The organism is Pantoea sp., from assembly GCF_032114055.1.
In the GTDB taxonomy this organism is placed as follows: domain Bacteria; phylum Pseudomonadota; class Gammaproteobacteria; order Enterobacterales; family Enterobacteriaceae; genus Pantoea.
Genome location: NZ_DAMCTB010000010.1, coordinates 1 through 57,671, shown reverse-complemented (window position 1 = coordinate 57,671; position 57,671 = coordinate 1). Strand labels below are relative to the sequence as shown.

47 protein-coding genes, 1 tRNA gene and 1 other RNA gene (1 of these 49 running past the window's edge) are annotated in these 57,671 nt (G+C 56.3%); 17 read left to right on the top strand and 32 right to left on the bottom strand.

The features are described 5' to 3' along the window. The 3 genes from RT657_RS15870 to aspS form a co-directional block, all read right to left on the bottom strand. On the bottom strand, positions 1 to 456 hold the 5' portion of the coding sequence (locus RT657_RS15870; protein WP_313655603.1) for a YebC/PmpR family DNA-binding transcriptional regulator. Its footprint begins 288 nt before the window's first position; 456 of the gene's 744 nt are visible here — the first part of the coding sequence; its start codon is at positions 454 to 456; its stop codon lies beyond the left edge, outside the window. A 278-nt stretch (positions 457 to 734) separates the two neighbouring features. Further along, positions 735 to 1,166, bottom strand: coding sequence for a dihydroneopterin triphosphate diphosphatase (gene nudB / locus RT657_RS15865; protein ID WP_313655602.1), 432 nt, complete (start codon positions 1,164 to 1,166; stop codon positions 735 to 737). Beyond that, entirely contained in the window at positions 1,166 to 2,944 is a 1,779-nt protein-coding gene (gene aspS / locus RT657_RS15860) for an aspartate--tRNA ligase (RefSeq protein WP_313655600.1), read from the bottom strand. Before aspS ends, nudB begins: the two co-directional genes overlap by 1 nt. Before the next feature lie 211 nt (positions 2,945 to 3,155). Here aspS and RT657_RS15855 point away from each other — a divergent pair, with 211 nt between their 5' ends. The 4 genes from RT657_RS15855 (at position 3,156) to cmoB (ending at position 6,217) form a co-directional block, all read left to right on the top strand. After that, entirely contained in the window at positions 3,156 to 3,977 is an 822-nt protein-coding gene (locus RT657_RS15855) for a DUF72 domain-containing protein (protein ID WP_313655599.1), read from the top strand. Between the two features lie 69 nt (positions 3,978 to 4,046). After that, complete coding sequence (locus RT657_RS15850) at positions 4,047 to 4,442, top strand: MAPEG family protein (RefSeq protein ID WP_128083855.1); 396 nt, start codon at positions 4,047 to 4,049, stop codon at positions 4,440 to 4,442. A gap of 81 nt (positions 4,443 to 4,523) precedes the next feature. Next, entirely contained in the window at positions 4,524 to 5,252 is a 729-nt protein-coding gene (cmoA, locus tag RT657_RS15845) for a carboxy-S-adenosyl-L-methionine synthase CmoA (protein WP_313655597.1), read from the top strand. After that, complete coding sequence (gene cmoB, locus RT657_RS15840) at positions 5,249 to 6,217, top strand: tRNA 5-methoxyuridine(34)/uridine 5-oxyacetic acid(34) synthase CmoB (RefSeq protein ID WP_313655595.1); 969 nt, start codon at positions 5,249 to 5,251, stop codon at positions 6,215 to 6,217. Before cmoA ends, cmoB begins: the two co-directional genes overlap by 4 nt. A gap of 4 nt (positions 6,218 to 6,221) precedes the next feature. Here the strand turns inward: cmoB and RT657_RS15835 are convergent, their stop codons facing one another. Continuing rightward, complete coding sequence (locus tag RT657_RS15835) at positions 6,222 to 6,848, bottom strand: LysE family translocator (RefSeq protein ID WP_313655712.1); 627 nt, start codon at positions 6,846 to 6,848, stop codon at positions 6,222 to 6,224. A gap of 142 nt (positions 6,849 to 6,990) precedes the next feature. On the opposite strand from RT657_RS15835, the gene RT657_RS15830 reads away from it, so the two are divergent. Further along, positions 6,991 to 8,088: a glycerol dehydrogenase gene (locus RT657_RS15830; RefSeq protein WP_313655593.1), complete on the top strand. Its 1,098-nt coding sequence runs from the start codon at positions 6,991 to 6,993 to the stop codon at positions 8,086 to 8,088. A 29-nt stretch (positions 8,089 to 8,117) separates the two neighbouring features. Here the strand turns inward: RT657_RS15830 and RT657_RS15825 are convergent, their stop codons facing one another. Further along, on the bottom strand, positions 8,118 to 8,963 hold the full coding sequence (locus RT657_RS15825) for a hypothetical protein (RefSeq protein WP_313655592.1): 846 nt from the start codon (positions 8,961 to 8,963) through the stop codon (positions 8,118 to 8,120). Between the two features lie 309 nt (positions 8,964 to 9,272). Next, positions 9,273 to 10,025, bottom strand: coding sequence for a copper homeostasis protein CutC (cutC, locus tag RT657_RS15820; protein ID WP_313655591.1), 753 nt, complete (start codon positions 10,023 to 10,025; stop codon positions 9,273 to 9,275). Positions 10,026 to 10,110: 85 nt separating this feature from the next. Here cutC and RT657_RS15815 point away from each other — a divergent pair, with 85 nt between their 5' ends. Next, complete coding sequence (locus RT657_RS15815; RefSeq protein ID WP_313655590.1) at positions 10,111 to 11,256, top strand: PatB family C-S lyase; 1,146 nt, start codon at positions 10,111 to 10,113, stop codon at positions 11,254 to 11,256. Here RT657_RS15815 and RT657_RS15810 read toward each other — a convergent pair. Beyond that, on the bottom strand, positions 11,253 to 11,813 hold the full coding sequence (locus RT657_RS15810; protein ID WP_313655588.1) for a VOC family protein: 561 nt from the start codon (positions 11,811 to 11,813) through the stop codon (positions 11,253 to 11,255). The two genes, RT657_RS15815 and RT657_RS15810, sit on opposite strands and share 4 nt — an antisense overlap. Before the next feature lie 647 nt (positions 11,814 to 12,460). Between RT657_RS15810 and argS the strand changes: the two genes are divergently transcribed. From argS to RT657_RS15795, 3 genes are all read left to right on the top strand, one after another. Continuing rightward, positions 12,461 to 14,191, top strand: a complete 1,731-nt coding sequence (gene argS / locus RT657_RS15805) for an arginine--tRNA ligase (RefSeq protein WP_313655587.1) — start codon at positions 12,461 to 12,463, stop codon at positions 14,189 to 14,191. Positions 14,192 to 14,275: 84 nt separating this feature from the next. Continuing rightward, positions 14,276 to 15,184: a LysR family transcriptional regulator gene (locus RT657_RS15800; protein WP_313655586.1), complete on the top strand. Its 909-nt coding sequence runs from the start codon at positions 14,276 to 14,278 to the stop codon at positions 15,182 to 15,184. A gap of 152 nt (positions 15,185 to 15,336) precedes the next feature. Then, positions 15,337 to 16,335 carry an aldo/keto reductase gene (locus tag RT657_RS15795; RefSeq protein ID WP_313655585.1) on the top strand — a complete coding sequence of 333 codons (999 nt, stop codon included), beginning with the start codon at positions 15,337 to 15,339 and terminating at the stop codon, positions 16,333 to 16,335. Between the two features lie 269 nt (positions 16,336 to 16,604). On the opposite strand, the gene RT657_RS15790 is transcribed toward RT657_RS15795, so the two are convergent. From RT657_RS15790 to otsB, 18 genes are all read right to left on the bottom strand, one after another. Then, positions 16,605 to 16,997, bottom strand: coding sequence for a flagellar protein FlhE (locus RT657_RS15790; protein WP_313655584.1), 393 nt, complete (start codon positions 16,995 to 16,997; stop codon positions 16,605 to 16,607). Then, on the bottom strand, positions 16,997 to 19,090 hold the full coding sequence (gene flhA / locus RT657_RS15785) for a flagellar biosynthesis protein FlhA (RefSeq protein WP_313655583.1): 2,094 nt from the start codon (positions 19,088 to 19,090) through the stop codon (positions 16,997 to 16,999). The genes RT657_RS15790 and flhA overlap by 1 nt, the downstream gene beginning before the upstream one ends. After that, positions 19,083 to 20,234, bottom strand: coding sequence for a flagellar biosynthesis protein FlhB (gene flhB, locus RT657_RS15780; protein WP_313655582.1), 1,152 nt, complete (start codon positions 20,232 to 20,234; stop codon positions 19,083 to 19,085). Before flhB ends, flhA begins: the two co-directional genes overlap by 8 nt. Positions 20,235 to 20,427: 193 nt before the next feature. Continuing rightward, complete coding sequence (gene cheZ / locus RT657_RS15775; RefSeq protein WP_111139804.1) at positions 20,428 to 21,069, bottom strand: protein phosphatase CheZ; 642 nt, start codon at positions 21,067 to 21,069, stop codon at positions 20,428 to 20,430. Between the two features lie 9 nt (positions 21,070 to 21,078). Then, positions 21,079 to 21,468 (bottom strand): chemotaxis response regulator CheY, encoded by a 390-nt coding sequence (cheY, locus tag RT657_RS15770; RefSeq protein ID WP_010258559.1) that lies wholly within the window; start codon positions 21,466 to 21,468, stop codon positions 21,079 to 21,081. Between the two features lie 39 nt (positions 21,469 to 21,507). Next, on the bottom strand, positions 21,508 to 22,557 hold the full coding sequence (locus RT657_RS15765) for a chemotaxis response regulator protein-glutamate methylesterase (protein ID WP_128085068.1): 1,050 nt from the start codon (positions 22,555 to 22,557) through the stop codon (positions 21,508 to 21,510). Further along, positions 22,557 to 23,429, bottom strand: a complete 873-nt coding sequence (cheR, locus tag RT657_RS15760) for a protein-glutamate O-methyltransferase CheR (RefSeq protein WP_313655581.1) — start codon at positions 23,427 to 23,429, stop codon at positions 22,557 to 22,559. Before cheR ends, RT657_RS15765 begins: the two co-directional genes overlap by 1 nt. Positions 23,430 to 23,509: 80 nt before the next feature. After that, entirely contained in the window at positions 23,510 to 25,186 is a 1,677-nt protein-coding gene (locus tag RT657_RS15755) for a methyl-accepting chemotaxis protein (protein ID WP_313655579.1), read from the bottom strand. Between the two features lie 105 nt (positions 25,187 to 25,291). Next, positions 25,292 to 26,854 carry a methyl-accepting chemotaxis protein gene (locus RT657_RS15750; protein ID WP_313655577.1) on the bottom strand — a complete coding sequence of 521 codons (1,563 nt, stop codon included), beginning with the start codon at positions 26,852 to 26,854 and terminating at the stop codon, positions 25,292 to 25,294. 193 nt (positions 26,855 to 27,047) lie between these two features. Continuing rightward, positions 27,048 to 28,721, bottom strand: coding sequence for a methyl-accepting chemotaxis protein (locus RT657_RS15745; RefSeq protein ID WP_313655575.1), 1,674 nt, complete (start codon positions 28,719 to 28,721; stop codon positions 27,048 to 27,050). Positions 28,722 to 28,882: 161 nt separating this feature from the next. Then, positions 28,883 to 29,380 carry a chemotaxis protein CheW gene (cheW, locus tag RT657_RS15740; RefSeq protein WP_313655573.1) on the bottom strand — a complete coding sequence of 166 codons (498 nt, stop codon included), beginning with the start codon at positions 29,378 to 29,380 and terminating at the stop codon, positions 28,883 to 28,885. A 23-nt stretch (positions 29,381 to 29,403) separates the two neighbouring features. Then, a complete protein-coding gene (gene cheA, locus RT657_RS15735) occupies positions 29,404 to 31,395 on the bottom strand; it encodes a chemotaxis protein CheA (protein WP_313655711.1) in 1,992 nt (663 codons plus the stop codon). Between the two features lie 11 nt (positions 31,396 to 31,406). Next, a complete protein-coding gene (gene motB, locus RT657_RS15730; protein ID WP_313655572.1) occupies positions 31,407 to 32,351 on the bottom strand; it encodes a flagellar motor protein MotB in 945 nt (314 codons plus the stop codon). Further along, positions 32,348 to 33,235, bottom strand: coding sequence for a flagellar motor stator protein MotA (gene motA / locus RT657_RS15725; RefSeq protein ID WP_128085060.1), 888 nt, complete (start codon positions 33,233 to 33,235; stop codon positions 32,348 to 32,350). The genes motB and motA overlap by 4 nt, the downstream gene beginning before the upstream one ends. Positions 33,236 to 33,365: 130 nt before the next feature. Continuing rightward, the gene (gene flhC / locus RT657_RS15720; protein ID WP_111141564.1) at positions 33,366 to 33,944 is read right to left on the bottom strand and encodes a flagellar transcriptional regulator FlhC; all 579 of its coding nucleotides are present in this window, start codon (positions 33,942 to 33,944) and stop codon (positions 33,366 to 33,368) included. Then, on the bottom strand, positions 33,941 to 34,294 hold the full coding sequence (flhD, locus tag RT657_RS15715) for a flagellar transcriptional regulator FlhD (protein WP_111141566.1): 354 nt from the start codon (positions 34,292 to 34,294) through the stop codon (positions 33,941 to 33,943). Before flhD ends, flhC begins: the two co-directional genes overlap by 4 nt. Before the next feature lie 998 nt (positions 34,295 to 35,292). Continuing rightward, positions 35,293 to 36,729 carry an alpha,alpha-trehalose-phosphate synthase gene (gene otsA, locus RT657_RS15710; protein ID WP_313655570.1) on the bottom strand — a complete coding sequence of 479 codons (1,437 nt, stop codon included), beginning with the start codon at positions 36,727 to 36,729 and terminating at the stop codon, positions 35,293 to 35,295. Then, positions 36,726 to 37,514, bottom strand: coding sequence for a trehalose-phosphatase (gene otsB, locus RT657_RS15705; protein WP_313655569.1), 789 nt, complete (start codon positions 37,512 to 37,514; stop codon positions 36,726 to 36,728). Before otsB ends, otsA begins: the two co-directional genes overlap by 4 nt. Before the next feature lie 449 nt (positions 37,515 to 37,963). On the opposite strand from otsB, the gene eptA reads away from it, so the two are divergent. From eptA to RT657_RS15670, 7 genes are all read left to right on the top strand, one after another. Next, complete coding sequence (gene eptA / locus RT657_RS15700; protein ID WP_313655568.1) at positions 37,964 to 39,592, top strand: phosphoethanolamine transferase EptA; 1,629 nt, start codon at positions 37,964 to 37,966, stop codon at positions 39,590 to 39,592. After that, positions 39,592 to 40,272, top strand: a complete 681-nt coding sequence (gene pmrA / locus RT657_RS15695; protein ID WP_313655567.1) for a two-component system response regulator PmrA — start codon at positions 39,592 to 39,594, stop codon at positions 40,270 to 40,272. Before eptA ends, pmrA begins: the two co-directional genes overlap by 1 nt. Further along, the gene (gene pmrB, locus RT657_RS15690) at positions 40,269 to 41,327 is read left to right on the top strand and encodes a two-component system sensor histidine kinase PmrB (protein WP_313655566.1); all 1,059 of its coding nucleotides are present in this window, start codon (positions 40,269 to 40,271) and stop codon (positions 41,325 to 41,327) included. Before pmrA ends, pmrB begins: the two co-directional genes overlap by 4 nt. Positions 41,328 to 41,628: 301 nt before the next feature. Next, positions 41,629 to 42,195 (top strand): flavin reductase family protein, encoded by a 567-nt coding sequence (locus RT657_RS15685; protein ID WP_313655565.1) that lies wholly within the window; start codon positions 41,629 to 41,631, stop codon positions 42,193 to 42,195. A gap of 59 nt (positions 42,196 to 42,254) precedes the next feature. Beyond that, entirely contained in the window at positions 42,255 to 42,788 is a 534-nt protein-coding gene (gene msrA / locus RT657_RS15680; RefSeq protein WP_313655564.1) for a peptide-methionine (S)-S-oxide reductase MsrA, read from the top strand. A gap of 244 nt (positions 42,789 to 43,032) precedes the next feature. Further along, positions 43,033 to 43,120, top strand: a tRNA-Ser gene (locus tag RT657_RS15675). A 46-nt stretch (positions 43,121 to 43,166) separates the two neighbouring features. Further along, positions 43,167 to 43,294, top strand: a non-coding RNA gene (locus RT657_RS15670) — RtT sRNA. 6 nt (positions 43,295 to 43,300) lie between these two features. On the opposite strand, the gene RT657_RS15665 is transcribed toward RT657_RS15670, so the two are convergent. From RT657_RS15665 to putP, 7 genes are all read right to left on the bottom strand, one after another. Then, entirely contained in the window at positions 43,301 to 44,305 is a 1,005-nt protein-coding gene (locus tag RT657_RS15665) for a LacI family DNA-binding transcriptional regulator (RefSeq protein WP_313655562.1), read from the bottom strand. A gap of 121 nt (positions 44,306 to 44,426) precedes the next feature. Beyond that, entirely contained in the window at positions 44,427 to 46,310 is a 1,884-nt protein-coding gene (locus RT657_RS15660) for a beta-glucoside-specific PTS transporter subunit IIABC (protein ID WP_313655560.1), read from the bottom strand. Between the two features lie 504 nt (positions 46,311 to 46,814). Beyond that, entirely contained in the window at positions 46,815 to 47,603 is a 789-nt protein-coding gene (gene phoH / locus RT657_RS15655; RefSeq protein ID WP_169714124.1) for a phosphate starvation-inducible protein PhoH, read from the bottom strand. Positions 47,604 to 48,172: 569 nt separating this feature from the next. After that, positions 48,173 to 49,450 carry an iron uptake transporter deferrochelatase/peroxidase subunit gene (efeB, locus tag RT657_RS15650; RefSeq protein WP_313655557.1) on the bottom strand — a complete coding sequence of 426 codons (1,278 nt, stop codon included), beginning with the start codon at positions 49,448 to 49,450 and terminating at the stop codon, positions 48,173 to 48,175. Positions 49,451 to 49,452: 2 nt separating this feature from the next. Beyond that, the gene (gene efeO / locus RT657_RS15645) at positions 49,453 to 50,568 is read right to left on the bottom strand and encodes an iron uptake system protein EfeO (RefSeq protein WP_313655556.1); all 1,116 of its coding nucleotides are present in this window, start codon (positions 50,566 to 50,568) and stop codon (positions 49,453 to 49,455) included. A gap of 52 nt (positions 50,569 to 50,620) precedes the next feature. After that, positions 50,621 to 51,445, bottom strand: coding sequence for an iron uptake transporter permease EfeU (gene efeU, locus RT657_RS15640; RefSeq protein WP_313655554.1), 825 nt, complete (start codon positions 51,443 to 51,445; stop codon positions 50,621 to 50,623). Between the two features lie 190 nt (positions 51,446 to 51,635). Further along, entirely contained in the window at positions 51,636 to 53,120 is a 1,485-nt protein-coding gene (gene putP / locus RT657_RS15635) for a sodium/proline symporter PutP (RefSeq protein ID WP_313655552.1), read from the bottom strand. Positions 53,121 to 53,572: 452 nt separating this feature from the next. Here putP and putA point away from each other — a divergent pair, with 452 nt between their 5' ends. Continuing rightward, a complete protein-coding gene (gene putA / locus RT657_RS15630; RefSeq protein WP_313655550.1) occupies positions 53,573 to 57,520 on the top strand; it encodes a trifunctional transcriptional regulator/proline dehydrogenase/L-glutamate gamma-semialdehyde dehydrogenase in 3,948 nt (1,315 codons plus the stop codon). Positions 57,521 to 57,671: the final 151 nt, after the last annotated feature.

Here is a 57,671-nt window from a genome sequence, read left to right as displayed (position 1 = left end):
CATCACCGCATCTTCATCCTGACCCGGTGCATAGGAGATTACGCCCTTCTTGTTAAACAGATAGGCTACTGAGCCATCTGTGCCGAGGTTGCCACCGGTTTTGGTGAAGGCGTGGCGCACTTCGCCCACAGTACGGTTACGGTTGTCACTGAGGCATTCAATCATGATGGCGGAGCCGCCCGGACCATAACCTTCATAGATGATGGTTTCCATGTTGGCGTTGTCTTCGCCGCCCACACCGCGGGCGATAGCGCGATCCATGGTGTCACGCGTCATGTTGTTCGCCAGTGCCTTATCCATCGCGGCACGCAGACGCGGGTTAGAGCCCGGATCACCGCCGCCCAGCTTAGCGGCCGTCACCAGTTCACGAATAATTTTGGTGAAAATTTTGCCGCGCTTAGCGTCCTGTGCCGCCTTACGGTGTTTGGTGTTTGCCCACTTACTGTGTCCAGCCATTTCTCTTTTCTCCGATCTTTTACAGGGTGCAGACGCTCTGCGCTGCGGACTGCGCCTCCGGCCCGGCTCTTACAGGATCTGCCTGTATGCCCGATGAGGGCGTCCCTGGCGGGGCGAGCTTCGTGAATCGTGCGCTGACGACTTCACGCTGGCGGCGGACAACCTCGCGGCACCGATTACGCCTGACTGTTTAATTGTCTGGTGCAGTCCTGTTAAAACTCACCATATTGATAAAATCTACGCGACCGGCCGCCGTAAAAGCGGGCGGTGACACGCATTCAGGTAAATTCTTCAATTGCCTGGCGGTTACTCCATGATCGGGTTAATGCTGCTGCCTCCGCCGCCGCCAGCCAGCGAAACGCCAGGTGTTCGGTCAGGGAAATCTCCCGCTCCTGCGGCAGTTGCAGGCGAAACCAGTACTCGTGATTATGGGTAACATCCGGCGCGTAGCGATGGCGGAAGTGGGGGAAGATTTCAAAGTCAATCTGACGCTGACAATCCTCTATCTCCAGCCGCTCAGCCACGACGTCGATACCGACCTCTTCATTCACTTCACGACACGCGGTCGCCAGCGGCGTCTCTCCCGGTTCCAGGCTGCCGGTCACCGACTGCCAGAACGAGGGATCGTCACGCCGCTGCAGCATTAACATCCGGCCAGTATCCCGCGCCGAAATCACGACCAGCACTGAAACCGGGTGTTTGTAGCCCATTATTTATTCTCAGGCTTGTCTTTTTTCACGATCTGAATGCCCAGCTCCTGCAGAGAAGCGGGATTCGCTTCGCTTGGCGCTTCGGTCATCATGCAGGCCGCTGCCGTGGTTTTCGGGAAGGCGATAACGTCACGGATGTTGTCGGTGCCGGTCAGCAGCATGGTCAGGCGATCCAGGCCAAAAGCCAGGCCTGCATGCGGAGGCGTACCGAACTTCAGCGCATCCAGCAGGAAGCCAAACTTCTCACGCTGCTCGTTCGCTTCAATGCCCAGAATGCTGAAGACCGTCTGCTGCATTTCGCCGTTGTGGATACGCACGGAACCGCCACCCACTTCATAACCGTTGATGACCATGTCGTAGGCATTCGCCACGGCACGGGTCGGATCGGCGGCCAGCTCTGAGGCGCTCATCTCTTTCGGTGCGGTAAACGGATGGTGCATCGCCGCCAGACCGCCCTCTTCGTCCTCTTCGAACATCGGGAAATCAATAACCCACAGCGGTGTCCAGGCGTTTTCATCGGTGATGCTGAGATCGCGGCCCACTTTCAGGCGCAGCGCACCCAGGGCGTCAGCCACGACTTTGGCACGGTCGGCACCGAAGAAGATGATGTCGCCATCCTGCGCGCCGGTGCGGCTCAGAATGCCTTCGACAATCTCTGCATTCAGGAATTTGGCGACCGGGCTCTGTACGCCTTCGAGGCCGTCAGCACGGACATTGACCTTCATCCACGCGAGGCCTTTCGCGCCGTAGATCTCGACAAATTTGCCGTACTCATCAATCTGCTTGCGGCTCAGCTGCGCACCGGCAGGTACACGCAGCGCGGCTACGCGGCCTTTGGCGTCGTTCGCCGGACCGGAGAAGACCTGGAACTCCACGTTTTTCAGCAGGTCGCCTACGTCCACCAGCTCCATCGGGTTACGCAGATCCGGCTTATCGGAACCGTAGCGATGCATCGCTTCCGCAAAGGTCATCTGCGGGAACTCGCCGAGATCAACGCCCTGCACGTCCTGCCACAGGTTGCGGATTAAACGCTCCATGATTTCACGCACCTGAGGCGCGGTCATGAAGGAGGTTTCAACGTCGATCTGGGTGAATTCTGGCTGACGGTCAGCGCGCAGATCTTCATCGCGGAAACATTTAACAATCTGATAGTAGCGATCAAAACCCGACATCATCAGCAGCTGCTTAAAGAGCTGCGGTGACTGCGGGAGCGCGTAGAATTTGCCTTTGTGCACCCGGCTCGGCACCAGATAATCACGCGCGCCCTCAGGGGTCGCTTTAGTCAGCATCGGGGTTTCAATATCCAGGAAACCTTCGTCATCCATAAAACGACGGACAAAGCTGGTGATTTTTGCGCGGGTTTTCAGACGCGTCACCATTTCAGGACGACGCAGATCCAGATAGCGGTACTTCAGACGCGCTTCTTCACTGTTGGTCTGGTTTGAGTCCAGCGGCAGAGGCTCAGAGCGGTTAATAATGGTCAGCGCCTGGGCGAACACTTCCACTTCGCCAGTTGCCATGTCGCTGTTTTTATTCTTCTCGTCACGCGCACGAACAATACCGGTGATCTGGATACAGAATTCGTTACGCAGTTCAGAAGCCAGCTTAAACGCGTCCTCACGATCGGGATCAAAAAACACCTGCACGATACCTTCGCGGTCGCGCATATCGATAAAGATCAAACTGCCCAGATCGCGGCGGCGGTTTACCCAGCCGCAAAGGGTGACTTGCTGACCCACATGAGACAGATTGAGCTGTCCGCAATATTCTGTACGCATAACACTATCCTTTTAACTTCGCCGCTGCAGCTGACAGCATCCAGCCGCGTTGCCTTATGTGATGCTGTCGCAAAAATGGCGGCTATTATAATGGAAAAAGGCAGGCAGGATAAGCAGATCCACGCCAAAGCGCCGATTTCCTGTGTGCATTTGCCCCTCGGCACGACGCTGAAGGATAATGGGCTATCTTAACCTGTCGTCAGGAGCGCGCGTGACACTTCGTATTGGCCTGCCCCAGTGGCAGCATTCACACTGGAAACGCTGGGGTATCGGGAGCCTGGCGGATTATGCCCGTTATTTCCACTGTGTGGAGGGAAATACCACGCTTTATGCGCTGCCGAATGCTGAGACGGTGATGCGCTGGCGCGACATGACCCATGAGGCGTTTCGATTCTGCTTTAAATTTCCTAACACCATCAGCCATCAGGCGGCGCTGCAACACAGCGACGATCTGCTGACCGATTTCCTGCGGCTGATGGAGCCGCTGGCCGACCGCATCGGTCAGTACTGGCTGCAGCTGCCGGCCAGCTTCTCACCGGCGGAGCTGGATGCGCTCTGGCATTTCCTGGATAGCCTGCCGCGCCGCTTTCATTACGGCGTCGAGGTCCGCCATCCGGCGTTCTTTGCCAAGGGTGACGCGGAGCGGGCACTGAATCGGGGTCTGCTGGCGCGCGGCGTTAACCGCGTAATGCTCGACAGCCGTCCGGTGCACGCCTCCACCTCACAGAGTCCGGCCGCGCTGGTCGCCCGTTCCCAGAAGCCTCGCGTACCGCCGCATGCCCTGCGCACCGGAACGCAACCGATGGTGCGGTTTATCGGCAGCGACAGCGTGGAGGAGAGCGTGCCGCTGTTTCAGATCTGGCACGAGAAGCTGATGGCGTGGCAGCAGCAGGGCGACGTGATGCTGTTTCTGCATACGCCTGATATGGGGCAGGTCTTTCCGCTGGTTCAGGCTCTCTGGCCGCAGCTGCAGCAGATCGACCCCGGCATTGGCAGCGGGCCAGACTGGCCGCAACAGAGCTCACTGTTTTGATAACGTAACAGGACAGCGCCTGCTCCGCTGGCTAGACTAACCCCTTTACCAAAGGCGACAGGAGTCCCGATGATTAGCGCATTATATGTAGTACTGGGTGCAATACTGGTGATGAAATTCACGCTGGACGTGGTGCGTTATCGTCGTTTCTATCATGTGGCCTATGGCGACGGCGGCTATCACGACCTGAAGATGGCGATTCGGATTCACGGCAATGCCATCGAAACCGTTCCACTGGCGCTGCTGCTGCTGGTCATGATGGAGATGAATGGCGCCGATATCTGGATGGTGCATCTCACTGGTCTGCTCTTCTTCATCAGCCGGCTGCTGCATGCCTGGGGTCTGCGGAGCAGCGCGATGGCAGGCCGTAAATATGGCATGATGCTGACGCTGTTTTCGCTGTGCGGCATGGTGATTTTTAACCTGATCTACCTGCCGTGGGATCTGGTTCTGTCGCTGCATTAAGCCAGCCGGGGTTAAGGGGTGCAGCCTGCCCCACTTTCTGCCAGAATAGCGCCCTTTCCGTCGTCTCTTCGGATTTTCGATATGTCTGACCGCGATCAACTCTTTTCAGCGCCCATTGCAAAACTGGGCGACTGGACCTTTGACGAGCGTGTTGCTGAAGTTTTTCCTGACATGATTCAGCGCTCGGTGCCAGGCTACTCCAACATCATTTCGATGATTGGTATGCTGGCTGAACGTTTTGTCACCCCCGATAGCCAGGTTTATGACCTGGGCTGTTCACTGGGCGCGGCGACCCTGTCGGTACGCCGCAATATTCATGTGCCGGGTTGCCAGATTATTGCCGTGGATAACTCCCCGGCAATGGTCGAGCGCTGTCGTCGTCATCTGGATGCCTTTCGCGCTGACACGCCCGTCACCGTGCTGGAAGCAGATATCCGCGATGTTCCCATCGAAAATGCCTCGCTGGTGGTGCTGAACTTCACGCTCCAGTTTCTGGAACCGCCTGCCCGGCTGGCGCTACTGCAGAAGATCTGGCAGGGCCTGAAACCGGGTGGTGCGCTGGTGCTGTCAGAAAAATTCAGTTTTGAAGATGCCGACGTCGGCGAACTGCTGTTCAACATGCATCACGACTTCAAACGCGCCAACGGTTACAGCGAACTGGAGATCAGTCAGAAACGCAGCATGCTGGAAAACGTGATGCTGACGGACAGCGTTGAAACCCATAAAGCCCGCCTGAAACAGGCGGGTTTCCCGCACGCCGAACTCTGGTTCCAGTGCTTTAACTTTGGATCCCTGGTGGCATTGAAATGATCGACTTTGGCCGTTTTTATCAGCAAATCGCCGTGGGTCCGCTGGCGAAGTGGCTGGAAGTTTTACCGGCACAAATCAGCGAGTGGCAGCGTGAAAACCTGCATGGGCACTTCCGTGACTGGTACAAGTCGCTGGAATATCTGCCGCTGCTGGAGCCGCAAAAGCTCGACCTGTTGCACAGCGTGACCGCCGATCGCGATGACATCAGCGATCGTCATCGTCAGGGGATTGAAAAGTTACTGCGCAACCTGATGCCGTGGCGTAAAGGCCCCTATTTCCTCTATGGCACCCATATCAATACTGAATGGCGCTCGGACTGGAAGTGGGAACGCGTGATTCCGCATATCTCCCCGCTGGCGGGTCGGACGGTGCTGGATGTGGGCTGCGGCAGTGGCTATCACATGTGGCGGATGATTGGTGCCGGCGCGCATCTGGTGGTCGGCATCGATCCGATGCAGCTGTTTCTGGTGCAGTTCGAAGCGGTACGCAAGCTGCTGAATGACGATCGCCGGGCGCACATGCTGCCGCTGGGGATCGAGCAGTTACCCGCGCTGCAGGCCTTTGATACCGTCTTTTCGATGGGGGTGCTCTATCACCGCCGCTCCCCGCTGGATCACCTGCTGCAGCTGAAAAACCAGCTGGTGAGCGGCGGCGAACTGGTGCTGGAGACACTGGTCATTGAGGGGGATGTCAACCAGGTGCTGGTGCCGGGCGAGCGTTATGCGCAGATGCGCAACGTCTTCTTTATCCCCTCTGCCGACGCTCTGAAGAGCTGGCTGGAAAAGAGTGGGTTTGTTGATGTCCGCATCGTCGATTTCGCCCGCACCACCACAGAAGAGCAGCGCCGTACCGACTGGATGACCAGCGAGTCGCTGGCGGAATTCCTCGATCCCGACGATCCCGGCAAAACGGTTGAAGGCTACCCTGCGCCCCTGCGCGCCGTGCTGGTCGCCACCAAACCTTAAGCGCTTAGCGGCGAGACAACGCCAGTTTCGCCGCAAAGCCGATAAACACGCAGCCGGTCAGGCGATCCATCACCTTCAGGATCGACGGCTTTCTCAGATGCCGCGCAAAATAGTGGCTGCCCGCAATCAGCACCGCATTCCAGACCAGCCCCAGCACCATGTGCGCCAGCGCCATCAGGCTGCACCAGAGCGCGACAGACGCGCCTGCCGGAATAAACTGCGGCAGGAAGGTGACATAAAAGACGCCCACTTTCGGGTTCAGCAGATTTCCCGTTAATCCCCGCAAAAAGCAGGCCAGATAACCCTGCGGCCTGACCGGCACCTCATCTGCCGTCGCCACTGGCTGCTGGCGCGGGTGGAGCAGTAACCTGATCCCCAGATAGAGCAGCCAGCCTGCGCCAGTCCACTTCAGCAGGTTATAGGCAAGTTCTGAGGCCATCAGCAGTGCGCCCAGCCCGAATCCTACCGCAATCCCCCAGAGCAGACAGCCCAGCGTCACGCCAGCGGCCGTGACCCAGGCACGCTGCCAGCCCTGCGCCAGCGCGGTGCGCAGAACCAGCGCCGTATCAAAGCCCGGGGTCAGCGTCAGGATGGTTATCGCAAACAGAAAAGAAAACAGCGTGGCGGTCATCATCACATCTCCATTGCTTCTTACAGGGGTGTTCACACCGCGAAACCGTTCGGGTGGCCGGGTGCCGGGGCCTGCTCACCAGAATGACCAGAATGTGCCAGGCTGGATCAGGTTAATTCATTCCTGTCATGGAGTTGTGGTTATGAGTAAATTTATTTTTTCGTCACCCCGAAAATATGTGCAGGGCGCCGGTGTGCTGGATGAGCTGGGGACCTGGCTGGCCGAACTGGGCGATCAGGCGTTTCTGGTGGCGGACGACGTCGTCTGGAAACTGATTGGTGAACGCACGCAGCAGACGCTGCAGTCGGCTGGTATCGGCTTCAGCTGGCAGCAGTTTAACGGTGAAGCCTCCAGTAACGAAATTACCCGTCTCAGCAAACTGGCGCAGGATCAGGGCTGTAATGTGGTGGTCGGGCTGGGCGGCGGTAAAACGCTGGACACCGTGAAAGCGATAGCGGATGAGCTGAAACAGCCGGTGGCGATTGTGCCGACGATCGCCTCCACCGATGCGCCCTGTAGCGCCCTGTCGGTGATCTATTCCGACAGCGGGGTTTTCGAGAGTTATCGCTTTTACACTAAAAATCCTGACCTGGTGCTGGTGGACACGGCAGTCTGCGCCAGCGCCCCGGCTCGCCTCTTTGCGTCGGGCATTGCCGATGGTCTGGCCACCTGGGTTGAAGCGCAGGCGGTGGCGCGTTCACATGCCAAATCAATGGTCAATGGCGATCCGACCCTGGCCGGACTGGCGATTGCCCGCACCTGTGAAGAGACGCTGCTGAAGTGGGGCTACAGCGCCTATATCGCCGTGACCGAAAAGCGGGTCACGCCCGCCGTGGAAGCGGTGGTCGAGGCAAATACGCTGCTCTCCGGGCTGGGCTTTGAAAACGGCGGCCTTGCTGGGGCTCACGCGATTCACAATGGGTTTACCGCGATTGATGGCGAGATCCATCATCTGACCCACGGCGAGAAAGTGGCCTATGGCACGCTGACGCAGATGGTGCTGGAGCAGCGTCCGGATGAAGAGATTGCCCGCTATATTCGCTTCTATCGCGCGATCAACATGCCGACGACGCTCAAAGAGATGCATCTGGAGAATGAAAGCTGGGAGAATCTGGTGAAGATCGGATCCCTGGCAAACAGCGACGGCGATACGCTGAAAAACCTCAATCCTCATCTTGCGCCAGAGGATATCGCCAATGCGCTGCTGGCGCTGGATGCCTTCAGCCGCACGGTGAAATAACCCTTAGCAGGCGATCGGCGGGTCGCCTGTTACTCGTCCGCCGCAGGCTTCGAATCCCAGTACTCATATTTATAAGCGGAACTGAGATGGCGTTCCAGGGTACCGCGCGTGAAGACTTCTGTCTCATGCTGGTAGCTCAGGGTGCAGTTGCCAACCTCATCCCAGGACTGACACTCATCAACTGAGCGGATGGTGCTGAGCGGCGTGCTCTCCAGGGTATCGAGACGCTTTTCACGCCATTGCGCATCATAACTGTAGCGGTCGCTGCCGCGGGCAGAAGTGGTATGCGTCACCAGCCCTTGGGCATTCCAGTGATAGTAAAACTCACCGTTGCTTAGCGGATCGCTGCCGCGGGCCACGCTCTTTTCAAGCCGAAGCTGGCGATCATAGCGATAGGTGGTGTCGGTAAAGCCGCGCCTGCCCATGGTAGTAAAGCGATCAGAGGCGCTGGTGATATTGCCGTGCTCGCCCTTCTGCCAGTTGATCGTTCCCTGCCGGTTTTCGACTACCTCCTCTTTTCCCGCCTTCAGCACCTTAACCAGCCAGGCATACTCGGCGACCCAGCCGCCCTGAACGCGGGTGATGTGCTGCTCCATACTAAGAGTCACGTTGCGTTCACTTTTATCATAGCTGACGTCGGCTACTGTCAGTTCGCCGCAGGCATCAAACTGCCCCAGCACCCGCTTTTGTGAATTCACATCTTTGCCAAATTCCCCGGCCACCACCTGCTTCACCGCACCTCTGGCATTACCGCCCAGCAGAATCAGCTGATTGCTGTTCGCTACGGCAGCCACGCTGCATCCACCGGCCGCCGCATGGCTGCTGCAGGAGAGTGTCAGCGTCAGGATCAGAAGAGCCATCAGATTCCGTTTCATAGGGTAAGCTCCGGGCGATGATGCTTTGAGTGTAACCGCTGCGGCGTCGGGTCGCCGTTAAACCTGCAGACTTTTGTCCGCCGCGCCCGGTAACAGACAATCCGAAGCCTGATCGTTCCGGCTTTCAGGGCAGCCGGGGCGGAACGGAAATAAATGGGATGATCATCGCTCTGACACAGGCGCGCGGGCGCGTGAATAGCCATCACAGCAGACGCTGAACAAAAAGAACCCCAGCAAGCGTACTGGGGTTTGGTACTTGCAAACATCACGTCAATAATCGGCGTGCTGCGCGGCAAAATCTGTTGTGGTTCAGGCAACCCGAACGGAGCTCATCTGCATCACGCTTTTCATTGCCTCCACTACGTCGCCATCGACACAATAGCGGCTGAACTCATCAGTTTCGGCTTCTGAACACATGGAGACGCCCGCTTTGCGGTAGCGCATCGGCGACGCCATCAGGCGACTGGCCGAGCTGTGGACTTCGTTGATGCCCATATCAAGAAACTTTTGCAGGTTGCTGAGGCGCACGCCCGCACCGGCCATAATAATAGGACCCGTGCTGCTCTGATTTAGTTCCCTGAGCAGTGCAATTCCGTTTTCCGCACTCTGCTGCTGACCGGATGTGAGAATACGCGTCACCCCTAAATCCGTGAGTGTCTCCAGCGCGCGCCTCGGACTGTGACAGAGGTCAAACGCCCGGTGGAAGGTCACGGCCAGGCCATCACACAGCGCCATAATCTGCCGCATCTGCCCCAGATTAACGTGAGCATCCTCATCCAGCATCCCGATAACCAGACCGGGAAAGCCGAGTTCACGAACAAGCGCCACGTCCGATTTCATCGTCTCGAATTCGCGAGCGGTATAGCAGAAATCGCCGCCACGGGGCCGGATAATGGGATGAACCGGAATCGAAATATCCCGTCGGGCAGTCTGCAATGTCCCCATCGACGGGGTCAGTCCTCCTTCACGCGGCGCGGCGCAGAGTTCAACCCGATCGGCCCCCGCCTGTTGTGCGATCACGGCGCAATCCACGCCATAGCAGCAAATTTCCAGTGTGGTCATTCTCTTCTCCTTTACATGACTCTGGTTCAGGGCAGATTCATCAGTTAGTCTGGCTGCTGGAATGAGTTTACCGGGAAAGTTAACTATGGCATTCAATTTCGACCAACGGATAGACCGTCGTCACAGCGATAGCCTTAAATGGAACAAATATGCGGACCAGGACATTCTGCCGCTGTGGGTGGCCGATACCGATTTCCGATCGCCTGAGTGTGTGATTGAGGCAATTAAAACCCGCGCCGCACATGGGATTTTTGGCTATGGCGATACGCCGGTCGCCTTTATCGACAGCGCGGTGTCGTGGCTCGCCTCGCGCTATCAGTGGCACGTTAATCCTGAATGGATTGTGGTGCTGCCGGGTGTGGTCAGCGCGCTGAATCTGGCCGTGCGGGCGTTTACCGCCCCCGATGAGCTGACCGTGGCGCCCACGCCCATCTATCCGCCGTTTCGCGGTGCTGCCAGACTGGCCGAACGGGGTCAGATCAACCTGCCTCTGACGCTGCAACAGGGACGCTGGGTGCTTGATTTGGACAGCGCAGAAGCGGCGCTGACCAGAGAGGCGCGACTGTTGATGCTCTGCAACCCGCAGAATCCGGGCGGGACCGTTTATCGCCGCGAAGAGCTCGAAGCCCAGCTGAAATTTGCGCAGAAGCATGATTTGATTGTCTGCTCTGACGAGATCCACAGCGATCTGCTGCTGGAGCCGGGAGCTCAGCACATTCCTTTTGCTTCACTGAGTGAAGAGGCGGCACAGCGCAGCGTCACGCTGATGTCACCCTCAAAGACCTTTAATATCGCCGGTCTGGGTGCCTCTGTTGCCATCATCCCCAACGCAGAACTGCGTGCCCGCTTTAACCGACTGCGTCGCGGCATTGTGCCGGAGGTGGATATCCTTGCCCTGACCGCCGCTACTGCCGCCTGGCGTGAGGGGGAGCCCTGGCTGAAAGCCCAGAATGCCTATCTGCGCAGCAACCGTGACTGGCTGGTGTCGCAGGTCAATAAGATGAACGGCCTGAGCGTCGCCTCACCGGAGGCGACCTATCTCGGCTGGATTGACGCCAGCGCGCTGAACGTTGCCAGTCCTGCGCTCTATTTTGAAAAATATGGACTTGGCCTGACGGCCGGACGCGAGTTTGGTAACGATCAGTTTGTCCGTCTCAATTTTGGCTGCACCCGGGCACTGCTGGATGAGGCCGTTGCGCGCCTGAAGCGCGCACTGGCCGCCCGCACTTAGGGCTGTTCGCTGGCGACAATCTCTTCCAGTCGCCACGGATGAAACTTGATGGTCGTCTGCCCATCCGTCACCGCCAGGGTCGGATTGGGCAGGCGCTCATTCTCGCCCTGCGGTGAGCTGGTTTTAAAAGAGATACCCGGCTGCGTCAGCGCATCGTCTGACAGTAACGCCATGGCACGCACACCCAGCATCTGATGATCGCCGCGCAGCACCACCTCAATATGCTCCCAGCCCTCATGGCGATACCGTTTTTCACCGGGCCACGGCAGCTCAACCACATCGATCTCCCGTTCGGCCACCCGCAGTGGATCATGCAGCTTAAACAGGCAAATCTGCCGTCCGTTGATTGTGGCTGCCGAAAATTGATGGCCAATCCGCTGCAGGCCTTGCTGCCAGCGCATCGCGGTGGTTTCCTGGTGACAACGCACAGCAATATGGTCAATTTCAAGATCGTTAAGGCGCAGACCGAGTCGCTGCGCAAAATTCAGCAACGATTCTTCAAAACGTTCTAAATCTGTCTTTAAATCATCCAATTCTGGCGGAAAAGATCTTTTCACTACCCCGATTCCTCATAATTTGTTTAGCATTTATAATCTGTCTGGTTTATTGTGCGCCGCCTGCTGAGCAACGTAAAATGATAAGATTCATCTTATTTGCCCGGAAATTTAACGCAAAACCTTATAATAACAGCTTTCATTTCGGATTTATCTTCTGTTTAGGGCCATGAGTTGCTTGATGAAAGTGGTATAAGATAATGATTTATATAGCTTTCTTTGATACAATAAGATAACTCTTATTTGAAGCTGAAACAATTGCAGCCCTTAGCGCCTTCCTATAAATTTGACCTAACACAACCAAAAGGAATGGCTCTATGTCTATGCTCATCGTTGTCGCTGTCCTTATCGCACTGATGGGATTTGCAATTTCCCGCCATTGGAAGGTGCGAGAAGATAAAAGCGTAAAGAACCCTCGCCGTCACTTACGACGCCGTTAACGCCTCCGGGAAACATCTTATTTAGCTCTGTTTCCCCACTTCATCCAACTACTGACGCCCACTGACATTTCACGTATACTTTTCCCCTCATTTTTTTCCGTTTTGTCTGCCGTATCCGTTTCACTGTTCCAGTGACGCGCTCGGTTCAGGCAAGATGATGACAGCCCGGCTTCGCAGGCAGGGCGTTGTAAAGCACATGAAGGTAACGCGGTGAATATTCAGGCACTTCTTTCCGAAAAAGTCAGTCAGGCAATGGTTTTAGCCGGCGCACCCGCCGATTGTGAACCGCAGGTTCGTCAGTCCGCACGGGTTCAGTTTGGAGATTATCAGGCTAACGGCATTATGGCCGTAGCGAAAAAGCTGGGACAGGCTCCACGACAGTTAGCGGAAGCGGTGATTCAGCACCTCGATCTGACCGGTATCGCCAGTAAAGTTGAAATCGCCGGCCCGGGCTTCATCAATATCTTCCTTGACCACGCCTGGCTCGCAAAACAGGTCCGCGAAGCGCTGACCCTGCCACGTCTGGGCGTGCAGCTGGCTGAACCACAGACCATCGTGGTTGACTACTCTGCGCCTAACGTGGCGAAAGAGATGCACGTTGGCCACGTCCGCTCCACCATCATCGGTGATGCGGCGGTGCGCACGCTGGAGTTTCTGGGTCACAATGTGATCCGTGCCAACCACGTCGGTGACTGGGGCACGCAGTTCGGTATGCTGATTGCGTTCCTGGAAAAGCAGCAGAATGAGGATCACGCTGAGCTGGCGCTCGCCGATCTCGAAAGCTTCTACCGTGAAGCTAAACGCACCTATGACGAAGATCCTGAATTCGCCGAGCGCGCACGCGGTTACGTTGTGAAACTGCAGGGCGGCGATGAATATTGCCGTCAGATGTGGAAGAAGCTGGTCGACATCACCATGCGTCAGAACCAGAAAATCTACGATCGCATGAACGTCACCCTGACGCGCAACGATGTGATGGGTGAAAGCCTCTACAACGATATGCTGCCCGGCATCGTCGCCGATCTGAAGCAGAAAGGCCTGGCGGTGGAGAGTGAAGGCGCTACCGTAGTGTTCCTGGATGAATTCCAGAACAAAGAAGGTGAACCGATGGGCGTCATCATTCAGAAAAAGGATGGCGGCTACCTTTACACCACCACGGATATCGCCTGTGCGAAATACCGTTACGAAACCCTGAAAGCCGACCGTGTACTCTACTACATCGACTCCCGTCAGCATCAGCATCTGGTGCAGGCCTGGACGATCGTCCGTAAAGCGGGCTACGTGCCGGAATCGGTGCCGCTGGAGCACCACGCGTTTGGCATGATGCTGGGCAAAGATGGTCGTCCGTTTAAGACCCGTAGCGGCGGCACCATCAAGCTCGCCGATCTGCTGGATGAAGCCTGGCAGCGCGCTTACACGCTGGTGCGTGAGAAGAACCCGGAGATGAGCGAAGAGGAAGTCAAAGCCCTGGCAGAAGTGGTCGGGATCAGTGCGGTGAAATATGCCGATCTCTCCAAAAGCCGCACGACGGACTACATCTTCGACTGGGACAATATGCTGGCCTTTGAAGGCAACACGGCGCCTTACATGCAGTACGCCTACACCCGCGTCCTCTCCGTATTCCGCAAGGCAGGCATTGATGCCGATTCGCTGGATGCAGAGATCGTGATTGGTGAAGAGCGTGAAGCGCAGCTTGCTACGCGTCTGCTCCAGTTTGAAGAGATCATCATGCAGGTGGCGCGCGACGGAACGCCACACGTGATGTGTGCCTACCTCTACGATCTGGCCGGACTGTTCTCAGGCTTCTATGAGCACTGCCCGATCCTCAGCGCCGAATCGGACGCCATCCGTCTGAGCCGACTGCAGCTGGCCGCGCTGACCGCAAAAACGCTGAAGCAGGGTCTGGATACGCTGGGCATCGACACCGTCGAGCGTATGTAATCGCTGAAACGGAGAGGACTGCCCTCTCCGTTTTTGATCCTGTCTCCTTTCTGCACTTCCACTATTCAGCCGCAGGATGACCTGATGTCTGTCGCCATGCATCTTATCAGCAGTCACCTTCCTGCGATTAAGCAACTGCAGTGCTTTCTGGCGGTCGCGCACGAACTTAATTTTCGCCGTGCCGCAGAACGGCTCAATATGACGCAGCCGCCGCTGACCCGACAGATTCAGAGTCTGGAAGCGCTGCTGGGGCAGACGCTGTTCGATCGCAATACGCATGATGTGACGCTGACCCGCGCGGGGCAGGCGCTGGTGGCAAAAGCTGAAGCCATCCTGAGCGCGCTGATCGAGCTGAAACAGGCTGCACAGCCCGCGGTTTCCCGCGTACGTATCGGCCTGACCCGGACGCTGAACATTGAACGGATAGCACCACTCAGTCAGCAGCTCGCAGCACTTCATGCCCGCGATGAGATCGAGATGCCCACCCAGACCTCTGTCCAGCTGCTGCAGAGTCTGGCCCGGAACAGTCTGGATCTGGTAATTACCGGCGAGAAAGGAGCTGAAACCCGTGACCTGCGGTACGTGTGGCTCTGCCGTGAGCCGCTGCTGGCAGCGATACCCGCCACGCACGCAGCCAGCCAGCAGACGCAGGTTTCACTGGCTATGCTGGCTGACCTGCCCCTGTTCTGGTTTTCACGCAGCGCCAATCCGCCGTTTTATGACAAATGTGAGCGCTACTTTTCCACGCTGAACCTGACGCTGAAACGAATAAGAGAGCCGGATGACTCGCTACTGATGTTGTCGCACATCGCCCGCGGCAGAGGATTTGCCCTGCTGCCGCAGTCAACCTGTACCTTTAATCAGGCGGGGCTCTGTTACCGTCCGCTCACCGCCGGGGCCGCTGACTCACTGGCGATTGATCTCTACGCTGTCATTCGTGCCGATGAAAAGAATACGGCTGTCCTCACGGCCCTTCAGCACCTCTCTCCCTGATCCTCCCCGCCGCCTGGTGTCGTGGGGAAAGCCGCCCGTTACCCTATTTATCCCACTCTGTATCTGGTGATACCTTTTTGGTATAACGCAAAGAGCAATTCATTGCGCTTGTCTGGAATGAAACAATCGCTTCTCACTTACGAGGAGAAACAATGAAAAAGCGCACGTTAGGTCAGGATCTGGCTGTCAGCGCCATCGGCTATGGCGCGATGGGGCTCAGCGAATTTTATGGTCAGACCGATGACCGTCAGTCATTGCAACTGCTGAACCAGCTGCACGACCAGGGTATCACCTTTATCGACAGCGCCGATCTCTATGGCCGTGGTCACAATGAGCAGCTGATCGGGCAGTTTCTGGCGGGCCTGAGCCCGGCTGAGCGGCTGAACTTCAGCATCGCCACCAAATGCGGTATCGAACGTCAGGCAGAGGAGGCGTATGCCCGCACCATCAATAATCAGCCCGACTATATTATTCGCTGCTGCGAGGCTTCCCTGAAACGGCTGGGTGTCGAACGTATCGATCTTTTCTATCTGCATCGCATCAGCCCGGCGACACCGATTGAGGAGAGCATGCAGTGCCTCAGCCGTCTGGTGCAGGAGGGGAAAATTGCCCGTATCGGACTGTGCGAAGCGTCGGCCCCGACGCTTGCGCGGGCGCATAGCGTCCATCCACTGGCGGCTCTGCAGACAGAATATTCGCTCTGGACGCGTGATATCGAAGCGGAGATCCTGCCGATGGTGAGGCAACTCGGCATCGGCCTGGTGCCCTACTCGCCGCTGGGCCGGGGTTTTCTGACCGGTAAATACCGCCAAAACAGCGATTTTGCCGAGGGTGATTTCCGTAAAAATAATGACCGTTTCCGTCAGGAGAATCTCGATCACAATCTGCGACTGCTGAAGGTGATGACGCCGCTGGCGGAAAAATATCACGCAACCACCGGACAGATCGCGCTCGCCTGGCTGCTGGCGCAGTATGAAAAGATTGTGCCCATCCCGGGCACAAAACAGCTGGCCTATCTTACCGAGAACGCGAAAGCCGCCGATCTGATGCTGGACGCGGACGATATCCGGTTGCTGAACACGCTTCATCAGCAGGTGGAGATTAAAGGCGGTCGCTACTCAGAAGAAGGAATGAAAGGCGTCAACGCCTGAGGGAAAACTGCGCACAGATTGGTGGCGATTGAGGATCGTGTGACAGGAAGAGCAGATTCAGTGGGAAAACGCGCAGTGAGGGGAAATGAACGGCAGGCGGTTAACAGCGTTGAGAAGTCACCCGGAACAGAACCGATCGCAGAATGCAGAACGTTATCAGGATGACGAGCCGGCATTAAGCGGGCGCTGCCACTGCAGCGTCACGCCTTCCAGCTTACAGCGGCAACAAAATCGCGGAAGCCATAGCCATGCCGGCTCCCGCCCGGCCGCTACTCGTAATTCACCATCACTTCGCTGCTGACCACCCGTAATCCGGGTGGCAGCGCCCCGCTGCCTGCAAAGCCAAACACCATGTGCAGGGTTTCACGGGCGTTCAGATGAGCCAGACCGCGCGTGACGCCGCTGGCCCCCTCCAGTGTCGCGCAGCGTTGCTCACCGCACAGCCGCACTTCCAGCCCGGCGGGGGCCGGTCTGCTTAGCTGGTAACGCCAGCTGATGACGCTGACTTCACCCGCAATATCCGCAGGCGGGATCAGCGGCTGCGACCGCTGCCAGCTGCCGCGATTCGCCAGCGGCGGGCCGTTGGCGCTGGCGTTCCAGGCCCCACCGCCCGCCTGCGCCAGCAGGGGCAGCAACATCAGACACATTATCAGCCCGCGCATTATTTGCCTCCGATTGTTGCCGTCATGCGGATCTGGCGGTTGTCGCTCAGCTCCAGGTTAGAGAGCACCACCAGCTGGGGCAGATTGCGGCGCAGGAAGCGCGCCAGCAGCGCACGCAGCGGATGATTGACCAGCAGGACCGGCGGCGCACCCAGCATCTCCTGACGCTGCAGGGCCGCCTGAGCCTGACTCAACAGCCGATCGGCCAGGCCCGGCTCCAGTCCACCGCCGCCCTGCAACGCCTGAAGCAGCAGACGTTCCAGCGTGGAATCCAGACCGATAACCTGTACCTCGTCATTGCCCGGGAACCACTGCTGCGTAATCGCCCGTCCCAGTGCCACACGTACCACGCTGGTCAGCTCCTGGGGATCGCTCTGCACTGGCGCATGCTCTGCCAGCGTCTCAATAATGGTACGCATATCGCGAATCGACACCCGCTCTACCAGCAGATTCTGTAATACCTTGTGCAGCGTGGTCAGTGTAATCACGCCTGGCACCAGATCTTCCGTCAGCTTCGGCATCTCCTGTGTCACCCGATCCAGCAGCTGCTGCGCTTCCTGACGGCCAAACAGCTCGCTGGCGTACTGCCCAATCAGATGATTAAGGTGCGTTGCCACGACGGTACTCGCCTCAACCACGGTAAAGCCCTGAATCTGCGCCTGCTCTTTCAGCGCGCTGTCTATCCAGACCGCCGCCAGTCCAAAGGCGGGATCGACTGTCGCTTCGCCCGGCAGCGAACCCGCTGCCGTACCTGGGTTAATCGCCATCCAGCGGCCCGGATAGGCATCACCACTCCCAATCTCCACGCCTTTCATCAGGATGCGATAGCGTGCGGGTGGCAGCTCCATGTTGTCGCGGATATGCACCACCGGCGGCAGGAAACCGACATCCTGCGCCACTTTCTTACGGATGCTGCGAATACGGCCCAGCAGTTCGCCGTTTTGCTGATGATCGACCATCGGAATCAGGCGATAACCCACTTCCATGCCCAGCGTATCCTCCAGCTGCACATCGGTCCAGGAGGCTTCCGTCGTGGCGGGCGTTTCCGGCATTTTGGTGATGCCGCCTGCCACTTCCGGTTTCTTCTTCGGCTGCATTTCGCGGCCACGCAGCCACCAGGCCAGCCCCAGCAGGGCGGCGGTAAACAGCAGGAAGACCAGGTTGGGCATGCCAGGCACCAGGCCCAGCAGGCCGATGACGCCGGCGCTGAGCATCAGGACCCGCGGATCTTTAAACAGCTGGGTAACCATCTGCTCACCGACATCCTGATCGGTGGCGACGCGCGTCACGATGACACCGGCTGCGGTAGAGATAACCAGCGCCGGGATCTGTGCCACCAGGCCATCACCGATGGTCAGCAGCGTATAGGTCTCGGCCGCATGCCCCGCATCCATCCCGTGCTGAACCACGCCCACCAGCAGGCCGCCGATGACGTTGATCACCATGATCATGATCCCGGCGATAGCATCACCGCGCACGAACTTACTGGCACCATCCATCGAACCGTAGAAGTCCGCTTCCTGGGTGACTTCGGAACGGCGGCGCTTGGCCTCATCCTCACCGATCAGGCCGGCGTTGAGGTCGGCGTCGATCGCCATCTGTTTCCCGGGCATCCCGTCCAGTACAAAGCGCGCGCCCACTTCGGCGATACGACCAGCACCCTTGGTAATGACCATGAAGTTGATGATGATCAGGATGATAAACACCACAATACCGATGGCGAAGTTTCCGCCCACCAGGAAGTGGCCAAACGCTTCAACCACCTGACCCGCCGCCGCCGCACCGGTATGCCCTTCCATCAGGATGATACGAGTGGAGGCCACGTTCAGCGCCAGGCGCAGCAGGGTTGAGAACAGCAGAATGGTCGGGAACGCCGCAAACTCCAGGGTTCGCTGGGTGAACATCGCCACCAGCAGGACCATAATCGACAACGCAATATTGAAGGTGAACAGCAGATCGAGGATGAACGGCGGCAATGGCAGAACCATCATCGACAGAATCATCATGATCAGCACCGGTCCGGCCATCACCTGCCACTGCATCTCTTTCAGGTTGCCCGGTAAACGTAGTTTAGCGGCCAGGTTATTAGCCATCGTTTTTGCTCTCTCCTGCAAAGTCCATCTCTGCCGGCACCGGCAGATTTTTTGGTTTGGCTGGGATCAGGCCGCCTTCGCGCTTCCAGCGACGCGACTGCCAGACCCAGGCCAGCACTTCGGCCACGGCCGCATAGAGCGCGCCGGGAATGTGCTGACCAATCTCAGTGTGACGGTACAGCGCACGCGCCAGCGGCGGTGCTTCCAGAACCGGAATGCGGTGTTCGGCACCCAGTTCACGAATTCTCAGGGCGATTTCGCCCGCGCCTTTGGCGATAACCTTCGGCGCACTCATCTTCTTCTCGTTGTACTGCAGGGCCACCGAGTAGTGCGTCGGGTTCGTCACAATGACGTCGGCCTTCGGCACGTCGGCCATCATGCGACGTCGGGCGGCGGCGCGCATCTGCTGGCGGATACGCCCTTTCACATGCGGGTCACCCTCCTGCTGTTTATGCTCGTCGCGGATCTCCTGCATGGACATCTTCAGCTTCTTGACGTGGCTGTAGAGCTGCCAGAAGACGTCATAGCCCACCATCGGAATTAGCCCCAGCATGACCAGCGAACAGCAGACCGCAATCATCTCCATGCCATGAATCAGGGCCGTGACCGGCGATTCACTGATCAGCCGCAGCATCTCAGGCCAGTGGCTCCAGATGTACCACCAACCCACCGCACCCACTAAGATCGTTTTCAGGATGCCTTTAAAGAGTTCGGTCCAGGCCTGCGCGGCGAACATCCGCTTGAAACCTGCCATCGGACTGAGTTTCTTCAGGTCGAATTTGATTGATTTACCGCTGAACACAATGCCGCCGAGCAGCATAGGCGCAGCGATGGCAACCAGCACCAGGCCGCCCATCAACGGCAGCAGCGCCATCAGCGCCTGGGTGATGAGGTTGCCGATGTGGCCGACGATAATTTTGTCATCCCTGACCATGCCGTGATCGAAGCGCAGGCCGGTTGACACCATCGCCGCCAGTCGGTGCGCCATCATGCTGCCACCAATCCACAGGATCATGATGCCAGCCAGCAGCATCAGCAAAGATGTCAGTTCGCGCGAACGCGGAATCTGGCCCTCTTCACGCGCTTTCTCAAGTCGGTGAGCCGTGGGCGATTCTGTTTTGTCCTCGTCGCTTTCTTCAGCCACGACAAACCTCGGTTGGCAGGAATTCTGAGCATAGGATGCCAAATCTGGCTTCAGTTAAAGCGGAGATAAGATGGGAAAAACAGGCGTTCTTTCGGGGATGAGTCTGACAATGGGAAAAGGGGCCGCTCTGAAGGCGACCCTTTTTTGCTTAACCAGAGCCCGATCGCCCGCCTGCGGGCGGGCGATCGGGGGATTAAAATCCTAAGCTATCCAGCAGGTCATCAACCTGATCCTGGTTCGCGACCACGCCCGGTGCATCGGCGTGGATTTGCGGACCGTTCAGCAGGCTGGTGCCCTCCTGACGCTTCTCTGCGCTGACTTCTGGCATGTTCTCCAGCAGCACCATCAACAGCTGGCGCTCAATTTCCTGGATCACATCCATCATGCGCTTGATAACCTGGCCGGTAAGGTCCTGGAAATCCTGCGCCATCATGATGGCCAGCAGTTGCTTGTTGGTAAACGAGGTGTGCTCGGGAACGTCGGTGAGGAATGCGCGCGTATCCGTCACCAACTCCCGCGCATCGCTCAGCTCGATTGGGTTCTCAAACCACTCATCCCAGCGTTTTTTCAGCTGGGTTGCCCCGGCTTCCATTTTATCCTGATGAGGTTGTGCTGCTTCAACACAGTTCAGTGCACGGTCAGCAGCCTGTGCGGTCATCTGCACAACATAGTCCAGGCGATCGCGGGCATCAGGAATGGCTTCAGCCGCATCGGCAATGGCTTTATCCAGTCCCAGCTCACGCAGACTGTCGCGCAGCATACGCGTCAGAGAACCAATGCGGGTAATGATGTCGTGTGCCGAGGCATCCATAGTTGGTTTCGGAAGGTCGCTCATCACATCTCCTTACATGCCCAGTTTTTCGAAAATTTTACCCAGCTTCTCTTCCAGGGTAGCTGCCGTGAAGGGTTTCACGACATAGCCGCTGGCTCCCGCCTGGGCGGCGGCGATGATATTCTCTTTCTTCGCTTCCGCAGTGACCATCAACACCGGCAGTGAACTCATCGCCGCGTCGGCACGAATGGTCTGCAGCAGCTGCAGGCCATCCATGTTTGGCATGTTCCAGTCGGAAATTACGAAGTCGAAACCACCCGCTTTGAGTTTGCCGAGGGCATCCACACCATCTTCCGCTTCTTCTACGTTATTGAAGCCCAGCTCTTTCAGCAGGTTACGTACAATACGACGCATCGTATTGAAGTCGTCTACTACCAAAAAGCGCATGTTTTTATCAGCCATATCTACTCCTGAGTTGTCTCGCCCGGCAGGACGGGCCTGTTAAATACGCAATGCCTGTCCGGCGCTAATTTTCGCCAGCATGTGCTGGCTGATGTTGCTTAAATCTACGACTTCGCTTACGCCGCCCGTGGCAATAGCCTCACGCGGCATGCCAAATACCACACAGCTGGCTTCATTCTGAGCAATGGTCCAGGCACCTGCCCGATGCATTTCCAGCATTCCGGCCGCCCCGTCATTACCCATGCCAGTGAGGATCACCCCCACCGCATTCCGGCCAGCGTTTGTCGCCACCGATTTAAACAGCACATCCACAGAAGGTTTGTGCCGGTTAACCGGTGGCCCTTCATTCAGTTTCACGACATAGTTGGCACCGCTGCGGCCCAGCTCCATGTGCATCGCGCCTGGCGCGATGTAGGCGTGACCCGGCAGAATACGTTCGCCATCTTCGGCCTCTTTTACCGTGATCTGACAGAGCTTGTTCAGACGCTCGGCAAAGGAGCGGGTAAAGCCTGGCGGCATATGCTGCGTAATCAGCAGCGCCGGGCTGGTGGCCGGTAACGGCTGCAGCACGTGGCGAATTGCCTCAGTTCCGCCGGTAGAGGAGCCAATCGCAATCAGCTTCTCGCTACTCAGCAGTGGCCCGGCCTTCAGCGACGCAGGCACCGGCATTGCAGCCCGGTTGTGCACACGGGCACGGGCCGCCGCGCGAATTTTGTCGCCAATCATCTGGCTGTAGGCCAGCATCCCTTCGCGGATCCCCAGCTGCGGCTTGGTGACGAAATCGACCGCGCCCAGTTCCAGTGCCCGCAGGGTAATTTCAGAGCCTTTGCCGGTCAGCGATGAGACCATCACCACAGGCATCGGCCGTAACCGCATCAGTTTTTCCAGGAAATCGAGGCCATCCATGCGCGGCATTTCCACATCCAGCGTCAGCACCTGCGGATTAAACTGCTTGATCAAATCGCGGGCGACCAGCGGATCGGGCGCTGTCGCGACCATCTCCATATCCGGATGGCTGTTGATGATTTCGGTCATCAACTGCCGCATCAGCGCAGAGTCATCCACGCACATCACGGTGATTTTACTCATCATCTTTCCTTCGTCAGTCCATAGACGGTTTGTCCACGCAGCCAGAATTCTTTACTGATCTGACTGAAGTTTTCAGAGTGTCCGGCGAACAGGATGCCGCCGGGCTTCAGCAGAGGGACAAACCGACGCAGAATCTTTTCCTGCGTCTCTTTATCGAAATAGATCATCACATTGCGACAGAAAATGGCGTCAAAGGGCCCCGGCAGCGACCAGTCGTTCGCCAGCAGGTTAAGCTGCGCGTAGGTGACCAGATTGGCCAGCTCGGGACGCGCCCGTACCATGCCCGCATGTGGACCCGTGCCGCGCAGGAAGAAACGCTGCATCTGCGCCGGAGAAAGCGTGCGCAGCTCCTCCTGGCGATAGACACCCGCCACCGCTTTTTCCAGCACCTGGGTGTCGATATCGCTGGCATGAATCTGGAACTTGCCCGGTCCGGTGCCCAGCGTTTCCGCCAGCGTCATGGCGATGGAGTAAGGCTCCTCGCCGGTTGATGCTGCGGTGCTCCAGACGCTGTAGTTGCCCTGGCGCTTGCGTGCATGCTCCGCCAGAATCGGAAAGTGATGCGCTTCGCGAAAGAACGCGGTCAGGTTAGTAGTCAGGGCGTTGATAAAAGCCTGCCATTCGGCGCTGTTAGGATCGGACTCCAGCAGCGCCAGATAGCGACCAAAGTCGTCGATATTCAGCGTACGCAGGCGACGAACCAGACGGTTGTAAACCATCTCACGCTTGTGGTCTGCCAGTACGATACCGGCACGCTGATAGATCAGCTGACTGATACGACGAAAATGCGTATCGGAGAGCGGTAAACGCTGCACCATCTGCGACAGCAGCGTTGTCGTCTCATTTTGATCTAATACCGTCGATTTCTTCATCTCTGCACCTGGCCCGAACTGAATAAAGTAACTGTTTGCTGCGATGCCCGGCGGCTCAACGGCAGCCGGGCGACGGGCGATTAAAAGGTTTCCCAGTTGTCGTCGCTGCGTGCCGCAGAAGAACGATCAACGGCTAACGGTGCATCTGACTGGCGCGTTTTTATCGCCGTTGTCTTGTTAACGGCCTGAACGACAAATTCTTTACCAATATTGAACACTGATACCGCCTGTTTGAGCTGACTTGCCTGATCTTCGAGCGCGGCAGCGGCAGCTGCGGACTCTTCCACCAGTGAGGCGTTCTGCTGCGTCACGCGATCCATCTCGGTGACGGCCAGGCCCACCTGGTCGATACCGCGGCTCTGCTCATCTGAGGCGGAGGCAATTTCGCCCATGATGTCGGTCACGCGGGTGACCGCGCTGACGATGTTGCTCATGGTGTCACCGGCGCTCTCTACCAGCACCGATCCGGTATTCACGCGACTGACTGAATCTTCAATCAGCCCCTTGATCTCTTTGGCGGCCTGCGCGCTGCGCTGCGCCAGGCTGCGTACTTCACCTGCAACAACCGCAAACCCACGTCCCTGCTCACCAGCACGCGCGGCTTCCACCGCCGCATTCAGCGCCAGAATGTTGGTCTGGAAGGCAATGCCGTCGATGACGCTGGTGATATCGGCGATTTTTTTGGAACTGCCGGCAATCTCTTTCATCGTGGTCACCACACCATCCACCACTTTGCCGCCCTGCTGTGCCGTTTCGGAGGCGGTCAGTGCCAGCTTCGACGCCTGGCGGGCGTTTTCAGCATTCTGCTTCACGGTTGCGGTCAGCTGCTCCATGCTGGCTGCCGTCTCCTCCAGCGAAGCAGCCTGTTGCTCGGTGCGGGAAGAGAGATCGTTGTTGCCGATGGAGATTTCGCTGGCGCCGGTATAGATGGCATCCGAGCTGTCACGCACGGTGCGAACGGTGCTCACCAGCTCCTGCTGCATGTGCTGTAACGACGTCAACAGATCGCCGATTTCATTACGGACAGTAATTTCAATGGGCTGGGTCAGATCGCCACGCGCGATGTGCTGAATGTGCTCAATACTCTGACGTAGTGGGCGAATTAACACCGAGCGCATCATGTTCCAGACCAGAATAATCATCAGCAGCGTAACGGCCAGCGTGGCGATAACGATAGTGATGGAACGGCTGTAAGCCTGCTGATTAGCTTCCACACCCTGCTGAGCCAGTTCTTTGTTGTGATCCAGCCAGGCGCTGTAATCTTTCTGAAACTTGTCCTGATAGCTCTGGGTTGGCTGATCCACAAACCCTTTGAAGTTGCCGGTGGTAAAGAAAACCATCAGCTCCGCCAGCGCATCGTGATAGGCCTTATAGTTCGCCTGCAACGCCAGAACGTTTTCGGCAGTTTTGCCCTGCTCTGACAGGTTGTCGTTAAAGATCTGATAATTTACTTCTGCCTGTTTCAGCTCTTCGCCTGCCAGTGCCACCAGCTCTTTAACGCTGGCGCCCGAACCTGACATCTGCGCATCCTGCAGAAAACGAATACCCGCGCGGTTCAGCGTGTTACGTGCCTGAACCAGCGAAACCCAGGAAGTCCCCATCGCCTGTTGCAGGGTGTTCAACTGCTGGTTATAAGCAAAATTGTCTTTATCTGAACTCACCGTTTTAAAAAACATCCCACCGGAAAAGAGCTGCAGCAGCGCAAAGAGCGCCAGCACACACAGCAGGCCGGAAACAACACGTACTCGACTGAACATAAACACCTCATTGGTTGGCGATTCGTGTTTATTTATCGGCGACGAGGAGGGGAACTTTATGCATAGCGACGGCTTAACGCCGCCGCTGTCATCAAGGGGGGGAAATCAGGCGCGGGAAATTCTGAAGACGGACACGGCCTGGGTCAGTGCGCTGGCCTGCTGCTCCAGCGCGGCGGCCGCGGCGGCCGACTCCTCTACCAGTGAGGCGTTCTGCTGCGTCACCCTGTCCATCTCGGTGACAGCCTGCCCGACCTGCTCAATACCACGGCTCTGCTCATCGGACGCGGAGGCGATCTCGCCCATGATGTCAGTGACGCGGGTCACGGCATCCACGATCGCATCCATGGTGCTACCGGCGCTTTCCACCTGCAGTGAGCCGCTGTTGACACGAGAGACAGAGTCTTCAATCAGCCCCTTAATCTCTTTGGCCGCCTGGGCACTGCGCTGCGCCAGGCTGCGTACTTCACCAGCGACCACGGCAAAACCCCGCCCCTGTTCACCGGCACGGGCTGCTTCAACCGCCGCGTTCAGCGCCAGGATATTGGTCTGGAAAGCGATGCCATCAATCACGCTGATGATGTCAGCAATCTTCTTAGAACTGCCTGCAATCTCTTTCATCGTTGTGACCACGCCATCCACCACTTTGCCGCCCTGCTGCGCGGTTTCAGAGGCGGTCAGCGCCAGCTGTGACGCCTGACGGGCGTTATCGGCATTCTGCTTCACCGTGGCAGTGAGCTGCTCCATGCTGGCGGCGGTCTGCTCCAGTGAAGCGGCCTGTTCTTCGGTGCGGGCAGAGAGGTCATTGTTACCCGCGGCAATTTCAGTGGCTCCCGTGAAGATGGCATCTGAGCCATCACGCACATTACTGACGGTCATCACCAGCGACTGCTGCATCTCATGGATCCCGGCGGCGAGCTGGCTCATCTCATTACGTCCTTCTACCGTGATTGGCTGAGTCAAATCGCCGGACGCGATGGTACGAATCTGCACCAGTAGCTGCTGCAGCGGCTGAATCAGCACCTGACGCAGACCAAACCAGCAGGTGACGATCACCGCCAGCACAACCACGCCAATGGCGGCCAGCAGCCACATCATCTGCGTAAAGGCTCTCTGGTTCTGCGCCATGCCCTGATCGGACAGCGCAGTCTGGCGCGCGCGCCACTCATCATACGTACCCTGCATGGCGACCTGCTTCTGTTCGATGTTCTCTCTGAACATCCCTTCCAGATCGTGCGCCTGCAGACTTTTCACCATCGCCTTCAGGCCATTCTCATAGCTGGCGTAGTTGGCTTCCAGCTTGTCGCCGAGCGCTTCATCCAGGCCCGGCGTGGTCGGCAGGTGGTAGTAGATCTTGAAGTGGCGTTCGGCTTCCGCGAGCTGTTTCTGTGCTTTGGCAATCAGTTCATCAAGCTGACCGCCATTCATTTGTGATGCCATGCTGGTCTGTAAGCGCAGCATGGCGCGGTTCAGCGTGGTACGGCTGTTGTTTAACGAGATATAGGCGTCGGTCATCTCAGTGACATTGCGATTAGAAACCTGTGACAGCGCAAAGGCCGTTTTGTCTTTATTGAGAGCTGACCAGAAAAGGCTGCCAGAGACTAACTGGAGCGCGCCAAAGATAACCAGTACCGCGATCAGGCTGGTCACCACTTTTATTTTTTTTAACATCACTTTCCCCTGGAGGTTAATTACGGTGTTGCGGCTATATCGGCGCGTTCGGAGAATTTGTTAACGTTTTTCAGCGCGTTCTGGAAGGAAGTGGCTTTTGTAATTATTTTTATTAACATACGCCGCTCAGTCTGGCTTTGAGTCGCATGATTTCCGGCAAAACTGCGCATCCCGCAGGATGCGCAGCGTGCTATCAGAAGGTTTCCCAGTGCGTGTCACTGACCGGCGCGGTCAGTGCATTGCGCGGGGTCTGTGCCAACGTGGCCGGTGCCGCGATGGGCAGATGTTTCGTCAGGCTCTGCTGCACGGCGCCACGTTTTATTCTGAACAGGGAAACGGACTGGCTTAACCGGCTGGCCTGATCTTCCAGCGAGGCGGCAGCCGTGGCGGACTCTTCCACCAGCGAGGCGTTCTGCTGGGTTACGCGGTCCATCTCGGTAACGGCCTGACCAACCTGATCGATACCGCGGCTCTGCTCATCCGATGCCGAGGCGATTTCCCCCATGATATCGGTGACGCGCGTAACCGCATTGACGATGTCGCTCATGGTTTCGCCCGCCGTGCCGACCAGCTGAGAACCGATATTAACCCGGTTAACGGAGTCATCGATCAGCCCCTTGATCTCTTTGGCTGCCTGGGCGCTGCGCTGCGCCAGGTTTCGCACCTCGCCTGCAACCACCGCAAAGCCCCGCCCCTGCTCTCCCGCGCGCGCGGCTTCTACCGCGGCGTTCAGCGCCAGGATATTGGTCTGAAAAGCGATGCCATCAATGACGCTGGTGATATCGGCAATCTTTTTCGAACTGCCCGCGATGTCGCTCATGGTTTTCACCACGCCATCGACCACGCTGCCGCCTTTCTCCGCCGTTTCCGATGCGCTGAGCGCCAGTTTTGACGCCTGACGGGCGTTTTCAGCATTCTGTTTTACCGTCGCGGTGAGCTGCTCCATGCTGGCAGCGGTCTGCTCCAGCGAGGCTGCCTGCTGTTCCGTCCGGGCAGACAGGTCGTTATTACCGGCAGCGATCTCACTGGCGCCAGTGAAAATTGCATCCGACCCTTCGCGCACCTGGGTGACGGTCCGCACCAGGGATTGCTGCATATCAAGCAGGCTGGCTGCAAGTTGTGTCATCTCGTTGCGCCCCGTCACCTCAATCGGCTGGGTCAGATCCCCCTGGGCGATGTGCTGAATGTGATTGATACTGCTGTTCAGCGGCGTCAGCACGATTCGGCGTAGTCCTACCCAGCAGAGCACGATGACCGCGAGCACCGCGCCCATGATAAAGGCCAGCGTCCACATCATACGGCTGTAAGCTTCGCTGTTCTTTTGCACACCCAGTGTCGCCAGCCGATTCTGGTCAGCACGCCATTCGCGGTAAAGCGTCAGGAAAGCACTCTGGCTGGGCGCGACCGGGATTTTTCCGGCGGCCGCCAGATCGCTGGCCTGCAATGCGCCCTGCATGCTGTTTAGCGCGGCAGCGTAGTCGCTATAACGCTGCTCAAGCTGACTGTTGAGCTGCGGATCTAATCCCGGCGTATCCGGCGTGGATTTAAACGCTTTGTAGAAGCCATCAGCCGCCCGCAGGAAAGTTTTGCTCTCATCGAACAGACCGGCAACGTCTGCTGTTTTCCCTTCCAGTTTGCTGGTGGCAAAACGCAGCTGAATACGGGTCAGCAGTACCCGACTCTGGTTAAGGCTCATATAGGCATCGTTGAGCGACTGGGTATTTTGCGTCGCCAGCTGCGACACAGCAAAACTCTCCTTGTCGTGACTTAACGCCGAGTAGAAAACAGAACCGGAGATGGCCTGAAGCAGCCCAAAGACCAGCAGCACCATAAACAGGCTGGTGACAACGCGAATTTTCGTTAACATGATTAACCCTGAAAAAAGTAGGTGATTAAAGGTGGCTTTGAGTTTATCGGCAGCCGCAGGCAGGAAATTAGGCGCAATTCGTGCGCAAGTGATGATTTAAAAGGGTTTCTTGCGGGAGGAAACGATCACGGGCCGGTTGTAACCGGCCCGTGATGCGGTGATTATGCGGTGCGCAGGTTATCCACCAGCGCCATCTCGTCGCTGTTGAGCAGCTTCTCGATGTCAACCAGAATCAGCATACGTTCACCCAGCGCACCCAGACCGGTCAGGTACTCGGTGGACATGGTGACGGCGAACTCAGGTGAAGGACGGATCTGATCCTGGGTCAGTGACAGAACATCTGACACGCCGTCAACCACGATACCGACCACTCGGTTTTCCAGATTCAGTACGATAACCACGGTGTTTTCGTTGTACTCCACATCGGGCTGCGCAAACTTCACGCGCAGGTCGATAATCGGCACAATCACGCCGCGCAGGTTGGTGACGCCACGGATGAAATCAGGGGTATTCGCGATGCGCGTCACCTGATCGTAGCCGCGGATTTCCTGAACCTTGAGGATATCGATGCCGTACTCTTCGTCGCCGAGCGTGAAGACCAGAAACTCCTGACCGACAGTTTCGCCAGCGATTTTTGTCACGGTTGCCATTCCATTCATAATATTTACCCTTTCGTTATCAATCAGGCGGCAGCGCCGGCCACACGTTTTTCACGGTTAAGTGACTGCAGTGCTGAAACATCAACAATCAGCGCCACGCTACCATCGCCCAGAATGGTTGCTGCGGAGATGCCCGGCACCTTGCGATAGTTACTTTCCAGGTTCTTCACCACCACCTGATGCTGACCAATCAGCTGGTCCACCAGCAGCGCGTAACGCTTGCCCGCGCTCTGCAGGATCACTACGATGCCCTGCGTGGCCTCGGTTTTCGCGCCCTGCACATCAAAGACGTTCCACAGCTCGACCAGCGGCAGATATTCGCCGCGCACTTCCAGCACGCACTCGCCACCGGCCAGCGGTTTCAGCTCTTCGGCGCGCGGTTGCAGCGATTCCATCACCGCATTCAGCGGCAGAATAAAGACTTCGTCGGCCACGCGGACGGACATGCCATCCAGGATCGCCAGCGTCAGCGGCAGCAGGATGCGGATAGTGGTGCCTTTGCCCTGCTTCGAAGCGATTTCGACGTGACCGCCCATCTCCTGAATGTTTCGTTTCACGACGTCCATGCCGACGCCGCGTCCTGACACATCCGTCACCTGCTCAGCAGTAGAGAAGCCAGGCGCGAAGATCAGCATGCCGACTTCTTCATCGCTCATGTTTTCGTGAACCGGCAGACCGGAAGAGAGGGCTTTAGCCAGAATACGTTCACGGTTAAGGCCCGCACCATCGTCCGAAACTTCAATGCAGATGTTTCCGCCCTGATGTTCCGCCGACAGCGTCAGGTTACCCGTGGCCGTTTTACCGGTTGCCAGACGTTTTTCCGGGGTTTCAATACCGTGGTCGAGGCTGTTTCGCACCAGGTGCGTTAATGGGTCAATAATGCGCTCAATCAGACTCTTATCGAGTTCGGTTGAGCTGCCCAGCAGTGTCAGTTCGACTTCTTTACCCAGTTTACTGGCAAGATCGCGCACCAGACGCGGGAAGCGGCTGAAGACATATTCCATCGGCATCATACGAATGGACATGACCGATTCCTGCAGATCGCGGGCGTTACGCTCCAGCTGACCCATGCTGTTCAGCAGGTCGCCGTGCGCCACCGGATCGAGCTCGCCGGAACGCTGGGCGAGCATTGACTGGGTAATCACCAGTTCGCCCACCAGGTTAATCAGCTGATCGACCTTCTCGACCGCTACGCGGATACTGGTCGATTCGCTCGACTTGGCTGGCGCCGCCGCGCGCTTGCTCTCCCGCTTCACCGCTGCCACTGGCAGTTCGGTGACGCTGGCGGTGTGAACCTCTTCAACCTGTGGCGCAGCGGCCTGCGCCGCCGGGGCAGCTGCGGCATCGTCTGCATCAGGGAAATGGATCTGCGCTTCGTCGATAACGAAGCAGAGCACTGCCACGATGTCATCTTTACCCACGCCGTCAATGCAGACATCCAGCGTGCTGGTGCCCTTCTTCACGTCGGTCAGCGTGCCAAGATTGCCCATCTCCTCCAGCATCAGATCGACCTCTTTTTCTTTGAGATCGATCAGCCGGACACGCAGGCCGCCTGTGCTGGCCGCGTCTGCGCTCACTGGTGCATGGCTGGCAGCCGCGACAGGCGCTGGCTCGTCAACCGGCAGGCCTTTCGCCTCGAGCGCCAGCTGGCGCAATGCTTCACAGATATATTTGAAGCTCTCCGCGTTAGGCTCCTGCGCGGTTTTATAAGCATCGAGCTGTTCCTGCATAATATCTTTGGTTTCCAAAAACAGGTTGATGATGTCGGTGCTGAGCTGCATCTCGCCGCGACGAGCACCATCCAGAATGTTTTCCAGGATATGAGTCGTTTCCTGTAATACCGTAAAACCAAAGGTTCCGGCCCCACCTTTGATGGAGTGAGCGGCACGGAAGATGGCGTTAAGCTGCTCAGAATCTGGCTCCTGCGGGTCAAGACCCAGCAGGTGTTGTTCCATATCCGCTAATAGCTCATCGGCTTCATCAAAAAACGTCTGGTAAAAATCGCTGATGTCCATACTCACGGGAATCACCTCGGTTGTGAGGGGGCTGCTGTATTCACCGCGCTGCCTGATGTTGCCAGCGGTGCGCGAATCTGTTCAAGTGCCGCCGGATCGCTGATCTGGACGGCATCACTTTCTGCGTTTTCTTTTTCTATTGCTGCTTCGGTGTCATGGTTCAACACCAGCAGGCTGATGCGACGGTTTACTGCATCATCCCCGCCGCGATTTTTCAGGCGCATCGTGTCGGCCATGCCTAACACCCGCAAAACTTTGCCGCTATCCAGGCCGCCCAACACCAGTTCGCGGCGGGAGGCGTTGGCACGATCGGCCGACAGCTCCCAGTTGCTGTAGCCTTTGTCGCCGCTGGCATACTGGAAATCATCGGTATGTCCGGCCAGACTGATGCGGTTAGGAATAGCATTCAGAATCGGCGCTATTGCGCGCAGAATGTCGCGCATGTAGGGCTCAACCTCGGCCCGGCCGGTTTTAAACATGGGCCGGTTCTGGCTGTCGATAATCTGAATACGCAGCCCCTCTTCCACCATGTTAATAATCAGATGCGGGCGCAGCGCTTTCAGGCGCGGATCGGCTTCAATCAACTGGTCCAGCTTTTCACGCAGCCGGTTAAGGCGGATCTCATCCAGCTGCCGTTTCTGGGCATCCATATCGACAGCTTTCTTCACTTCGCCATCTTTCTTCGTCGGATCGTCACCGCCGCCGGGAATAGGGCTATCGCTGTCACTGCTGCGCGCCCCACCGGTCAGAGCCACCTTCAGCGGCGTTTTGAAATACTCAGCGATCTGCACCAGCTCCTGCGGGTTGGCGATCGACAGCAGCCACATCACCATAAAAAAGGCCATCATCGCCGTCATAAAGTCGGCGTAGGCAATCTTCCACGATCCGTGGCTGCCTTCATGGCCTTTATGTTTGCGCTTTTTAATCAGCACAATTGGGCGATTGCCGTGTTTCATGAAGTCTCGTCCGAAGTTTGTTTAGCCGGATTCTTGGCGTTACGCACATGCTCTTCCAGTTCGCTGAACGATGGACGCTCAGCGGAGTAAAGCGTTTTACGACCAAATTCAACAGCAATCTGTGGCGCGTATCCGTTGAGGCTCGACAGCAGGGTCACCTTGATGCACTGCATCATCTTGGTGGTTTCCGCACACTTCTGGCGCAACACCGACGACAGCGGTGAGATAAACCCGTAAGCCAGCAGGATCCCCAGGAAGGTTCCTACCATCGCATGGGCCACCAGCGCCCCCAGTTCCGCCGCCGGGCGGTCAGCTGAGGCCAGCGCATGGACCACACCCATTACCGCAGCTACGATACCGAAAGCGGGCAGGCCATCACCCACTGCAGCAATACTTTGCGCTGGTACGTCACACTCGTGTTCGTAGGTCTCAATCTCTTCATCCATCAACGCTTCGATTTCAAAGGCGTTCATGTTGCCGCTCACCATCAGGCGCAAATAGTCAGTGATAAAATCGACTAACTGTTTATCGGCAAGAATACGGGGATAATTAGCAAAAATTTCGCTCTGACTGGGATCTTCAATATCACGCTCGAGCGACAGCATCCCCTGTTGACGCGACTTCGCCATCAGGCGATAAAGCAGCGCCATCAAATCCATATAAACCGCTTTATTGTATTTTGATCCGCGAAATAATAAAGGCAGCGCCTTCAGCGTTTTTTTAATCGACTTGCCGTTGTTGCCGACTAAAAAAGCACCGGCCCCGGCACCTCCGATCATTAATAATTCAGCCGGCTGATAAAGCGCGCCCAGATGGCCACCTACCAGTGCGTATCCGCCTAACACGGAGCCTAAAACAACCAGGTAACCTATAATTATCAGCACAAAAATTCCTTACGTCCGAAACGTGTTGGTGGAAGTGACGCCAGCGCAGCAGCTGTAATTCCTGAACCGCAAGCAAAAAAAAAGCAGCGGTCTTAACCGCTGCTGGATGACTTCCACATTGCGAACAAACTTAAACGGCGTGTTTAACCTGTTCATCCAGCAGTTGTGGAAACATATCGGCAGGTTCTGCAGAAAGTTTACGTCTTTTTACGGCACGTGATGGCGGCTGGCACAGGCTGCAGGTGAAGCTGCCAACGGGCTGATGCGCATGGTTAATAAAGCTGCCATTGCAGCACTTGCAATCCGCCAGCTCCAGCATGCCACTTTCAACGAATCGGACCAGGGTCCAGGCGCGGGTCAGCGCCAACAGCGGGCCCTCGTCCGATTGCGGACATTGTTCAAGATATAACCGGTAGGCTTTGATCACGGCATCGACGCCGCTGCACAGACCCGTTTTCAGCAAAAACTTCCAGGCGTTACAGAAGATCGAGGCGTGAATATTCTGCTCCCAGGTCATAAACCAGTCTGTCGAAAACGGCAGCATGCCCTTCGGTGGCGGACTGCCACGCAGTTCTTTATAGAGCTTGATCAACCGGCCACGGCTCAGCTGGGTTTCGCTCTCTAACATCTGTAAGCGCGCACCTAAGGTGATCAGTTCCATTGCCAGTTGAATATCACGGGCTTCCTGAACAATACTTTTTTCACTCATGACATTGCTCTCTTTTTAGCAGGCAGATCATCTTTAGACGCATTACGCAGTAAACCGCTTGATAATAAAATACCGGTGTGGATTTGCTGTAAATCATCCACGCGGGATTCCTGTGTCAGACGATTAATCGCTGTGCTGTCGGTAAAACGGAACTGACAAACCAGTTGATTGGTTTCCGCCATTTTTACCATCTCAGGCAATGTTAATTCAGATAATGCATTTGCCATTTTCTCGTCAATGCCGAGGCGAAACATTGCAGAAGCTTTATCCTGGTTAATTAAACGCTGCGCGAGCAGTAAATAAGACAAGTTGAGATCGTAAATATGTTTCAGTACTTCAGAGGTGCCCATTTATTTTCCATCCTGAGAGATGAGACGTAACTGTATCGCAGAAAGTTTCTGCGGTTCGAGCTGCTGTTTGTTAAATCAAAAGATGGCAAAGAAACCTTCAGATATCTGTAATGCCATGCTTTCTGCCTTCTGTTTTCTGTGGGTTTCAGACCCACCGAAGGTCAAAAAACCATGCCATTTTATTTTCGGGTTCGGGACACCTTCCGTGATGTCTTCTTACGTTTTTTAGGACTAATCCGAAAACAACGCAAATCTATATCGTCTGATTTCGACATACAACGACAGCCAGATGAAATTTTAGATAAAGTGTGACGCAGATCACACTTTTAAGGCAAATTTCTTCAGCAACCCTTTACCATCGCTTACCTTCTGGTCAAATTTTGAACAAAAATATGTGATTTTAAGTCCAATTTGTCCTGAGAAAGGCTTAATAGGGGGTAATTGCAGCGTTATTCGACGCTTTGAACAGGCGTGAAGGGATATCGGAAGTTAATCGTTTTATCACCCTATTTAGAACCACCTGGTGATGGGTTTCCAGCATTTTATGCTGTTTAAGGTGGTGAGTATTTGCTGCTAAATTAGTTACTTAAGGGGAGTATCGCAGGGGGTGAGTAATGAAAGCGTAAGTTTCAGGCGGCAGTGTGATGGGTTTCTGACAACATTATGTAACCCGTTTTGGCAAAGCATCAGGACTCCAGCACCTGATGTAACAAGAGTTTATATAAGAAAGACGAATGAATTAACAACAGGTTATGCTTTGCCTCTGTCTCTATCGGCAGCCCGTAGCAAAACTTGAGTAAAAAAGCTAAAGAAAGTGACCTGCCGCAGGCTGATGGGGAGCTGTACAGCGCCTTGCATAAATTGGGCCACACGCTGGTAGCGGATTACGCGCGCAGAAAAGGGTGTGCTGATGACAATGCAGCGCAAATGGGAGCGTCGGAGAGGGAAAGGTAAAACGGCAGCGGTACGCAGAGATACCGCTGCCGTTGTCAGTAGGGTCAGGCGAGTTTCGGGAAGGTCGCGACTTTGTTTACCGTGTTGTGGTCCACGCTGCGCGGATCGATGCGTTCCAGATCTTTCAGGAAGTTCTCACGCCAGGCTGTGATGTCGTTCCTGCGCAGAACCGCCATCATATCGTTGTAGCGGGAGATTCTTTCCGTGCGCGGCATGGTAATCGCTTTATCCAGCGCAGCGGCTACCTCATCGCGGTCATAAGGATTGACGATTAACGCTGACGTCAGCTCGTTGGCCGCGCCGGCAAAGCGCGACAGCACCAGCACACCCGGATCGTCCGGGTCCTGCGCCGCAACATACTCCTTCGCCACCAGGTTCATGCCATCACGCAGCGGTGTAACCAGACCCACATCAGTCAGGCGGAAGATCTTCATTAGCAGGCGCCGATCGAAATGCTGGTTCAGGTAGTAGAGCGGAGTCCAGCCCAGCGTACCGTACTTACCATTAATGCGCCCTGCCTCGGTTTCCAGCTGATGACGGATATCCTGGTAGGCCTGCACATCACCACGTGACGTCGGTGCAATCTGCGAGTAGCGGATTTTGCCTCGGTGCTGCGGGAAGTTTTCCAGCAGGGCTTCATAGGCGAGGAAACGTTCTGGCAGACCTTTAGAATAATCGAGACGTTCGCAGGCGATAATATTGCGCGCATCGCCCAGCTCTTTCTTCATCGCGGCCATTTTTGGCGGTAGCGGTCCTTCGGCCATCTCTTTAATACTGTCTGGCTCGATCCCAATCGGATAGACCTCAGTCATAAAGGTATTGCCAAAGGCACGATGTTTTTTATCGCCTTTGTTCTGCAACTGCGTCAGCTGGCTGACGCTGTCGAGGAATGCCACGCGATCTGATTCCGTCTGGAAGCCCAGCAGGTCATACTCGCACAGCATTTCGAGCAGCTCTTTATGCGGCGGCAGCGCGTTGAATATTTCCGGCGTGGGGAAAGGAATATGCAGGAAGAATCCGATACGGTTATTGATGCCTGCGCGACGGAGTGCTGCCGCGAACGGTAAAAAGTGATAATCGTGGATCCAGACAATGTCGTCAGGCTTAATCAGCGGTTTTAAACGCTGCGCCACCGCATCATTAACGTCGCAATAACCTTCCCAGGCTTCACGCTGGAACTGCACCAGATCAAGACGATAATGGAAAGCAGGCCAGATAACCGTATTGGAAAACTGGCAATAATAGAGATCGTAGTCGTTCTGGCTCAGCGGGAATGAGGCATATTCGATGCCTTCATGTTCCTGAACTCTGACCCCTTCCTCTTCTTCGCCTGTAAACTCACTGATTTCACCGTTCCAGCCAAACCACAACCCACCGGTACTTTTCAGTGCATCGAGAATGCCGACGGCCAGGCCGCCTGCGCTGGTTTTAGACCCATCTGGCATGGCGACACGGTTAGATACAACCACTAAACGACTCATAACCTAAACTCCTTACCGACGTTGTCTTGTTCTGATAGTAATAATGTTTTTTCCAGCCAGCCGTAAACCGCATTCACATCTTCAAGCCGGTAGTTGGCCTGAGTAGCCCCCTCACCCACTTTTATGGAGATGCCCTGCGCTGCGTTTACGGCGGCAAAACCCTTCTCGTCTGTCAGATCGTCGCCGATAAATACCGGCGTGCGTCCGGCAAACGGGGGCTGCTGCATAAAGTCGCGGATGGCAGCGCCTTTATCGATACCTTGTGGTTTGATCTCTACCACACATTTTCCCGGCTGGAGCGCCAGCCCTGGAAAACGCCTTACAGACTGTTCGGCCAGACGCAGCACATCCTGCTCGTGCTGCATCGCCTGGCGATAGTGAAGGGCAAAGGCCATGCCTTTAACTTCCAGCTGGGTGCCCGGCCAGGCGGCCATCGCATCCTGCAGTTCAGTCCTGAGCGCCTGCTCGACCTCAGACGGCAGGCTGATGCGCTGCAGGTGCCCTTCTGCGTCACGGCGTTCAGCACCGTGTACGCCCGCCGCCGGGCCCTTCCAGGGCGCGGCCAGCGCATCAAGTTGTTCAATGGGTCTGCCAGAAACCAGCGCAAGTGCGCCCTGCGAGTGGGCAGAGAGCTGCTGAAGTTGGGCGATAACCTGCTCAGGAATAAAGACTGCTTCGGGACGGGACTGGATTGCTGCCAGCGTTCCATCGACATCAAAAAAGAAGGCGTACTGTCCATTCGTTAATGTCGGGTAACTGGCATGGGGGTCTGCCACCTGATTCACGTCACTTCTCCTGAAATCTTTTGAATAAATCATTGAGTTAAAAAAAGAATGTCCTGACGCAGTCAGGTCAGCAAGCGGGAAATTCTGAAAGGCGGTGATTGAGGGGTAAAACAGGGTGATTCGATAGGTCACTCTCCTCAAACGTGCAAACGCGTTGCTGACAATACTGGCTATCTGAGAACATCTTCGCATTAAGTGTAGTCGTTAATAGGGGTTATGCCAGAAATATGCAGTTTTCATGCCAGCCGCTGCGGTTAAATAAGCAGAAAAGTGCTCGTCAGCGTGCGCCTTTTGAGAAAATGGAGAGAGTCAGAATCCGCCCGTAGCTGGATTCTGGCCTGTGCGGTGTGGTTGAGATCAGGCCGCAATCAAACCTTAAGCGTCTTAAGGTATTCCTAATATTGAAAGCGCACTCTCATGACACTTTTATTATTCTGGTTTCTGCTCACATGGCGTTTACCCTTAAAAGGCCGCTGATTAGCCGCCTCAGCTTGCTGATACTCGCTGCGATCTACATCGCGGTTTTTCTGAACATTGCCTACTACCGGCAGGTGCTGGCGGTGATGCCGCTGGATAGCCTTCATACCACACTGGTTTTTTTATCAATGCCGCTGGTTGCCTTCAGCGTCATCAATATCGTACTTACCCTGGCGTCGTTTCTCTGGCTCGATCGTCTGCTGGCCGCGCTGTTTATTCTGGTTTCCGCCTCGGCGCAATTTTTCATACAGACCTATCACATCGTGATTGATCGCTCGATGATCACCAACATGATGGATACGACCGCCTCAGAAACCTTTGCGCTGATTACGCCGCAACTGATTTTTACGCTGCTGACCTCCGGTGTGCTGATGGCGCTTCTGATGTTCTGGCCACGGGTAAAGCGGCAGCAGTGGCGCGGTGTGCTGACACGACTGCTCAGCGTGATCCTCTCGGCCGCGCTGATCGTGCTGGTCGCCCTGCTTTTCTATAAAGATTACGCGTCGCTGTTCCGCAACAACCGTGAACTGGTTAAGGCGCTGAGTCCGTCAAACAGCATCGCCGCCACACTCTCCTGGTATAAGCATCAGGAGCTGGAGAACGTACCGCTGGTGCGCATCGGTGAAGATGCCCATCTGCTGCCCGGCCACCGTACAGGTAAACCTCAGCTCACCATTCTGGTGCTGGGTGAAACCTCCCGCGCACAGAACTTCTCGCTGGGGGGTTATGAGCGACTGACCAATCCCCTGCTGGCGAAAGATGATGTGATCTACTTCCCGCACACCACCTCCTGCGGCACGGCGACTGCGGTGTCGGTGCCCTGCATGTTTTCCAATATGCCGCGCGCCCACTATGATGATGTGCTGGCCGCGCATCAGGAGGGGCTGCTGGATGTCATTCAGCGCGCCGGGATCAGCGTATTGTGGAATGAAAATGATGGCGGTTGTAAAGGCGCCTGCGATCGGGTTCCGCATCAGGATATGACCAGCCTGAACCTGCCCGGCATGTGTATCGATGGCGAATGTTATGACGACGTCCTATTCCATGGCCTGGATGCCTACATCAGCCAGCTTAAAGGCAATGCGGTGATCGTTCTGCATACCATTGGCAGCCATGGGCCGACCTACAGCCATCGCTATCCGCCGCAGCTGCGTCAGTTTGCCCCGACCTGTGACACTAATCAGATCCAGGACTGCTCGCAACAGCAGCTGATTAACACCTATGACAACACGATATTAAATGTGGATCACATTGTTGATAAGGCTATTGGCATCCTGCGTGCGCACCAGGACCGCTTTACCACCAGCCTCGTCTATCTTTCTGATCATGGGGAATCACTGGGCGAAAATGGTGCCTATCTGCATGGCCTGCCCTATGCCATCGCACCGGATACGCAGAAACATGTTCCGTTGCTGCTCTGGCTGTCAGAAGATTATCAGCAACGCTTCGCGGTTAACCGCAGTTGCCTGAATAAACTGGCCGCGACAGATGATTTCTCTCAGGATAATCTGTTCTCCACCCTGCTGGGATTAACCGGCACCGCAACCCATGAATATGTGCCTGCGGATGATATTTTGACGTCGTGCCGGAGCCAACCCTAATGAAGATACTGATTGTTGAAGATGACGCCCTGCTGCTGCAGGGGCTGATGCTGGCGCTGGAAGGTGAAGGCTATGTCTGCGACGGCGTGACGCGGGTACGCGATGCTGAGGCGCACTTTGCCAGCGGTCTCTACAGTCTGGTGGTGCTGGATCTGGGACTGCCGGACGAAGATGGACTTCATTTTTTGATCCGTCTGCGGCGACAGAAGAAGATGACGCCGGTGCTGATTCTGACCGCCCGTGACACCATCAGCGAGCGCATCGCCGGACTTGATGCAGGCGCTGACGACTATCTGATCAAGCCGTTTTCACTGGACGAGCTACTGGCACGGATCCGTGCCCTGATCCGCCGTAACGTCAATCAGGGTGACACCCAGGTGAGAGTGGGCGCGCTGGCGCTGGATATGACGCATCGTCAGATCTCGCTCAGCGACGTGCTGCTGGATCTGACGCCCAAGGAGTTCGCAATCCTGTCGCGGCTGATGCTTAAAGCCGGCAATCCGGTACACCGCGAAATCCTCTATCAGGATATCTACAACTGGGAAACTGAACCCTCGACCAATACCCTGGAAGTGCATATTCATAATCTGCGCGACAAAATTGGCAAAAGCGCCATCCGCACTGTGCGCGGCTTTGGTTATGCGCTTGTCACGCAGGATGGCCTTCGTGAGGCAACATGATAAGACGTTTCGATCACCGCAGTATGCGCTTTCGCCTTATCCTGGCCATCGGTCTGATCCTGCTGGTTTTTCAGGTGATCAGCGTGGTCTGGCTCTGGCACGAGAGTAAAGAGCAGATTCAGTTTCTGGTGGAAGCGCATCTGCAGAAGCGCAATATGGACCGCAACGTTGCGCGCGAAGTCCGCGAAGCCGTGGCCAGTCTGGCGGTGCCGAGTCTGGTGATGATTACCCTGACGTTGCTGCTCTGCTATCAGGCGGTGAAATGGATTACCCGGCCGCTCTATCGTCTTCAGCGAGAGCTGGAAAGCCGTAGCGAAGAGAATCTCGACCCGGTTGCCTGTCATAGTCAGGTGCATGAGATCGATGCGGTTACACAGGCGATCAATCAGCTGGTAGCGCGCCTGAACAGCAGCCTGGAGCGTGAGCGGCTCTTTACCGCCGATGTGGCGCACGAGTTGCGCACCCCGCTTGCGGGACTGCGCCTGCATCTGGAGTTAATCGAACGTCACAGCGATGTCAAAGTTCAGCCGCTGGTTCAGCGGCTGGATCAGATGACTCACAGCGTGTCGCAGCTGCTGAGTCTGGCGCGTGCCGGTCAGTCTTTTACCTCCGGCACCTATCAGAACGTGGGGCTGATTGAAGATGTGATTCTGCCGATGGAGGCGGAGCTGAGTATCATGCTGGAAGCGCATCAGCAGACGCTGCTGCTCGATCTGCCCCATGAGCAGTTTGTGCGCGGTGATGCAACGCTGCTGAAGATGCTGCTGCGAAATCTGGTGGAAAATGCCCATCGCTACAGCCCGGAGAAGAGCACGATCAGTGTGCATCTGCTTGCTTCACCGCAGCTGATGATGGTGGTGGAAGATCAGGGACCGGGCATTGATGAGAGTAAAAGTGGCGAACTGAGTAAAGCCTTTATCCGGATGGATAGCCGCTATGGCGGGATCGGACTCGGGCTGAGCATCGTCAGCCGCATCGTCCAGTTACACCGGTTTCAGTTTTTCTTAGAGAACCGTCGCGATCAAAGCGGCTGTCGGGCAGTGGTAAAGTTTTAAGCGCTGAACCAGGCCGAGAGAAACAGAATGACCGTTACTGCAGCAATCAGCAATGCAGCATATTCGCTTGCCGGGCGCGGGGTTGTTACAGGCAGGTCAGCAGAAACCGTTTTCATCGCATCCTCCTCAGTTGGAGAAGAGAGTATCGCGACTGCATATTAAGGAAACCTTAAGCTCGTGATACTGCCGCGTAAAATCCTGAAGCATCGCCCTCTGTCCTGCAGATAGCCCCTAATCCCGCCTGCTGCCTCCGCCGCGTGCTCTACACTTAATGGCGACATTCCGTTAACGGAGTTACGCCATGAACCCGCGCATGCACAAATATGCTTTTCCGGTCAGTAAAGCCCGTAAATATCTGGAACCTGGTCCGGTGCTGCTGCTCAGTTCGCAGTATCAGGATCAACACGACATCATGACCCTCGGCTGGCACACCGTGCTGGAGTTTTCGCCCTCCCTCGTCGGCTGTATGATCGCCGGCATGAATCACAGCCATGAGCTGATCCGCCACAGCGGTCAGTGTGTCCTGAACCTCCCCTCCGCTTCGCTGATTGATGAAGTGGTCGCCATCGGCAACAGCCACGGCGATCAGCTCGATAAATTCAGCGCCTTTAATCTGACGCCGGAACCAGCCCAGGTGGTGGGGGCATCGATGATTGCCGAGTGTTTTGCCAGCTTCGAATGTCAGCTTTATGACGATGCGATGGTGGCCCGCTATAACCTGTTTATTTTTGAAATCGTGAAAGCGCATGTCGCTGAACAGCCGGAGTATCCCGCTACCCTGCACTACACCGGCGAAGGCCGGTTCAGCGTGATGGGGGATAAGATGCTGGATAAGAGCGGCGATTTTAAACCTGAGATGCTGTTGTAGTTGAAAGCTCCGCACTCCATCCCCATTCAACTCTTTCGACCTGACAGGAGTAAATTATTATGGCAATCGAATATGCAGTGATCGCAGGTGGCTGTTTCTGGTGCACCGAAGCAGTATTTAAGGATGTGATTGGCGTTGAGTCGGTGGAAAGTGGTTATACCGGCGGCGCCCGGCCTAATCCCACCTATGAGCAGGTCTGTAGCGGGGCCACCGGCCATGCAGAAGCCATTCGCATTGGCTTTGATCCGGAGAAAGTGAGCTTCGGCGATCTGCTGGATATCAGCTTCGTTACGCATGATCCGACGCAGCTTAACCGTCAGGGTAACGACATCGGCACACAGTATCGCTCGGCGATTTTCCCGGCCAATGCCGAACAGGAAGCGGAAGCACGGGCGGCCATTGCCCGCGCCCAGGCGGACCATGAGGTGCCGGTAGTGACCACCATCGAGCCGCTGAAAGAGTGGTATCCTGCGGAAGCCTATCACCAGGACTACTGGGAAGGTGCCGGTCAGCGCAATGGCTATTGCATGGCGGTGATACCGCCCAAACTGCAGAAGTTGCGCAAAAGTTTTGCTGACCGTGTGAAAAGCTGATTTATCAGGGTGACATCGGACTGGCCGTCGCGCCGGCGTGTCGCCCTTTTTCTGTTTATATTCTCCATAACGCTGAAAATGCCGGCAGATATAGGGCGGTAAATTGCCGGTTTCAGGGTTGGGCAGATCGATTCGTACAGAGCTTAAGCGAATAGATCAAAAGAAAAAAATAGTGCTTGACCGTTTTCGGCCGACTCCCTATAGTAGCGCCCCGTTGACCCAGCGCGGTCAGCGAAGTAAATGTGGTGAGGTGTCCGAGTGGCTGAAGGAGCACGCCTGGAAAGTGTGTATACGGCAACGTATCGGGGGTTCGAATCCCCCTCTCACCGCCACATTCTGAAGAAGAGCCTGAACGAAAGTTCAGGCTTTTTTTTTGCATATTGCACAGCAGAGAGGGGGTGAGAAGCCCCGCCGGGGTTCGACAGCGCGCGCAGCGCGCTGGACAGCGGCGCATGCGACGCTGCCCGCAGGGTGAGCGAAGCGAATCCATCCCCCTCTCACCGCCACATCTATTAGCCGACCTCAGCACACCGGGCGACTGAATCCCGCCTCACCAGCGTTCCCCGATGCGAAAACAACGTTCTCTCCTCAGGCCGTAATACTATTTCCATCGCATCGCGGATCATCTCATCGACAGGAACATGCACGGTCGTTAAAGAGGGTGTGTAATATTTTCCGATGACCGCATCATCAAATCCGGCAAGCGAGATCGCTTCCGGCACGCGTTTCCCGGCCTCCTGAAAGGCTTTTGCCAGACCAATGGCCATATCGTCATTGGCGGCCAGTACACAGGTAAACGGAACATTACGTGCCAGCAGCTCACATCCCGCCTGGTAACCGCTCTCAGTGCTCCAGGCGCCCTGCACTATCAGCCGCGGATCCAGGCTGATCCCCGCCTCCTGCAGCGCATGTCGGTAGCCCGCTAAACGCTGCTCACCGGTCGGCGAACCGGTGTTACCCATGACAAAGGCAATCCGGGTATGCCCCTGAGCCAGCAGATGCGCCATCATCTCCTCACTACTGCGCCGGTGATCCGTGAACACGCAGCGATGCCGGTTTCTGACAAGTTCGCGGTTTATCACCACTATCGGCGTCTGATTTTCATCAATGATCTCATCCAGTTCGCTGACTGAAAGATATTTGGGATAGATCATGATAGCTTCGCAGCGAAGTTCGAGGAGCAGTCCAATCGCATTACGCTCGTCCTGAGCACTATGTTTACCGTCCGCCAGCACCAGCTGACGGTTCTGTTTTTCGCTGAGCGTTGCCGCCTGATAAACCAGGCCTGAAAAGAACGGGCCGTTATAAAGCCCGTTGGTAATGACCAGCCCGATTGAATGGGTGGTATTATTCGACAGATTGCGCGCCAGCCGGTTGGGCCGATAGCCGGTTTCCGCCACCGCCTGTAAGATTCTGGCCTTCACCTCTTCCCGCACAAAGACTTTACCGCTCAGTGCGCGAGATACGGTTGCTTTGGAGACGCGGGCCCGTCTGGCGACATCCAGTATGGTTACCATGTTTAAACTCCAGTGATTGGATGACCCATGCCCGATCCCTCTGAACCAATGAAAACAGACCCGGGCGGAAAGCGCAGCCGTTGCAGGCCGACACGCCGCGCCTGAGCCTGTTCACATTCCCTTATGCCAGCGACATCAGGGGCACGCCGGTGCTGACAGCGCCCTGCGACGGATACTTCGTTAACGTAAAATCCTCACTGTTGACGACCAGAACCGGTGTCGTCAGGTCATAACCTTTATGTTCAATACTGATTTGATCAAACTCAAGCAGTGGCGTGCCCGCTCTGACCACATCGCCCTCTTTCACTAACGGACGAAAATGTTCTCCCTGCAACTCAACAGTATTTAAGCCAACGTGGATCAGTAACTCTGCGCCATTCTCACAGACTAATCCAATGGCATGATGTGAGGGAAGTAATGTCACGACCGTCGCCTTGCAGGGCGCCACCACCTTACCCTCTTCAGGCTTAATCGCGACGCCGTCGCCAAGGAATTTTCCGGCAAAGGTTTCATCGGCCACGCCTTCAAGCGCAACAACGTTGCCTTTTAACGGGCTGAGAATATCCATGCTCCGGGCCAGGCCAGGTGCCGATGTCGTCTGCGTTTTGCCGTCTGGCGACGACGTGGCTTCTTCATTGACGGGATCGTCAAAACCCACAAACTGCACCATCAGGATAGTCAGCACAATCGTAGTCCCTGCCCCCACCAGCTCCCCGATAAACGACATCGGCGCCGCCGGACTGATAGCATTGACCAGTGTAAACAGGCCTGGCAATGCCGCATAAGCGTAATAGAGACTGCCGAACAGGCTGGCAACAACCGCCCCAATCGCACCGCCGATGCAGCCACAGATAAAGGGCTTTTTAAAACGCAGCGTCACGCCATAAATAGCGGGTTCGGTGATACCGAAAATAGCCGTAATGCCGGCCGACATGGAGGTCGCTTTTAACTGGGTATTACGGGTTTTCAGGAACACGCCAAACACAGCAGCCATCTGACCGATCACCGCGATCGTCTGGTAAGCCTGAAAAGAGTCATAACCCTGAGTGTCGAAATTCGCCATAATGACGGGCGTAATGCCCCAGTGAACCCCAAAGATAACGATAATCTGCCATACGCCACCAATCACCGCTGCCGCAACCGGAGGTGCCGCCTGGAACAGGGCATTATATCCCCCCGCTACCCCCATTGCGGCCCAGGTAGTAATGGGTCCGATGACAATCAGCGTCAGCGGCACGATAATCACAAAGCAGATCAGGGGCGTAAAGAGCGGGCTGACCACATCCGGTATCCACTTCTCTACCCGGCGTTCAAGCCAGGAGAGTGCCCACACCAGAAATAGCGGCGGCAGAACCGATGAGGTATAAACCGTTTTAGAGAGAGGAAAGAACAGGAAATTTATACTCTCTCCGCCTGCAATCCGTCCGGCCAGCGATGCCCAGTCCGGACTGATCAATGCACAGCAGCAGAGTACAGCAATGAACGGATTACATTTGAAATGCCGGGCTGCCGTCATGGCGATAAAGACCGGCAGAAAGGCAAACGGCGTCCAGGACATAAAATTGAGCACCGCAAAGGTGCCTGTCGTTTTAATGTCAGCATCGATCAGAGTGACAACGATCAGCACTCCCTGCAGGATCCCGGCCGCCGCAAGAATATAAACAATCGGGGCGAAGACAGCCGACATGGTGGCGATCACGGCATCCAGCCTGCGTGTCTTCTTCGTCTGACTGGCAGAAGCCGCTGTCTCTTTCACAAGACCCGACATCGCATTAAACAGGTCGGCGACATGCGTGCCGATAACCACCTGAAACTGTCCGCCGCTCTCTACCACTGCAATCACCCCTGGCAGACTCTGCACCTTCTGCTTCGCCTCAGCCGGGGTCTGGTTCAGCACCAGCCTCAGGCGAGTGGCACAGCGGGTAAAACTCACGATATTCTCTTCCCCGCCGACTTCCCGGAGAATGTCACTTGCTAACCTGTTGTAATCCCTGATAACAGCCATGCAATTTTCCTTATTTATTCAGTCATTGCGTCCCACCTTAAGGTGAGACTGCCTCTGCAGTAATCCGGAACAATAGCCATGCAACCGGTTTCACCGTAACCTGGCACAGGAGCTATGCAACCGGTTTCATGAGAATGTGAGAGTCAGTTCACCTAATTCTGGTCAGGTAACGTGCAGATCTGTGATCGCATCGACCTGCCGGTTTCCCCCGCTACCCGTGCGGCAGTCGCTATTCTCTGATTGACGGATATCGCTGAGCGAAGACGTACAAAAAGGAAGCAGGAGGATATTCGTGACATCAGAGGCGCACGACGTCATCACGCCTGGCAGATCACACATCCGCAATGCGTAAATAGCCCGGCAAATGACCGTTGTTTTATTAATGACTGACAGCGGGCAGCCTGCTGTTTTGACGCTTCTGTCCGTGAAGGCTTTCAGCATTCAGTAATAAAAAAACCCGGCCGGAGCCGGGTTTGGTCGCTACACATCTTACTCAATCAAACGCTAACTATATGCATGCAGGGTACGCTGACACAGCGCAGAACGCACACAATCCTCTTTGCCAAAGCGGACAATGCCAACCATCTCATCCTCTTCAAAACGCGCCAGCGCGTCTGCGAGACCAGAAGGCACCCCGGCGGGCAAGTCGCACTGGGTAATATCGCCGTTAACAATGACCGTGACGTTTTCGCCCAGTCGGGTCAGGAACATTTTCATCTGCGCGGCGGTCACGTTCTGCGCCTCATCCAGGATCACCACGGCATTTTCAAAAGTGCGGCCTCGCATATAGGCGAAAGGCGCAATCTCGACCTTAGCAATTTCCGGACGCAGACAATATTGCATAAATGATGCGCCAAGACGTTTAACCAGAATGTCATAGACCGGACGGAAATAAGGGGCGAATTTCTCAGAAATATCACCGGGCAGGAAGCCCAAATCCTCATCTGCCTGAAGTACCGGGCGCGTAACGATAATCCTGTCGATATCCTTATGAATCAGGGCCTCAGCCGCTTTCGCGGCGCTGATCCAGGTTTTACCGCATCCGGCTTCACCGGTTGCGAAGATCAGCTGCTTGGTTTCTATGGCATTAAGATAGTGAGCCTGAGCGTCATTGCGGGCCTCAATCGGCAGACGGTCGCGCGTATCGCGCGCCATGCCAATTGCGTCCAGTCCGCTCATGTGCACCAGCGAAGTGACCGACTCTTCTTCACGCTGACGGTGACTCCGGGAGTCACTGCGAAGCACTCTTCTTGCTTCACGACGCGCTTTGATCACTGCTTTCTGTCTTCCCATAGTGGCACCTTTCAGTTGGTTTCATTTCCCGCGTCAGGCGCGTAGCCCGTTGCGATTACGTGAACGCTTTAGAGGTTTCAGTTGGCTTCCTTCAGAGCCATGACAGGACAGGATAAGGGGTATACAGCCGCGCACAGGCGTCGCTGAACACCGGATAACACAGGTTGCAAAACAAAAGAAAGGGTTAAAGAAAGGGAGAGATAACGAGGCGAAATTGCCCTCGCGTTCAGGCGCAATTTATTTAACAGTAATGACTTTCCAGAAAAGAATCGACCCATGCGCGAACTCCAGTGTGATACATCAACACATCCGATTACGCCTGTTTAATAAAGTGCACCATTTTGTTGGGCCTTTGCAACTCTAATTTTATCTGCTGGCAAAGGAATTGCTAATTGCGGGTAAACATTTCTTTTAGGAATAGATGTAAAAACCATTAATTACAGAAGGTTAGATTATTTCGCATTTTCCGAAAACCCGCCAAATCTCAGCAAAAACTCACCGTCTGATGCGCATTGGCAGGTAATCATGGGCGGCCCGTATAGGGTGCGCCCATTGCGATTAAATTTTAATCAGGCCTCCAGCAGTGACTGTCCCAAATAATGGCTGGTGTCAGGAACGCCAGGCAGCGCAAAAAAGTAACCGCCGCCAAAAGGCCGGATATATTCTTCCAGCGTCTCACCATTCAGACGCCGCTGTACGGTGAGGAAACCGCGCTCCAGATCGTGCTGATAACAGACAAACAGCAGGCCCATATCCAGTTGCCCGGCGGCGGAAACCCCAGCCGAGTAACTGTAACCCCGGCGCAGCATCAGACTGCTGGCTGTCTCTGCGGTCCGGGGATTGGCGAGCCGGATGTGGGCATCCAGTGCAATCACCTCACCATCCGGGTCGCGGGTATAATCCGGTACGTCATGTTCATGCCTCATCCCCAGCGGCGCACCGCTCAGCTTCTCCCGTCCGAAGATAGTCTGCTGCTCACCCAGGGGCGTACGGTCCCACATTTCCACATGGAAGCGGATGAGCCGCACCACCTGATAGCTGCCGTTGCGCGTCCAGGCGGGTTCCTGCTGGTCGGCTGTTACCCAGAGCAGCTGATTCATTAGTGCCGGATCGCGGGTATCCGGATTGGCCGTGCCATCTTTGAATCCCAGCAGGTTGATCGGGGTTTCCTGTCCCTGACTACGCGCAGCATGCTCAGAGATAAAACCTTCGCGCCGCCAGCGTACGCCGAGCAAATCAGGCGTGTGTTTAATGATGTCACGCAGAGCATGAATCACCGTATCCTGGGTATTTGCACAGATCTGCAACAGCAGATCGCCATGACACTGACTGGCATCGAGCGAGTCATTGGGAAAGCGTGTCATCGGCTGCAGTTTTGCCGGTTTGTGTGGAGCCAGCCCGAAACGGTCGTCAAACAGGGCATGACCAACTGAAACGGTTATCGTCAGGTTATCCGGCGCGATCGTCGGCCCCAGAATGCCGGAATCCATAGGTGGCAGCTGCGGATTTGTTACCACCGGTGCCGGTCCGCCCTGGGTCAGAAAGGCGATGCGCTGGGTCAGCAGACGGAACAGACGCACCAGATCCGATTTCTCGCTGCTGAGCAGATCAAACGCCACCAGCATCATTGAGGCCTGCTGTGGCGTCGTGATACCCGCCTGATGCTGACCATAAAACGGCTGACGCTGCTGCCGCGCCTGGGGTGTCACGGTGCCTGGCGAAAAACTTTCCGCGCGGGCAGCGTGGAACGGACAGCCACCGCCCAGGGCTGCTGCACCGCCCAGCAGACCCAGACCTTTTAATAAACGACGACGCGCAGGCTGCGCGTCATCTTCCTTGCGACTCATGATTAATCCAGACCCAGCGTGCCACGAAGTAAAGAAAGATCTTCCGCCAGCGCGGTGATCGGCCCTTTCAGCGCATTACGGTCGGCGCTGGTCAGTTTCTCGTAAGATTCGAAGCCGGTATCCGTACGATATTTGCTCAGGATCGCATCCACCTTCTTGAAGTTGGCATCCACCTTCGCCAGCAATGCCGGGTTCTCTTTACTGACCAGCGGACGCAGCAGCGCCACAATCTTCTGCGCGCCGTCGATGTTCGCCTGGAAATCCCACAGGTCAGTGCGGCTGTAGCGATCTTCCTCGCCGGATATTTTGCTGGAAGCGACCTCTTCAATCAGGCCCGCTGCGCCACCTACCACTTTGGCTGGCGGGAAGGCGAGTTCGCTGATGCGCACCTGCAGATCTTTGACATCTTTATTGAGCTGATCCGCATAGCCTGCCATGCCCTGCGTGCTGTTATCGCCGAACAGCGCCTTCTCCAGACGGTGGAAACCGGTAAATTTAGGATCCTCAGCTTTTTTCTCATAATCATCCTCGCGGGCATCAATGCTGCCGTCGAGGTCAGAGAAGAGTTCAGCAATCGGCTCAATACGCTCATAGTACTGGCGGGTCGGGGCAAACAGCGCTTTGGCTTTTTCAATGTCACCCGCTTTGACAGCATCGGTAAAAGCCTGCGTGCTGCTCACCAGCTGGCTGACCTGTTCGGTGACATACGCCTTATAGGCAGTGATCGGGCCTTCGAGTTGCAAACGCGCCGATGGCGTGCCTTTTACCGCCCCCTCACCCGCTTCGACGATCAGCTTACCTTTGGGGTTGCTCAGCAGACCGCAGGTCATCTCATATTCGCCCGGCTCCAGCGTGGCGGTCAGCTTCTGACTGAAGCCTGGCGCGATGTTTTCACGCTCTTCGACCACCAGCACCCCTTTCAGGATCTCCCACTCCAGCGCTTTCTGGCTGTTGTTCTTGATCAGAAACTGGGTCTTACCGGCCTTGACCGTCAGGTTCATCGGCTCACACTGTTTGTCATTGACGCTGACGGTAACCTGAGGAACCGCTGCGGTAGCCGTTGCGGAGATCGCCAGCAGCGGAAGCAGCAGTGCTTTGCGACGGAAATGCATTGTCATCTCTCTTTCCCTATCACGTTGCGGACACAAGGTGCGCCCGTTAAATGGTGTATTACACAGTGGCCGACGCAGCAGGCCGCGCAGGCATGAAAAACAGAATCAGTGCCGGAATCAGGTAAAAGAAATAGAGCGTCACTTCACTGACGCTGGGCGCCTCCTGATAACCCAGTACACCTTCCAGCAGGGTGCCAAACAGCGAATGGGTGGATAAGGTATTACTGAGATCAAAAGCCACCGACTGATAGTGGTTCCACAGCCCCGCTTCATGAAAAGCCCGAATCGCCCCCGCCGCCAGACCGGCCGCAACAAACAGAATGAAAACGCTGGTCCAGCGGAAAAAATGCGCCATGTTCAGACGAATACCGCCCCAGTAAAGCAGCATGCCCAGCACCACTGCCGTCGCCAGACCCAGGACAGCGCCGAGCGGCGGCGCATAGCCCACATCCTGCGTAAAGGCGGCCAGCAGGAAGAACACCGACTCCAGCCCTTCACGCGCGACAGCCAGGAACACCATCAGCACCAGTGCCATCCCGCCACGGCCTGAACGTTGCAGCGCCTGGTCGACCGCCTGCTCCAGCTCGACGCGGATGTTGCGCGCCACTTTGCGCATCCAGAAGACCATTGAGGTCAGGATGACCACCGCAATCAGCGCCACGATGCCTTCAAACAGCTCCTGCTGTTTTTGCGGGAATTCGCCGGTAGTGGCATTGATGAACAGCCCCAGGCCCAGACAGAGGGCGGCGGCGATAAAGACGCCAGCCCACATGGCAGGAAACCATTGTGTGCGCTGGGTACGTTTGAGGTAGCTGGCGATAAGGCTGACAATCAGCGCGGCTTCGATGCCTTCACGCAGCATGATGAGAAAGGGAACAAACATTGCCAGCCTCTTGAATGTTAAGCAGCGTCAATCAACCGTAAAATCAGGTAAAGTGTAAACGATACCGATTATCATTATCGCTGCGAAAAAAACAAGTTGCCGGTGGAGATAATTTCATTCTCAGGTGGTTTATCTTTGTAACAAAAAGGCCCGTCCCTTACGGGGCGGGCCTGAGCGATAGCCGCCTGGCTTATTTGGCCAGATATTCCGCTTCCGCCGCGGAAAAACGCTGCTGCGCGGCTGCGGAAGGCTCACGTCCCATCAGGCTGAAAAGCACAATCGCGATGCTGGCGAAAATGAAGCCCGGGATGATTTCATACAGTCCCAGCCAGCCATACTGCTTCCACACCAGTACGGTCACGGCACCGACAATCATCCCGGCCAGCGCACCATTGCGGTTCATACGCTTCCAGCAGACCCCGAAGAGCACGACCGGACCAAAGGCGGCACCAAAACCTGCCCACGCGTAGCTCACCAGACCCAGAACACGGTTTTCCGGATTGGAGGCCAGCGCAATCGCAATCAGCGCCACCAGCAGTACCATCAGACGCCCGACCCACACCAGCTCTTTCTGGCTTGCCTTTTTACGCAGGAAGCCTTTGTAGAGATCTTCGGTCAGGGCGCTGGAGCAGACCAGCAGCTGACAGCTCAGAGTGGACATCACGGCCGCCAGAATAGCAGAGAGCAGGATACCGGCAATCCACGGGTTAAAGAGGATACGCGCCAGCTCAATAAAGATCCGCTCGGCATTGGCGTTTACACCCGCCGCCAGTGCCGGATTGTCCTGAAAGTAGGCGATACCGAAGAAGCCGACCGACACAGCACCGGCCAGGCAGAGCACCATCCACGCCATGCCGATGCGACGCGCCGTCCGGATGGAGCGATGCGAATCCGCCGCCATAAAGCGCGCCAGAATATGCGGCTGGCCGAAGTAGCCCAGGCCCCAGCCCAGCAGCGAGATCACCGCCACGAAGTTCAGCCCCTTCAGCATATCGAGATTTTCCAGGCTCTTCGCCTGAATGACTGCCATAGAATCTGACCAGCCACCGACCGCGATGATCACAAAGACCGGCGTCAGAATCAGCGCAAAAAACATCAGGCCGGCCTGCACGGTGTCGGTCCAGCTCACGGCCAGGAAGCCGCCAATCAGCGTATAGAGAATGGTTGCGGCTGCACCGGCCCACAGAGCGGTTTCATAACTCATGCCAAAAGTGCTTTCAAACAGACGGGCACCAGCGACCACACCCGACGCACAGTAGATGGTGAAAAACACCAGAATCACGATGGCAGAGATGACCCGCAGAATTTTGCTGTGATCCTCAAAGCGGCTGGTGAAGAAGTCCGGCAGGGTCAACGCATTGTTGTGATGTTCGGTCTGTACCCGCAGGCGACCCGCCACAATTTTCCAGTTCAGCCAGGCGCCGATTGTCAGACCAATCGCAATCCAGCTTTCCGAAATACCGGAGATAAAGATAGCACCGGGCAATCCCATCAGGAGCCAGCCGCTCATGTCTGATGCACCGGCAGAGAGTGCCGTGACCACACTACCCAGACTGCGGCCACCGAGGATGTAATCGTCAAAGTTTTTGGTTGAGCGGTAAGCTGCAAAACCAATTAACACCATCCCGAGTATGTAAACTATAAAGGTCACCAGCATTGGTGTACTTACACTCATCTGTCTCTCCACTTATTATTTGAAATCCCAGAGAAATCGTCAGCCACCCGCCTGCCGGAACGGGGCAGCACGAGCCGATTTTCTGTGTCAGGGGGTCACTCATTTCCCAGCGGCGCGGTATCCTGCCGGAAAGCCGGAGCGCGCACAATGGATTTAACACAGGCGTTACAGTGTTTTCACTAACCAGTTGTCAAAATGTGCTCATAGGTTGCACTCGCTCACAGTTATCTGGTTGTACCTGAGTATTACCTGCCGTGAACCCGCCTTTTAACGGGCCTGCAAACCTGGCGAGGATTTTGCAGCAAGATTCATGCCGCCTTGCAGGATTTAACAAATGACGACGTTAAAAGGGTGTTAACTGGCTCACATTTAACACGGTTGCACAAAGTTGCAACTTAAGTGATAGTGCAGCCAACGCCGTACCGAACCACTATTTAAGGAGCTCTGGAGTCATGGGTACAACCACCATGGGTGTTAAACTGGATGACGCAACACGTGAGCGCATCAAACTGGCTGCGCAGCGTATTGATCGCACGCCACACTGGCTGATCAAACAGGCGATCTTTACCTATCTGGGCCAGCTGGAGACCGGCGACAGCCTGCCGGAGATCCCGCTTTCTGCCCAGGCAGTCGCTGAGGCTGAAGACATTCAGCCCGAGGAGATGCACCAGCCGTTTCTCGACTTCGCAGAGCAGATTTTACCTCAGTCTGTGACCCGCTCCGCCGTCACCGCTGCGTGGCGTCGCCCGGAAACCGATGCGGTTCCTATGCTGCTGGAACAGGCGCGTTTACCGGCCGCACTGGCGGAGAAAACGCATCAGCTGGCCCACCAGCTTGCCGACAGGCTGCGGCACCAGAAAGGTGCAACCGGACGCGCCGGAATGGTGCAAAGCCTGCTGCAGGAGTTCTCTCTCTCTTCCCACGAGGGTGTGGCGCTGATGTGCCTGGCCGAAGCGCTGTTGCGTATTCCGGATAAGCCCACGCGTGATGCGTTAATCCGTGACAAGATCAGCAATGGCAACTGGCAGTCACATCTGGGCCGCAGCCCGTCGCTGTTTGTCAACGCAGCGACCTGGGGCCTGCTGTTTACCGGCCGTCTGGTGTCGACTCACAACGAGTCGAACCTCTCAAGCTCACTGAATCGTATTATCGGTAAAGGTGGCGAACCGCTGATCCGTAAAGGCGTGGATATGGCGATGCGCCTGATGGGCGAGCAGTTCGTCACTGGTGAAACCATTGCCGAAGCCCTGGCGAATGCGCGTAAGCTCGAAGAGAAAGGCTTCCGCTACTCCTATGACATGCTGGGCGAAGCGGCGCTGACGGCAGGTGATGCCAAAGCCTACCTGCTCTCTTATCAGCAGGCGATCCATGCGATTGGTAAAGCCTCAAATGGCCGCGGGATTTATGAAGGCCCCGGCATCTCCATCAAGCTTTCCGCCCTGCATCCCCGCTATAGCCGCGCACAGTATGAGCGCGTTATGGAAGAGCTCTACCCGATTCTGAAATCGCTGACGCTGCTGGCCCGCTCTTATGATATTGGTATCAACATCGATGCCGAAGAGGCCGACCGTCTTGAGCTGTCACTGGATATGCTGGAGAAACTCTGTTTCGAACCGGAGCTGGAAGGCTGGAACGGTATCGGTTTCGTGATCCAGGCTTACATGAAACGCTGCCCGTTTGTGATTGATGAACTCATCGATCTGGCGCAACGCAGCCGTCGTCGTCTGATGATTCGTCTGGTGAAAGGTGCTTACTGGGACAGCGAAATTAAACGTGCGCAGATGGAAGGCCTGGAGGGCTATCCGGTTTACACCCGTAAAGTTTATACCGACATCTCTTACCTGGCCTGTGCCCGTAAGCTGCTCTCTGTGCCGAGCCTGATTTATCCGCAGTTCGCTACGCATAATGCTCACACTCTGGCGGCAATTTATCAGCTGGCGGGCAATAACTACTATCCGGGTCAGTATGAGTTCCAGTGTCTGCACGGCATGGGTGAGCCCCTTTACGAGCAGGTGGTCGGCAAAGTGGCGGATGGCAAACTGAATCGCCCTTGCCGTATCTATGCACCGGTCGGCACCCATGAAACCCTGCTGGCCTATCTGGTTCGCCGCCTGCTGGAGAATGGCGCAAACACCTCCTTCGTCAACCGTATTGCCGATACGTCGCTGCCGATCGATGAGCTGGTCGCCGATCCGGTCAGCGCCGTTGAAAAACTGGGCGTCAGCGAAGGAGCTATTGGCCTGCCACATCCGAAAATCCCGCTGCCGCGCGAACTCTATGGTGAAAACCGCGTCAACTCCGCGGGGCTGGATATGGCCAATGAACATCGCCTCGCTTCGCTCTCCAGCGCCCTGCTGAGCAGTGCCGCACAGCCCTGCCTGGCTGAACCCATGATCGAGGGCGAAGCCGGGGCTGGCGAATTACGCGACATTCTGAACCCGGCCGCGCCTAACGACTGCGTCGGTCAGGTGCGCGAAGCGACAGAACAGGAGGTTTCCGTGGCGCTGGAAGCCGCCGTAAACAACGGACCTATCTGGTTTGCCACACCACCGCAGGAGCGTGCCGCCATTCTGGAACGTGCTGCTCAGATCATGGAAGGTCAGATGCAGCAACTGATCGGCATCCTGGTGCGTGAAGCGGGTAAAACCTACAACAACGCCATCGCCGAAGTACGCGAAGCGGTAGATTTCCTCTATTACTACGCCGGTATGGTGCGTGACGATTTTGACAATGAAACGCATCGTCCGCTGGGACCGGTGGTCTGCATCAGCCCCTGGAACTTCCCACTGGCAATCTTCACCGGCCAGATTGCCGCTGCACTGGCTGCGGGCAACAGCGTGCTGGCTAAACCGGCCGAGCAGACGCCGCTGATTGCCGCCCAGGCGGTTCAGATTCTGCTGGATGCAGGCGTGCCAGCCGGCGTGCTGCAACTGCTGCCGGGCCAGGGTGAAACCGTGGGTGCGCAGTTGACCGGCGACGAGCGGGTGCGCGGCGTGATGTTTACCGGTTCAACGGCGGTCGCGACGCTGCTGCAACGCAATCTGGCCGGCCGTCTTGATCCTCAGGGTCGCCCGACGCCGCTGATTGCCGAAACCGGCGGCATGAATGCCATGATCGTCGACTCTTCCGCCCTCACCGAACAGGTGGTAGTCGATATCGTCGCCTCCGCCTTCGACAGCGCCGGACAGCGCTGCTCTGCCCTGCGTCTGCTCTGTATTCAGGAGGATGTGGCTGACCATACCCTGAAGATGCTGCGCGGCGCGATGGCCGAGTGCCGCATGGGTAATCCGGAGCGTTTCTCAACTGACATCGGCCCGGTGATCGATGCCGAAGCGAAAGCTAATATCGAGCGCCATATTCAGGCGATGCGCAACAAAGGCTTTACCGTTTATCAGGCGGTGCAGGAAAATCCGCAGGACAGCAAAGAGTGGAACAGCGGCACCTTCATCAAACCGACCCTGATTGAGCTGAATCAGGTCAGCGATCTGGATAAAGAGATCTTTGGTCCGGTGCTGCACGTCGTGCGCTTCAGCCGCACCGCACTGCCGCAGGTGATCGATCAGATTAATGCGTCTGGCTACGGTCTGACCCTGGGTGTTCATACCCGCATTGATGAAACCATCGCGCAGGTGACGGCGAATGCTCAGGTCGGCAACCTCTACGTCAACCGTAACATGGTGGGTGCCGTGGTCGGCGTGCAGCCGTTTGGCGGCGAAGGCCTGTCTGGCACGGGCCCGAAAGCCGGTGGCCCGCTCTATCTCTATCGCCTGCTGGCCAATCGTCCGGATAGTGCTCTGCGCCGGACCTTTGATCGTCAGGATGCCGAGCGCCCGGCAGACAGTTCGCTGCGCACGTCTCTGCTGGCACCGCATCAGGCGCTGAGTAACTGGGCGAAAGAGAAGCCTGCTCTGGCTGAACTGTGCCAGCACTATGGCGAACTGGCCCAGGCGGGCGTCGTGCGGCTCCTGCCTGGCCCGACCGGCGAGCGAAACACCTTCTCGCTGTTGCCTCGCGATCGCGTACTCTGTCTGGCGGACAACGAACAGGATGCGCTGATCCAGCTGGCCGCAGTCACCAGCGTCGGCAGTAAAGCCCTGTGGCAGGATGATGAACTGCATCGCGCCTTACTGACCTCGCTGCCGGATGCGGTAAAAGCGCGGATTAAACTGGCGCGTGATCCGTTAACGGCAGAGTTTGATGCGGTTATCTACCACGGCGATGCCGATCAGCTGCGCGCGCTGTGTGAACAGATCGCAGCGCGTGACGGGGCGATTGTGTCGGTGCAGGGCTTTGCCCGCGGCGAGACGAATCTGCTGCTGGAGCGTCTGTTGATCGAGCGTTCGCTGAGTGTGAATACCGCGGCAGCGGGCGGCAATGCCAGCCTGATGACTATCGGGTAACGGGGGCGCTACAGGGGGCTCGCTGCGCGAACGGGGTTGAGGCGGTTTCGTTTACCTGGCAGGCTGGTGCATTCACTGCGTGGATCGGGCACGGAGGCCTGCAGTGGTTTTACGCTGAGCGGGTTTCGTTCGCCTGACGGGCCGGGCAATT

Coding starts and splice junctions, on each gene's coding strand:
- motB (WP_313655572.1), bottom strand. CDS start 32,351: ATGAAACACGGCAATCGCCCAATTGTGCTGATTAAAAAGCGCAAACAT.
- cheZ (WP_111139804.1), bottom strand. CDS start 21,069: ATGAGCGACCTTCCGAAACCAACTATGGATGCCTCGGCACACGACATC.
- RT657_RS15790 (WP_313655584.1), bottom strand. CDS start 16,997: ATGCGCGGGCTGATAATGTGTCTGATGTTGCTGCCCCTGCTGGCGCAG.
- putA (WP_313655550.1), top strand. CDS start 53,573: ATGGGTACAACCACCATGGGTGTTAAACTGGATGACGCAACACGTGAG.
- RT657_RS15850 (WP_128083855.1), top strand. CDS start 4,047: ATGATTAGCGCATTATATGTAGTACTGGGTGCAATACTGGTGATGAAA.
- pmrB (WP_313655566.1), top strand. CDS start 40,269: ATGATAAGACGTTTCGATCACCGCAGTATGCGCTTTCGCCTTATCCTG.
- msrA (WP_313655564.1), top strand. CDS start 42,255: ATGGCAATCGAATATGCAGTGATCGCAGGTGGCTGTTTCTGGTGCACC.
- RT657_RS15800 (WP_313655586.1), top strand. CDS start 14,276: ATGTCTGTCGCCATGCATCTTATCAGCAGTCACCTTCCTGCGATTAAG.
- efeO (WP_313655556.1), bottom strand. CDS start 50,568: ATGACAATGCATTTCCGTCGCAAAGCACTGCTGCTTCCGCTGCTGGCG.
- flhD (WP_111141566.1), bottom strand. CDS start 34,294: ATGGGCACCTCTGAAGTACTGAAACATATTTACGATCTCAACTTGTCT.
- cheW (WP_313655573.1), bottom strand. CDS start 29,380: ATGAATGGAATGGCAACCGTGACAAAAATCGCTGGCGAAACTGTCGGT.
- phoH (WP_169714124.1), bottom strand. CDS start 47,603: ATGGGAAGACAGAAAGCAGTGATCAAAGCGCGTCGTGAAGCAAGAAGA.
- RT657_RS15765 (WP_128085068.1), bottom strand. CDS start 22,557: ATGAGTAAAATCACCGTGATGTGCGTGGATGACTCTGCGCTGATGCGG.
- RT657_RS15835 (WP_313655712.1), bottom strand. CDS start 6,848: ATGACCGCCACGCTGTTTTCTTTTCTGTTTGCGATAACCATCCTGACG.
- RT657_RS15755 (WP_313655579.1), bottom strand. CDS start 25,186: ATGTTCAGTCGAGTACGTGTTGTTTCCGGCCTGCTGTGTGTGCTGGCG.
- eptA (WP_313655568.1), top strand. CDS start 37,964: ATGGCGTTTACCCTTAAAAGGCCGCTGATTAGCCGCCTCAGCTTGCTG.
- RT657_RS15750 (WP_313655577.1), bottom strand. CDS start 26,854: ATGTTAAAAAAAATAAAAGTGGTGACCAGCCTGATCGCGGTACTGGTT.
- RT657_RS15815 (WP_313655590.1), top strand. CDS start 10,111: ATGGCATTCAATTTCGACCAACGGATAGACCGTCGTCACAGCGATAGC.
- RT657_RS15660 (WP_313655560.1), bottom strand. CDS start 46,310: ATGGCTGTTATCAGGGATTACAACAGGTTAGCAAGTGACATTCTCCGG.
- cheR (WP_313655581.1), bottom strand. CDS start 23,429: ATGAAGAAATCGACGGTATTAGATCAAAATGAGACGACAACGCTGCTG.
- RT657_RS15665 (WP_313655562.1), bottom strand. CDS start 44,305: ATGGTAACCATACTGGATGTCGCCAGACGGGCCCGCGTCTCCAAAGCA.
- RT657_RS15795 (WP_313655585.1), top strand. CDS start 15,337: ATGAAAAAGCGCACGTTAGGTCAGGATCTGGCTGTCAGCGCCATCGGC.
- putP (WP_313655552.1), bottom strand. CDS start 53,120: ATGAGTGTAAGTACACCAATGCTGGTGACCTTTATAGTTTACATACTC.
- flhC (WP_111141564.1), bottom strand. CDS start 33,944: ATGAGTGAAAAAAGTATTGTTCAGGAAGCCCGTGATATTCAACTGGCA.
- efeB (WP_313655557.1), bottom strand. CDS start 49,450: ATGAGTCGCAAGGAAGATGACGCGCAGCCTGCGCGTCGTCGTTTATTA.
- nudB (WP_313655602.1), bottom strand. CDS start 1,166: ATGGGCTACAAACACCCGGTTTCAGTGCTGGTCGTGATTTCGGCGCGG.
- efeU (WP_313655554.1), bottom strand. CDS start 51,445: ATGTTTGTTCCCTTTCTCATCATGCTGCGTGAAGGCATCGAAGCCGCG.
- RT657_RS15830 (WP_313655593.1), top strand. CDS start 6,991: ATGAGTAAATTTATTTTTTCGTCACCCCGAAAATATGTGCAGGGCGCC.
- cmoB (WP_313655595.1), top strand. CDS start 5,249: ATGATCGACTTTGGCCGTTTTTATCAGCAAATCGCCGTGGGTCCGCTG.
- cmoA (WP_313655597.1), top strand. CDS start 4,524: ATGTCTGACCGCGATCAACTCTTTTCAGCGCCCATTGCAAAACTGGGC.
- flhA (WP_313655583.1), bottom strand. CDS start 19,090: ATGGCTAATAACCTGGCCGCTAAACTACGTTTACCGGGCAACCTGAAA.
- RT657_RS15685 (WP_313655565.1), top strand. CDS start 41,629: ATGAACCCGCGCATGCACAAATATGCTTTTCCGGTCAGTAAAGCCCGT.
- cutC (WP_313655591.1), bottom strand. CDS start 10,025: ATGACCACACTGGAAATTTGCTGCTATGGCGTGGATTGCGCCGTGATC.
- otsA (WP_313655570.1), bottom strand. CDS start 36,729: ATGAGTCGTTTAGTGGTTGTATCTAACCGTGTCGCCATGCCAGATGGG.
- pmrA (WP_313655567.1), top strand. CDS start 39,592: ATGAAGATACTGATTGTTGAAGATGACGCCCTGCTGCTGCAGGGGCTG.
- aspS (WP_313655600.1), bottom strand. CDS start 2,944: ATGCGTACAGAATATTGCGGACAGCTCAATCTGTCTCATGTGGGTCAG.
- RT657_RS15745 (WP_313655575.1), bottom strand. CDS start 28,721: ATGTTAACGAAAATTCGCGTTGTCACCAGCCTGTTTATGGTGCTGCTG.
- cheA (WP_313655711.1), bottom strand. CDS start 31,395: ATGGACATCAGCGATTTTTACCAGACGTTTTTTGATGAAGCCGATGAG.
- cheY (WP_010258559.1), bottom strand. CDS start 21,468: ATGGCTGATAAAAACATGCGCTTTTTGGTAGTAGACGACTTCAATACG.
- RT657_RS15825 (WP_313655592.1), bottom strand. CDS start 8,963: ATGAAACGGAATCTGATGGCTCTTCTGATCCTGACGCTGACACTCTCC.